Origin of the sequence: Shewanella sp. KX20019, from assembly GCF_016757755.1 — a bacterium.
Classification (GTDB): Bacteria; Pseudomonadota; Gammaproteobacteria; order Enterobacterales; family Shewanellaceae; genus Shewanella.
Genome location: NZ_CP068437.1, coordinates 2,710,557 through 2,768,227 on the forward strand (window position 1 = coordinate 2,710,557; position 57,671 = coordinate 2,768,227).

Annotated in this window: 42 protein-coding genes and 9 tRNA genes (2 of these 51 cut by a window edge); 24 read left to right on the forward strand and 27 right to left on the reverse strand. The window is 43.1% G+C overall.

Annotation, left to right across the window (positions count from 1 at the left end; all coding sequences use genetic code 11):
- Positions 1 to 780, reverse strand: the 5' portion of a protein-coding gene (gene serC, locus JK628_RS11875; protein ID WP_202284740.1) for a 3-phosphoserine/phosphohydroxythreonine transaminase. Its footprint begins 312 nt before the window's first position; only the first 780 of its 1,092 coding nucleotides appear in the window; its start codon is at positions 778 to 780; the stop codon falls past the left edge of the window.
- A 262-nt stretch (positions 781 to 1,042) separates the two neighbouring features.
- Here serC and JK628_RS11880 point away from each other — a divergent pair, with 262 nt between their 5' ends.
- Positions 1,043 to 2,206, forward strand: a complete 1,164-nt coding sequence (locus JK628_RS11880; protein ID WP_202284742.1) for a serine hydrolase domain-containing protein — start codon at positions 1,043 to 1,045, stop codon at positions 2,204 to 2,206.
- Between the two features lie 361 nt (positions 2,207 to 2,567).
- On the opposite strand, the gene gyrA is transcribed toward JK628_RS11880, so the two are convergent.
- Entirely contained in the window at positions 2,568 to 5,270 is a 2,703-nt protein-coding gene (gene gyrA / locus JK628_RS11885; RefSeq protein ID WP_202289799.1) for a DNA topoisomerase (ATP-hydrolyzing) subunit A, read from the reverse strand.
- Positions 5,271 to 5,561: 291 nt separating this feature from the next.
- Here gyrA and ubiG point away from each other — a divergent pair, with 291 nt between their 5' ends.
- From ubiG to yfaE, 5 genes are all read left to right on the forward strand, one after another.
- A complete protein-coding gene (ubiG, locus tag JK628_RS11890; protein WP_202284744.1) occupies positions 5,562 to 6,272 on the forward strand; it encodes a bifunctional 2-polyprenyl-6-hydroxyphenol methylase/3-demethylubiquinol 3-O-methyltransferase UbiG in 711 nt (236 codons plus the stop codon).
- Positions 6,265 to 6,960, forward strand: a complete 696-nt coding sequence (locus tag JK628_RS11895; RefSeq protein WP_202284746.1) for an HAD family hydrolase — start codon at positions 6,265 to 6,267, stop codon at positions 6,958 to 6,960. The genes ubiG and JK628_RS11895 overlap by 8 nt, the downstream gene beginning before the upstream one ends.
- A 403-nt stretch (positions 6,961 to 7,363) precedes the next feature.
- Positions 7,364 to 9,652, forward strand: a complete 2,289-nt coding sequence (gene nrdA, locus JK628_RS11900; RefSeq protein ID WP_202284748.1) for a class 1a ribonucleoside-diphosphate reductase subunit alpha — start codon at positions 7,364 to 7,366, stop codon at positions 9,650 to 9,652.
- Positions 9,653 to 9,726: 74 nt separating this feature from the next.
- Positions 9,727 to 10,857, forward strand: a complete 1,131-nt coding sequence (nrdB, locus tag JK628_RS11905) for a class Ia ribonucleoside-diphosphate reductase subunit beta (protein ID WP_202284749.1) — start codon at positions 9,727 to 9,729, stop codon at positions 10,855 to 10,857.
- Complete coding sequence (yfaE, locus tag JK628_RS11910; protein WP_202284750.1) at positions 10,832 to 11,200, forward strand: class I ribonucleotide reductase maintenance protein YfaE; 369 nt, start codon at positions 10,832 to 10,834, stop codon at positions 11,198 to 11,200. The genes nrdB and yfaE overlap by 26 nt, the downstream gene beginning before the upstream one ends.
- A gap of 20 nt (positions 11,201 to 11,220) precedes the next feature.
- Here the strand turns inward: yfaE and JK628_RS11915 are convergent, their stop codons facing one another.
- Both JK628_RS11915 and JK628_RS11920 read right to left on the reverse strand, forming a co-directional pair.
- The gene (locus JK628_RS11915; RefSeq protein ID WP_237524003.1) at positions 11,221 to 11,739 is read right to left on the reverse strand and encodes a YciI family protein; all 519 of its coding nucleotides are present in this window, start codon (positions 11,737 to 11,739) and stop codon (positions 11,221 to 11,223) included.
- Between the two features lie 54 nt (positions 11,740 to 11,793).
- Positions 11,794 to 13,809, reverse strand: a complete 2,016-nt coding sequence (locus JK628_RS11920) for an oxidoreductase (protein WP_202284751.1) — start codon at positions 13,807 to 13,809, stop codon at positions 11,794 to 11,796.
- A 155-nt stretch (positions 13,810 to 13,964) separates the two neighbouring features.
- Between JK628_RS11920 and sppA the strand changes: the two genes are divergently transcribed.
- Both sppA and ansA read left to right on the forward strand, forming a co-directional pair.
- Positions 13,965 to 15,806 carry a signal peptide peptidase SppA gene (gene sppA / locus JK628_RS11925; RefSeq protein WP_202284752.1) on the forward strand — a complete coding sequence of 614 codons (1,842 nt, stop codon included), beginning with the start codon at positions 13,965 to 13,967 and terminating at the stop codon, positions 15,804 to 15,806.
- Positions 15,807 to 15,919: 113 nt separating this feature from the next.
- Positions 15,920 to 16,936 (forward strand): asparaginase, encoded by a 1,017-nt coding sequence (ansA, locus tag JK628_RS11930; protein ID WP_202284753.1) that lies wholly within the window; start codon positions 15,920 to 15,922, stop codon positions 16,934 to 16,936.
- Positions 16,937 to 17,007: 71 nt separating this feature from the next.
- Here the strand turns inward: ansA and JK628_RS11935 are convergent, their stop codons facing one another.
- The 3 genes from JK628_RS11935 to JK628_RS11945 are packed head-to-tail and all read right to left on the reverse strand — an operon-like array spanning position 17,008 to position 18,770.
- Positions 17,008 to 17,289 (reverse strand): YeaC family protein, encoded by a 282-nt coding sequence (locus JK628_RS11935; protein WP_202284754.1) that lies wholly within the window; start codon positions 17,287 to 17,289, stop codon positions 17,008 to 17,010.
- A complete protein-coding gene (locus JK628_RS11940) occupies positions 17,286 to 17,603 on the reverse strand; it encodes a zinc ribbon domain-containing protein (protein ID WP_202284755.1) in 318 nt (105 codons plus the stop codon). The genes JK628_RS11935 and JK628_RS11940 overlap by 4 nt, the downstream gene beginning before the upstream one ends.
- 39 nt (positions 17,604 to 17,642) lie before the next feature.
- Positions 17,643 to 18,770 carry a M14 family metallopeptidase gene (locus JK628_RS11945; RefSeq protein WP_202284756.1) on the reverse strand — a complete coding sequence of 376 codons (1,128 nt, stop codon included), beginning with the start codon at positions 18,768 to 18,770 and terminating at the stop codon, positions 17,643 to 17,645.
- A 266-nt stretch (positions 18,771 to 19,036) separates the two neighbouring features.
- On the opposite strand from JK628_RS11945, the gene trxB reads away from it, so the two are divergent.
- Positions 19,037 to 19,990, forward strand: a complete 954-nt coding sequence (gene trxB / locus JK628_RS11950; protein WP_202284757.1) for a thioredoxin-disulfide reductase — start codon at positions 19,037 to 19,039, stop codon at positions 19,988 to 19,990.
- Between the two features lie 229 nt (positions 19,991 to 20,219).
- On the opposite strand, the gene rplT is transcribed toward trxB, so the two are convergent.
- The 4 genes from rplT to thrS all read right to left on the reverse strand — a co-directional run bounded on the left by rplT (position 20,220) and on the right by thrS (position 23,354).
- Positions 20,220 to 20,579 carry a 50S ribosomal protein L20 gene (gene rplT / locus JK628_RS11955; RefSeq protein ID WP_076411664.1) on the reverse strand — a complete coding sequence of 120 codons (360 nt, stop codon included), beginning with the start codon at positions 20,577 to 20,579 and terminating at the stop codon, positions 20,220 to 20,222.
- Positions 20,580 to 20,597: 18 nt separating this feature from the next.
- Entirely contained in the window at positions 20,598 to 20,792 is a 195-nt protein-coding gene (gene rpmI, locus JK628_RS11960) for a 50S ribosomal protein L35 (protein WP_005503401.1), read from the reverse strand.
- Between the two features lie 87 nt (positions 20,793 to 20,879).
- Positions 20,880 to 21,422: a translation initiation factor IF-3 gene (gene infC / locus JK628_RS11965; RefSeq protein WP_202289801.1), complete on the reverse strand. Its 543-nt coding sequence runs from the start codon at positions 21,420 to 21,422 to the stop codon at positions 20,880 to 20,882.
- A gap of 3 nt (positions 21,423 to 21,425) precedes the next feature.
- The gene (gene thrS, locus JK628_RS11970; RefSeq protein WP_202284758.1) at positions 21,426 to 23,354 is read right to left on the reverse strand and encodes a threonine--tRNA ligase; all 1,929 of its coding nucleotides are present in this window, start codon (positions 23,352 to 23,354) and stop codon (positions 21,426 to 21,428) included.
- 574 nt (positions 23,355 to 23,928) lie between these two features.
- On the opposite strand from thrS, the gene JK628_RS11975 reads away from it, so the two are divergent.
- Together JK628_RS11975 and JK628_RS11980 are read left to right on the forward strand one after the other, a co-directional pair.
- Positions 23,929 to 24,666 carry a pteridine reductase gene (locus tag JK628_RS11975; protein WP_202284760.1) on the forward strand — a complete coding sequence of 246 codons (738 nt, stop codon included), beginning with the start codon at positions 23,929 to 23,931 and terminating at the stop codon, positions 24,664 to 24,666.
- A 1-nt stretch (position 24,667) separates the two neighbouring features.
- The gene (locus tag JK628_RS11980) at positions 24,668 to 24,868 is read left to right on the forward strand and encodes a CPXCG motif-containing cysteine-rich protein (RefSeq protein ID WP_202284761.1); all 201 of its coding nucleotides are present in this window, start codon (positions 24,668 to 24,670) and stop codon (positions 24,866 to 24,868) included.
- 49 nt (positions 24,869 to 24,917) lie between these two features.
- Here JK628_RS11980 and JK628_RS11985 read toward each other — a convergent pair whose 3' ends face one another.
- Positions 24,918 to 25,532, reverse strand: a complete 615-nt coding sequence (locus JK628_RS11985) for a riboflavin synthase subunit alpha (protein WP_202284762.1) — start codon at positions 25,530 to 25,532, stop codon at positions 24,918 to 24,920.
- Between the two features lie 32 nt (positions 25,533 to 25,564).
- On the opposite strand from JK628_RS11985, the gene JK628_RS11990 reads away from it, so the two are divergent.
- From JK628_RS11990 to JK628_RS12035, 10 genes are all read left to right on the forward strand, one after another.
- A complete protein-coding gene (locus JK628_RS11990; protein ID WP_202284763.1) occupies positions 25,565 to 26,923 on the forward strand; it encodes an MATE family efflux transporter in 1,359 nt (452 codons plus the stop codon).
- Positions 26,924 to 27,089: 166 nt separating this feature from the next.
- Positions 27,090 to 27,166, forward strand: a tRNA-Met gene (locus JK628_RS11995).
- Between the two features lie 2 nt (positions 27,167 to 27,168).
- A tRNA-Val gene (locus tag JK628_RS12000) sits at positions 27,169 to 27,245 on the forward strand.
- Between the two features lie 29 nt (positions 27,246 to 27,274).
- Positions 27,275 to 27,351: transfer RNA gene (locus tag JK628_RS12005), tRNA-Val, on the forward strand.
- A 50-nt stretch (positions 27,352 to 27,401) separates the two neighbouring features.
- Positions 27,402 to 27,478: transfer RNA gene (locus JK628_RS12010), tRNA-Met, on the forward strand.
- Between the two features lie 45 nt (positions 27,479 to 27,523).
- Positions 27,524 to 27,600, forward strand: a tRNA-Met gene (locus JK628_RS12015).
- A gap of 45 nt (positions 27,601 to 27,645) precedes the next feature.
- Positions 27,646 to 27,722 (forward strand) — tRNA-Met (locus tag JK628_RS12020).
- A 45-nt stretch (positions 27,723 to 27,767) separates the two neighbouring features.
- Positions 27,768 to 27,844: transfer RNA gene (locus tag JK628_RS12025), tRNA-Met, on the forward strand.
- A 45-nt stretch (positions 27,845 to 27,889) separates the two neighbouring features.
- Positions 27,890 to 27,966, forward strand: a tRNA-Met gene (locus tag JK628_RS12030).
- A gap of 194 nt (positions 27,967 to 28,160) precedes the next feature.
- Positions 28,161 to 28,237: transfer RNA gene (locus tag JK628_RS12035), tRNA-Met, on the forward strand.
- Between the two features lie 1,330 nt (positions 28,238 to 29,567).
- On the opposite strand, the gene JK628_RS12040 is transcribed toward JK628_RS12035, so the two are convergent.
- The gene (locus JK628_RS12040) at positions 29,568 to 30,068 is read right to left on the reverse strand and encodes a VF530 family DNA-binding protein (RefSeq protein WP_202284764.1); all 501 of its coding nucleotides are present in this window, start codon (positions 30,066 to 30,068) and stop codon (positions 29,568 to 29,570) included.
- Between the two features lie 315 nt (positions 30,069 to 30,383).
- Here JK628_RS12040 and JK628_RS12045 point away from each other — a divergent pair, with 315 nt between their 5' ends.
- Positions 30,384 to 31,988 carry an ABC-F family ATPase gene (locus JK628_RS12045; protein WP_202289802.1) on the forward strand — a complete coding sequence of 535 codons (1,605 nt, stop codon included), beginning with the start codon at positions 30,384 to 30,386 and terminating at the stop codon, positions 31,986 to 31,988.
- Positions 31,989 to 32,115: 127 nt separating this feature from the next.
- On the opposite strand, the gene JK628_RS12050 is transcribed toward JK628_RS12045, so the two are convergent.
- The 3 genes from JK628_RS12050 to JK628_RS12060 form a co-directional block, all read right to left on the reverse strand.
- The gene (locus tag JK628_RS12050) at positions 32,116 to 34,029 is read right to left on the reverse strand and encodes a S9 family peptidase (protein WP_202284765.1); all 1,914 of its coding nucleotides are present in this window, start codon (positions 34,027 to 34,029) and stop codon (positions 32,116 to 32,118) included.
- A 184-nt stretch (positions 34,030 to 34,213) separates the two neighbouring features.
- Entirely contained in the window at positions 34,214 to 34,963 is a 750-nt protein-coding gene (locus JK628_RS12055; protein ID WP_202284766.1) for a DNA alkylation repair protein, read from the reverse strand.
- 186 nt (positions 34,964 to 35,149) lie between these two features.
- Positions 35,150 to 37,339, reverse strand: coding sequence for an OsmC domain/YcaO domain-containing protein (locus JK628_RS12060; protein ID WP_202284767.1), 2,190 nt, complete (start codon positions 37,337 to 37,339; stop codon positions 35,150 to 35,152).
- 654 nt (positions 37,340 to 37,993) lie between these two features.
- Between JK628_RS12060 and JK628_RS12065 the strand changes: the two genes are divergently transcribed.
- The gene (locus tag JK628_RS12065; protein ID WP_202284768.1) at positions 37,994 to 38,332 is read left to right on the forward strand and encodes a hypothetical protein; all 339 of its coding nucleotides are present in this window, start codon (positions 37,994 to 37,996) and stop codon (positions 38,330 to 38,332) included.
- Positions 38,333 to 38,780: 448 nt separating this feature from the next.
- On the opposite strand, the gene JK628_RS12070 is transcribed toward JK628_RS12065, so the two are convergent.
- The 11 genes from JK628_RS12070 to JK628_RS12120 form a co-directional block, all read right to left on the reverse strand.
- Positions 38,781 to 39,071 carry a YkgJ family cysteine cluster protein gene (locus JK628_RS12070; RefSeq protein ID WP_202284770.1) on the reverse strand — a complete coding sequence of 97 codons (291 nt, stop codon included), beginning with the start codon at positions 39,069 to 39,071 and terminating at the stop codon, positions 38,781 to 38,783.
- Positions 39,072 to 39,469: 398 nt separating this feature from the next.
- On the reverse strand, positions 39,470 to 39,676 hold the full coding sequence (locus JK628_RS12075) for a cold-shock protein (protein ID WP_202284772.1): 207 nt from the start codon (positions 39,674 to 39,676) through the stop codon (positions 39,470 to 39,472).
- 212 nt (positions 39,677 to 39,888) lie between these two features.
- Positions 39,889 to 41,091, reverse strand: a complete 1,203-nt coding sequence (gene prpF / locus JK628_RS12080; protein ID WP_202284774.1) for a 2-methylaconitate cis-trans isomerase PrpF — start codon at positions 41,089 to 41,091, stop codon at positions 39,889 to 39,891.
- A gap of 321 nt (positions 41,092 to 41,412) precedes the next feature.
- The gene (gene acnD / locus JK628_RS12085; RefSeq protein ID WP_202284776.1) at positions 41,413 to 44,019 is read right to left on the reverse strand and encodes a Fe/S-dependent 2-methylisocitrate dehydratase AcnD; all 2,607 of its coding nucleotides are present in this window, start codon (positions 44,017 to 44,019) and stop codon (positions 41,413 to 41,415) included.
- A gap of 257 nt (positions 44,020 to 44,276) precedes the next feature.
- Positions 44,277 to 45,401 carry a bifunctional 2-methylcitrate synthase/citrate synthase gene (gene prpC, locus JK628_RS12090; protein ID WP_202284777.1) on the reverse strand — a complete coding sequence of 375 codons (1,125 nt, stop codon included), beginning with the start codon at positions 45,399 to 45,401 and terminating at the stop codon, positions 44,277 to 44,279.
- A gap of 172 nt (positions 45,402 to 45,573) precedes the next feature.
- Complete coding sequence (gene prpB / locus JK628_RS12095; RefSeq protein ID WP_202284779.1) at positions 45,574 to 46,452, reverse strand: methylisocitrate lyase; 879 nt, start codon at positions 46,450 to 46,452, stop codon at positions 45,574 to 45,576.
- Positions 46,453 to 46,607: 155 nt separating this feature from the next.
- The gene (locus JK628_RS12100) at positions 46,608 to 47,267 is read right to left on the reverse strand and encodes a GntR family transcriptional regulator (RefSeq protein WP_202284781.1); all 660 of its coding nucleotides are present in this window, start codon (positions 47,265 to 47,267) and stop codon (positions 46,608 to 46,610) included.
- Positions 47,268 to 47,564: 297 nt separating this feature from the next.
- Positions 47,565 to 50,699, reverse strand: a complete 3,135-nt coding sequence (locus tag JK628_RS12105) for an efflux RND transporter permease subunit (protein WP_202284783.1) — start codon at positions 50,697 to 50,699, stop codon at positions 47,565 to 47,567.
- 36 nt (positions 50,700 to 50,735) lie between these two features.
- The gene (locus JK628_RS12110) at positions 50,736 to 51,872 is read right to left on the reverse strand and encodes an efflux RND transporter periplasmic adaptor subunit (RefSeq protein ID WP_202284784.1); all 1,137 of its coding nucleotides are present in this window, start codon (positions 51,870 to 51,872) and stop codon (positions 50,736 to 50,738) included.
- Positions 51,873 to 52,217: 345 nt separating this feature from the next.
- The gene (locus JK628_RS12115) at positions 52,218 to 55,301 is read right to left on the reverse strand and encodes an efflux RND transporter permease subunit (RefSeq protein WP_272931626.1); all 3,084 of its coding nucleotides are present in this window, start codon (positions 55,299 to 55,301) and stop codon (positions 52,218 to 52,220) included.
- A 26-nt stretch (positions 55,302 to 55,327) separates the two neighbouring features.
- Complete coding sequence (locus JK628_RS12120) at positions 55,328 to 56,431, reverse strand: efflux RND transporter periplasmic adaptor subunit (RefSeq protein ID WP_202284786.1); 1,104 nt, start codon at positions 56,429 to 56,431, stop codon at positions 55,328 to 55,330.
- A 550-nt stretch (positions 56,432 to 56,981) separates the two neighbouring features.
- Between JK628_RS12120 and yegS the strand changes: the two genes are divergently transcribed.
- On the forward strand, positions 56,982 to 57,671 hold the 5' portion of the coding sequence (yegS, locus tag JK628_RS12125) for a lipid kinase YegS (protein ID WP_237524004.1). The gene runs 252 nt beyond the window's last position; only the first 690 of its 942 coding nucleotides appear in the window; its start codon is at positions 56,982 to 56,984; the stop codon falls past the right edge of the window.

Sequence of the window (57,671 nt, forward strand, 5' to 3'; positions counted from 1 at the left end):
CATGCCTTGTAGCCAGTCAAAGACCTCTGCAGCTAGGTACCAAGCAAATGTTGGCGGGGTGTTATACATAGAGCCATGTTTAACTGCAAGCTTATAATCCATGATTGAAGATTGCGGCAAACTCGGAAGCATTAACATGTCGTCACGTACAATCACGATGCTTAACCCTGATGGTCCAATATTTTTCTGGGCTCCAGCATAGATAAGACCAAACTGACTAACATCGATTTCACGCGATAATATATTAGAAGACATATCGGCTATCACCGGCCACTGACAGTTAAGCGGCTCAAAAACCTCGATACCATCGACAGTTTCATTTGGGCAGTAATGCAAATAACGATAATTTTCTTCTATCACAGAAAAATCAGGAAATTGTATTCGATTTTTACCTGTTGAGACTTCGACTATATTAATCGTATCTATATTGCTATCGCCAGCAAGTTTTTTCGCCTCAACAACCGCCGCGGAAGACCAACTGCCGTCGACTAGATATAGAGCACGCCCATCGTCGCCAAGAAAGTTATTAACAACAGCAGAAAACTGGCCTCGTCCACCACCATGCATGAACAGAACATGATAATTTGCAGGAATATCCATTAACGATCGAAGATCAGCTTCTGCCTGTTCCGTTAATGCAATGAACTCTTTGCTGCGATGGCTTATTTCCATCACTGACGTGCCCATATCATTCCAATTTAATAACTCTTTCTGCGCTTTATGCATAACAGCTTTAGGTAACATGGCAGGCCCAGCACAGAAATTATATATAGCAGTCACAGATTTTGTCCTTCTATTGTGATCGATAAAAACAGTCGACTCTTGTAAAACTTAGTCGAGTATAGCCTAACTGTCTGGTCTCTAAAATGAAAAAAACATTTAGTGGTTAGCGGTTATTAAAATATAAATTTGTATTAACTATCATTAACACAACGAGTATTATTAGATTTTCCCTAGACAATGAGCCTTTAGCACATTGACTGATTTCTTTAAGACCAGACATTACTTTTAACAAAGCTTTTGTCGGCACACTGGACTGTAAATGTTTTTAAAATCTACTGCTTTTATCAGTACTTTATCTCTGGCTGCCCTTTTATCTTTTAATCAAGCTCTCGCAACCCCCTCTCATTATGCCACCCTATCGGATAACTTCGGCCAGTATTTTCACCGTGAATTAAAAAGTTATAAGGTTCCAGGGGGCGCTTTTGTCATCGTTGAGGGTAACGATGTACTAAAACTTGATACATATGGTAAACGGGATAAAAATAGCAACTTAGCAATTAACGCTGATACTGTTTTTAGATTGGCTTCAGTGTCAAAGACATTTGCAGGAACCCTTGCAGGCATGTTGGTTGCGGAAAAAAAGCTAGATTGGCAACAACCCATTGTTAACTACCTACCAGAATTTACACTAGCCGACCCGCAATCTGCACGGCAAATTAACTTAGGCCATATTATTGGCCATAGCACAGGTTTATGGCCGAATAGTTATGACAACCTAGTCAATGCTAATATCAAAATACCAAAAATTATAGGCAAATTCGAAGAGATTACACCTATGTGTAATCCAGGTGTTTGTTATGGCTATCAAAACGTGGCGTTTTCTTTCATTCAATCCGCAATTGAACAACAAGCAAACCAAAGCTATCAAGAAATGTTGCAAACACGAATATTTGATCCATTAAAGATGAAATCTGCCACATTGGGATTCAATGCGTTTCAACAAACAACTAACCGAGCCGAGCCTCATGTTAAAACAAAATCCGGTTTTAAGCAGGTAAAGGTAAAACAAAATTACTACCGACTCGCACCAGCTGCTGGCGTAAATGCCAGCATCACTGACATGTCTAAATGGCTAATCGCAAACTTGGGACAGAACCCCGAGGTGATCTCTACAGACTTAATCAAAGATCTAACAACGCCCGGTATAAAAACGACTAAAGAGTTACGCCGCCGGGATTGGCGTAGCCATCTAGATAGTGCACATTATGGTAAAGGTTGGCGAGTATATGAATTTGAAGGTCGACCTCTCATATACCACGCTGGATGGGTTGCAGGTTATGTAGCAGAAATATCCTACTCGCCGGAGTTAAATATCGGTATGGCTATGCTTCTTAATGGTGAATCAAGAGTCGTCGCTAAACTTAGTGCAGAGTTTTGGCGAGATGCGTTCTTAACCGCTGACAGGCTTGATAAAAAACACTGATCTAATTGAGAATACTCACTTTTAGCACTCGGTCCCTATTTTCCAGGTCGGCTTTAAATACCAATCAGGATAATAACGTTCTACTCAACCTGTCTTTTGGCAAGTTATCAAGGCAGTGAATGATGTAATGGTTGCTCCCGACATGCTTAAGGTACTTCGTCCACCCTTGCAGCTCAGATGTTGTGAAAGCCGCTAATGCTGCAGTTATGATACGCTGTCAAATTTAGACAAGCGTTAATCTTGTTGCTTTTAGACAGGTTTTGCCGAGTGCTAAAGCACTAATACCGCCTTGCGATTTAGAATAGCAATAAAAAAGGATGCCAATGGCATCCTTTTTTAGCATTTGTATCAAAAGATACAATTAAGCTTCAGTATCTGGCTCTGACTTTTCAGAATCGGCTACTGGTGCACTTTCAGCTTCAGCGGTTGGCTCTGTGATGATAGGGTTACCCTCTTCATCAAGCTCAACTTCCTCGTCCTGAATTTCATCAATGCGTTGTAGGCCGACGACCTTCTCATCTTCCGCGGTACGGATAATGGTCACGCCTTGAGTATTACGACCAATACTAGAAACACCTGTCGCAGGAGTACGTACTAGGGTGCCTTTGTCACTGATCAGCATGATTTCGTCATTATCGCCAACTTGAACAGCGCCAACAACAGCACCATTACGTTCGCTAATCTTAATCGAAACAACACCTTTAGTACCACGACTCTTAGCTGGATACTCTGACAATGAAGTACGCTTACCGTAACCATTCTCAGTAACCGTTAAGATAGCACCATCGCCTTTAGGCACAATCAGTGACACAACTGCTTGACCATCATCGAGCTTAATACCACGCACGCCTGTTGCTGTACGTCCCATTGCTCTCAGGGCAATAATCTCTTCGCCTGTTTCAGGGTCGAGTTTAACTTCACCTGTTTCGGCGTTACGAGCTTTTTCGTTAAATCTAACGACTTTACCTTCGTTAGAGAACAGCATGATATCGTCATTACCATCAGTAATATCAACACCAATTAGCTGATCGTCATCTTTAAGGTTTACGGCAATAATACCGTTAGCACGTGGATTGCTATAGGCAGTTAACGCAGTCTTCTTAACCGTACCGTGTGATGTCGCCATGATAATGTACTTATCATCAGCGTACTCACGTACCGGTAGAATTGCAGTAATGCGTTCGCCTTCAGAAAGAGGTAATAAGTTAACGATTGGACGACCACGAGCCGTTCGGCTTGCAAGCGGTAATTGATACACTTTCAACCAATACATTTTACCAAAGTCAGAGAAGCATAAAATCGTATCATGGGTATTGGCCACTAACAATTTTTCAACAAAATCTTCGTCTTTAACCTTAGTCGCAGCTTTACCCTTACCACCACGACGCTGCGCTTGGTAATCACTTAACACTTGATATTTAGCATAACCAAGGTGAGAAAGTGTAACCACAACGTCTTCTTCGTTAATAAGATCTTCAAGACTCATATCAACTTCATTGGCATTGATCACAGTGCGACGTGTGTCGCCAAAGTTTTCAAGGACTTCATGAAGCTCTTCAGTGATGATCTCCATCAAACGCTGTGGGCTGCTGAGAATTAGAAGTAACGCTGCAATAATTTCAAGCAACTCTTCATATTCAGCAATGATCTTGTCATGCTCTAGACCCGTAAGGCGGTGCAAACGAAGCTCAAGGATGGCCTGTGCTTGTTGCTCTGTCAGGTAGTACTTGTCATCACGGATCCCAAACTCTGGCTCCAACCATTCAGGACGAGCAGCATCATCACCAGCCTTTTCGAGCATGCCTTTAACATGACCAAGTTCCCAGCCCTGCGCAACCAGTTTAACTTTGGCTTCGGCAGGTGTTGGGGAGGCTTTAATCAGCGCAATAATAGGGTCGATGTTGGCAAGAGCAACAGCAAGAGCTTCCAAAGTATGGGCTCTTTCACGTGCTTTTCGCAGTTCAAATACAGTACGACGAGTAACAACTTCACGACGGTGAAGAATAAAGCACTCTAACATCTCTTTAAGGTTAAATAGTTTTGGCTGACCATTAGTCAACGCCACCATATTGATACCAAAAGAGCACTGCATCTGTGTTTGAGCATATAAGTTGTTAAGTACAACTTCGCCAACTTCACCACGCTTGATCTCAACCACAATACGCATGCCGTCTTTATCAGACTCATCACGTAGGCCGCTAATCCCTTCAATCTTTTTATCTTTAACAAGTTCGGCAATCTTTTCGATTAAACGCGCTTTGTTAACTTGATATGGGATTTCGTGAACAATAATTCGCTCACGGCCGTTATCTTCCGTTTCAACCTCAGCCCGTGCGCGCATAACTGCTCGGCCACGACCCGTGTTATAAGCATCAATAATGCCTTTACGGCCATTAATGAGTGCTGCAGTCGGGAAATCTGGACCCGGAATGTATTCCATCAACTGTTCAATGGATAAGTCCGGATCTTCGATAAGTGCTAAACAACCCGCAATCACTTCACTAATATTGTGAGGAGGAATGTTGGTTGCCATACCCACTGCGATACCAGATGACCCATTAACAAGTAATGTTGGTATACGTGTTGGTAATACAGCTGGAATAAACTCTGTACCATCATAGTTAGGTACAAAGTCAACGGTCTCTTTTTCAAGATCCGCTAATAGCTGATGCGCAACTTTATCCATGCGGATTTCGGTATAACGCATTGCTGCTGCAGCGTCACCATCGACAGAACCAAAGTTACCCTGGCCATCGATAAGTGGATATCTCATTGAGAATGGCTGCGCCAAACGAACAATAGTGTCGTATACCGCAGTATCACCATGTGGATGGTATTTACCGATAACGTCACCAACGACACGAGCCGATTTCTTATAAGGCTTGTTCCAGTCGTTCTTCAATTCGTTCATGGCGAACAATACGCGACGATGAACAGGCTTTAAGCCATCACGAACATCGGGCAGTGCCCGCCCTACAATTACGCTCATAGCGTAATCGAGGTAAGAATTCTTTAATTCGTCTTCAATATTAATTGGTGTTATAGATGAAGCCAGATCAGTCATAAACTGCTCGATCCCCTGAAATGTAGCACGCAACTCTTGCTTATAAGAATGGCCATGCTTGAAAACGTGATTTGGCATTCTAACACAGTTATTTCATGGCGCTAGACCCAATACAGCATTCATTCTAAATATGCAGAAAAAGGGAATACTATTGATTAAAATCAAGGCATAAGTGTATTTTATAATCACATTTAGCGATTCCTATAAAACCACACGATATCCGCTTTGTTTATTGGCACTAATCATTATAATGAGTACAAAAGACGAATTAATCGATCTGAGGTAATTACAGTGCAAAACAATAATAATGTCGATCCTGCAGAGATTGCTAAATTTGAAAAAATGGCGGCTACTTGGTGGGATCCAAACGGTGAATTTAAGCCGCTGCACAATTTAAATCCATTGCGCCTCAATTATATTGATCAAACTGCAGCAGGCATTTTTGGCAAGAATGTCCTTGATGTCGGCTGTGGTGGTGGCATTTTATCGGAAAGTATGGCGCGGATAGGCGCTAATGTTACTGGTTTAGACATGGGTGATGAACCACTCGACGTCGCTAGACTACATGCATTAGAGATGGGGATCTCGGTTAATTATATAAAGAACACCGCTGAAAACCATCGTGATGAACATAGACAACACTATGATGTCATTACTTGCATGGAGATGCTCGAGCACGTACCAGATCCCAGGTCAGTGATCCAAGCCTGTGCCGACATGGTTAAACCGGGTGGCTTTGTCTTCTTTTCAACTATCAATAGAAATATGAGAGCGTATGTCGAAACCATTCTTGGCGCAGAGTACTTATTGAAAATGTTACCTGTTGGTACCCATGATCATAATAAGTTTATAAAACCTTCTGAACTTATTGGTCTTGCGGATAACGCCGAGCTTATCTGTAAAGACGCTGTAGGGATAACCTATAACCCCATTACTGATATTTTTAGGTACACTAAAAGCTTAGAAGTCAACTACATGATTGCGACAGTAAAAAATGACTGATAAAAATTGCGCTTTCAAGCACCGACCCATTAAAGCGGTGCTTTTTGACCTTGATGGCACACTTGCTGATACAGCTCCAGATATGGTTGATGCGCTTAATATTAGCCTTCACGAACAGGGCTACTCGACAGTAACCTATAACCAATTGCGTAATTCAGCCTCCCACGGCAGCCTAGCAATGGTTCAAGCGGCGCTTCCTGACGCAAGCGAGGATATTCAGCTTCAGGTGCAATTAGCCCTGCTAGACAATTATGAAAAGATTAACGGCAACAACTGTGATTTATTTCATGGGCTCAGGCCTTTTCTGAGTTTGTTAACACGCCATGATATCCCTGTTGGTGTGGTCACTAATAAACCCGCGCGTTTTACTCGGCCATTGTTGATTAAATTAGGTTTAGATAAGCAAATGTCAGCCATAGTCAGTGGAGATAGCACGTTTTATTCAAAACCTCATACCGCCCCTATGCTACTCGCGGCTCAACAGATGGGTGTTAGTGCAGACCACATACTTTATCTCGGTGATGCTGAGCGAGATATGGTTGCAGCACGGGCAAGCAATATGGTTGCTGGTTTAGCTAAATGGGGCTATATCGGCGCTAATGACAATATTAGCACTTGGCCATCTGACATTAACTTTGATGATCCCGACGCACTGACCATTTGGCTCAAAGATCAACTTAATGAATAAGGTGTATCTCTTAGTGAAATGATCTAAGAAGATCGCTCAAGGATCCTGCGATCTTCAGAAGCTTTTTTTGTCGGCTATATATTCAGCAACTGCTAGGAAGTCAAATCAAAACAAGCTTTAAGGGTTAGCTGTTACTAACTGCCGAGATTATCCTCAAGATATCCACAACTTGTACCCATAATTCGTACTTGCAAATAATCAATAACCTCACTATCTTGTACCTAAGAATTTTAAAAACACTATATATTGTGTGTTAGTGGCAATCGCAGGCACTATTTAGCAGTTTGTGTCAATAAATAGCAGGCCACTGTTTTATGGTTTTGCTTAGATTGTTTACAGGGAAATGTACGGTGCACCTCATTCAGGTCACTTTCATCAATATAAGAACCAAGGTTTATCTTTAATGAATAGTAATATGACAGTCACAAAACGTAGTGGCGAACGTGAGACCATCGATCTCGATAAAATCCATCGCGTTATTGAATGGGCAGCAAAGGGACTGACTAATGTTTCAGTGTCAGAAGTTGAACTACGTTCTCACCTACAGTTTTTCGAAGGGATCCCAACTGAAGCGATCCACGAGACTATCATTAAAGCCGCAGCAGATTTAATATCCCCAGAGTCACCTGATTATCAGTTTTTATCTGCTAGATTGGCGATCTTCCATCTGCGTAAGAAAGCATTTGGTCAATTTGAACCACCAAAGCTGTATGACCATGTAGTTAAACTCGTAGAGCTTGGCAAATACGATGCACACATACTGCAAGACTATAGCCGCGAAGAGCTCGAAATATTAGGCAGCTACATCGATCATTGGCGTGACATGAACTTCTCTTATGCAGCCGTTAAGCAGCTAGAAGGTAAGTATTTAGTTCAAAACCGTGTCACCCATGAAATTTACGAAAGTGCACAGTTTCTTTATATTTTGGTCGCTGCATGTTTATTTGCAAAATACCCAAAAGAAACACGCCTTAAGTACGTCAAAGATTTCTACGATGCGACATCAACCTTTAAGATTTCGCTACCAACACCGATTATGGCGGGTGTACGTACTCCAACCCGTCAGTTTAGTTCATGTGTACTTATTGAATGTGGTGATAGCCTTGACTCTATTAACGCAACCTCTTCATCGATTGTTAAATACGTATCGCAAAGAGCCGGGATTGGCGTGAATGCGGGTCGTATTCGTGCACTAGGTAGCCCTATTCGCGGGGGAGAAGCATTCCATACCGGCTGCTTACCGTTTTATAAGTATTTCCAAACTGCTGTTAAGTCTTGTTCACAAGGTGGTGTTCGTGGCGGTGCGGCGACGCTCTTCTACCCTATCTGGCATTTAGAAGTTGAATCGTTACTTGTACTTAAAAACAACCGTGGTGTTGATGACAATCGCATACGCCATCTCGATTACGGTGTTCAAATTAACAAGTTAATGTATCAGCGTCTAATCCAAGGCGGGATGATCAGCTTGTTCAGCCCGTCGGACGTGCCAGGCATGTACGATGCGTTCTTCGAAGATCAAGATGAGTTTGAACGTCTCTACCTTAAGTACGAAGCAGACAAGAGTATCCGCAGGCAAGAAATTAAAGCAGTAGAACTATTCTCATTGATGATGCAAGAGCGTGCCTCTACGGGCCGTATCTATATTCAAAACGTAGATCACTGCAATACACACAGTCCATTTGACTCAAAAGTAGCTCCTGTTCGTCAGTCTAACTTATGTTTAGAAATTGCATTACCAACTAAGCCACTTAATAACATCAATGACTCAGAGGGTGAAATTGCCCTTTGTACGCTATCTGCGTTGAACTTGGGTGCGATTAAAAGGCTTGAAGAGCTTGAGCCATTAGCAGATCTTGCCGTGCGAGCACTGGATAACTTGTTAGATTATCAAGACTACCCAATTATCTCAGCAGAAAAGGCGTCGATGAATCGCCGTACACTCGGTATAGGTGTTATCAACTTCGCCAATTACCTTGCTAAAGAAGGTGTACGTTATTCTGATGGTTCAGCCAATAGCATTACCCATAAAACGTTTGAAGCTATTCAGTACTATTTACTAAAAGCCTCTAACAATCTTGCGAAAGAACAAGGTGCATGTCCATCATTCCATGAAACGACATACGCTAAGGGCATTTTGCCAATAGACACCTATAAACGCGATTTAGACAAGATCTGTGATGAGCCATTACATATGGACTGGGAAACGTTGCGCGAAGAGATTAAGACCCACGGCTTGCGTAACTCTACCCTGTCTGCACTGATGCCTTCTGAGACATCTTCACAGATCTCTAACGCAACGAATGGTATTGAACCACCACGTGGTTTAATTAGTGTCAAAGCAAGTAAAGACGGTCAGCTTAAGCAAGTTGTACCCGATTTTGATAAGTACCAGCACAGTTATGAACTGCTATGGCAGATGCCTAACAACGACGGTTACATACAGTTAGTTGGTTTAATGCAGAAGTTTGTTGACCAATCTATTTCAGCCAACACCAATTATGATCCAGGTCGCTTCGATGGCGGGAAAGTGCCAATGAAGGTACTACTAAAGGATCTATTGACTGCTTACAAATACGGTGTAAAAACACTTTACTATCACAATACGCGTGATGGAGCTTCAGATAGTCATGACGATATCACTGCCATTGAAGTCGAAGATGACGACTGTGCAGGCGGCGCATGTAAGATATAAATCCAGCGGATTTTATCACTCGTATTTAAACGTTAATTAAAGGGGGCTTGCCCCCATTATCGGAAGATAGAAAAATGGCCTACTCTACATTTTGTCAAACACCCAATAATGCAATGCTTGAACCGATGTTTCTCGGGCAGTCGGTAAATGTTGCACGTTACGATCAGCAAAAATATGAAGTTTTCGAAAAGCTTATTGAAAAACAGCTTTCATTCTTTTGGCGTCCAGAAGAGGTCGACGTCAGCAAAGATAAGATTGATTATGCTGCGTTACCAGCACATGAAAAGCATATCTTTATTTCGAACTTAAAATACCAGACTTTGCTTGATTCAATTCAAGGACGTTCACCAAATGTGGCATTCTTACCTTTGGTATCTTTGCCAGAGCTAGAAACATGGATTGAGACATGGTCATTCTCCGAGACTATTCACTCTCGTTCATACACACATATCATCCGTAATATCGTTAACGACCCATCCATAGTATTTGATGATATCGTCCAGAATGAAGAGATCCTGAAACGTGCAACGGACATTGCAGCCTATTACGACAAGCTAATCAAACTTAGCCAAGCATTTCACCTGCACGGTGAAGGAAATCATCAAATTGATGGTGAAGTCATTGAAGTGACAAAGCGTGAAATAAAGAAAGCACTCTACCTATGTATGGTGTCAGTTAACGTACTTGAAGCCATTCGCTTCTACGTTAGTTTTGCTTGCTCATTTGCTTTTGCTGAACGTAATGTTATGGAAGGCAACGCTAAGATCATTCGTCTTATTGCCCGTGATGAAGCATTACACTTAAACAGTACGCAACACATTTTAAAAATCATGCATGCAGGTAAAGACGATCCTGAAATGGCTGAAATTGCTAAAGAGTGTGAGCAAACTGCTATCGACATCTTTGTCAAAGCAGCAGAACAAGAGAAAGAATGGGCAAAATACCTATTTAAAGATGGTTCAATGATTGGTCTAAATGAGACAATTCTTTGCCAGTATGTCGAGTACATTACTAATGAGCGCATGAAGGCGGTTAATTTTGAATCTCCATATGCAGAACAAACGAACCCACTGCCCTGGATGAAAAACTGGCTAGAAAGTGATGCTGTCCAAGTGGCGCCTCAGGAAGTAGAAGTTTCATCTTATTTAGTCGGTCAAATTGATGCCTCTATTGAAGAAGATGAGTTCTCTGACTTTGACCTTTAACAACGCCAGTTTTAAAAAGGCGCCTATCGTTAGCCTGCAAGGCCAACCAGTGCTGTTGTTTAATCAACAGCACCTGACCTTGCTTGAAGCGTTGGAGCAGAAAAAAGTAACAACCTTTTCAGAATGTAGAAATGGCTTTTGCGGACAGTGTAAAACTAAGGTAATTAGTGGTTCAGTTAGCTACTTAACTGAACCACTAGTGACATTAGCAGCGGATGAATGCCTGCCATGTTGTTGTATTCCAAATACTGATATTAATTTAGATCTTTCAGGAGACGGTGCCGAAGTTGTAGTTCGAGTCGCTAAACATAAACAACATCGCGCAAGTGAAACTATTGATTAAGCTCTTTTCTTACAGTTTTACTACATCAACGTTTCAGCCATTAAAGCATGCAGTTTGTTTACTTCAGTCAACGCCGCTGTGCCGTACCACGGCTGAAGCTCCATAATTAAACTTCCCGCTTCTATTGCAGGGTCTGTCGCCGTCAGAGCTCTGGCCTCCTCTACACTGGTGACGTCAAATATATAAATTCCTCTAACCTCGCCATCTCCTATGAACGGACCTGCTAATACTAATTTCCCCTCATCAGCTAACCTGCCTATATTTTCCATATGTGCTGCTTGTAATGCTTTTGCTTCTTCTTCAGTCCTATCTCTGTTTGGACCTCGTTTTAAAAAAGCCATAACATAGTGTTTCATGCCATATTGATCCGCTCCTGCATTAGCGGCCCGATCAGCATCGTAATTTGGGTTACTAGCCTCTTCGGCATACAGATTAGGAGGAAAAACAACGAACGTCGCTACAACAATGAACATTTTACTCATTTGGTTAAACATAGCCGGATCCTTTAATTGTTTATCTAAACATAAGTCATCAGTCACAAAAAAGCCTGTTTAACCCAGTAAAGGAGTTAAACAGGCTCTTTCGGGATCGACTTAAAGCGCTATAGCTAACTCAGCTCCTTGGCGTATAGCACGCTTAGCATCAAGCTCAGCGGCCACATCTACCCCGCCGATAAGATGCACTGGTATACCTGTTGCTTTCATCTCGTCAACCAACTCAGTATTTGACACTTGTCCGGCACAAAGTACAACGTTGTCGACGGCTAACACCTCTGCCTTGTCATTAACGGTTATGTGTAGACCTTCATCATCAAATTTTTGATAGGAAACGCCAGTTTTCATCGCTACTTGATGTTGTTTTAATACAGAACGGTGGATCCAGCCCGTAGTTTTACCCAGCCCTTTACCCATTTTGGTGGTTTTTCGTTGCAGTAACACCACTTCTCTGTGCTTACCTTCTCTGACCGGTTCAGTTAAGCCACCCGGCGTTTGGTACTCTTTATCGATACCCCACTGCTTTAACCATTTATTAGGATTGAGCGTAGTGGATTCTTCTTCACATAAATAGTGCGCCATATCAAAACCAATGCCGCCAGCACCAATCAAAGCCACTTTTTGGCCTATTTCCACTTCACCATTGAGTACTTGTTGATAATCAACGACTTTGTCATTATCAAAACCTGGTAAATTGAGTGGACGAGGTTTTACCCCCGATGACATCACTATCTCATCAAACTTTTCATCTCTCGCCACACTGGCATCGAGCCGAGTATTTAGGCGAAGGTCAATGTTATGCAGTTTTATCTGATGAAGGAAATAACGAATTGTTTCATTAAATTCCTCTTTACCAGGGATCTTACGAGCTAAGTTAAATTGTCCACCGACTTCAGATTTAGCTTCAAATAGGACCACTTCATGACCACGACTCGCGGCATATATTGAAAACGCCATTCCTGCAGGTCCCGCTCCCATAACGGCGATGCGTTTTTTAAGCTTAGCTGGGGTGAAGTTAAGCTCTGTTTCGTAACACGCACGAGGATTTACTAGACAAGTCGCTCGTTTCAACGCAAAAGTATGGTCAAGACATGCCTGATTACAGCCAATACAGGTATTGATAAGCTCAGGTGTATTTGCTTCCGCCTTATTGACGAAATCAGCATCAGCTAAAAAAGGTCGTGCCATTGACACCATATCTGCTTGGCCCGACGCAATGATGGATTCAGCTATTTCCGGAGTATTAATGCGGTTGGTCGCAATAAGCGGAATAGACATCTCTTTCATCAGCTTTTCTGTCACCCAAGCGAACGCGCCACGAGGCACACTTGTGGCAATTGTAGGGACTCGTGCTTCATGCCAACCTATACCGGTGTTAATAATGGTAACGCCAGCAGCTTCTAACCATTTTGCCAGTTGTACAACTTCATCCCAGGTTGAGCCATTGTCAACAAGATCGAGCATCGACAGTCTAAAAATGATAATGAAATCTGTACCCACTTTGGCGCGGATCTGTTTGACAATCTCAAGCGGGAACTGCGCCCTATTTTCAAATACGCCGCCCCATTTATCACAGCGTTTATTGGTGCGAGAGCTGACAAACTGATTAATTAAATAACCTTCACTCCCCATCACTTCTACACCGTCATAGCCCGCCTTTTGCGCTAAAGCAGCACTGTTCGCATAATCTTTAATCGTGCCTGCAACCTGCCTTGTAGACATTTTTGATGGCGTAAAAGGGGTAATAGGAGATTTGATTTTACTCGGTGCTTGCGAGAATGGATGGTAACCGTAACGCCCGGCGTGCAGTAGCTGCATACAGATCTTGCCGCCAGCTTCATGCACTGCTTTAGTCACTGTAGTGTGTTTCTTCACTTGCCAAGGAAAACTCAACTGACAAGCATTGGGTGCCAAACGCCCCCGTAGGTTTGGTGAGATCCCACCGGTAACGATAAGACCTACTCCACCTTGTGCCCGCTCTTTATAAAACGCTGCCAGTTTCTCAAAACCGCCCTTTTCTTCTTCCAAACCCGTATGCATCGAGCCCATCAATACGCGGTTTTTTAACTGGGTAAAACCCAGATCTAAGGGTTCTAATAAATGCGGAAACGACATTCAAACATCCTTTTTAAACAAGTGATTTAATCCAGCATACCTTGTGTAAACCATAAGCTCAATAAGTGACTGATCAGATTCCTTTACAATTGAATTTTCCTTTCGTCACGGTTTTCAGTTAGCATTGTCACAATTCGGATTCAAAGGAGTGGCTGATGCCCGCTAAACCCTCAATATTTAAAAGGATGTTCCTGCTTAGCTGGAATGTAATTAACGGCACAAGAAAACTATTTTTAAACTTATTATTTTTCGGCATTATCATTGCCCTCATCGTAGCGTTAAGCGGTGAAGAGAGTATAAAAGTAGAAGATGGTTCAGCACTGGTTTTAAACCTATCAGGCTCAATCGTCGATCAAAAACGCCGAGTTGACCCTTTTGAAGCTGCAATGAAAAGTGGCAATAGTAAAGATGCTGATGGTGAAATCCTATTAGCAGACGTACTCGATGTTGTAAACAATGCGGCCTCAGATAAACGCATAAGCCAACTCGTACTCGACCTAGGACACCTACGTGGAACCGGTATGAGTAAGCTGCAAACAATCGGTGATGCACTAAACAACTTTAAGGCATCGGGCAAACCGATTGTTGCACACGCAAATTGGTACGGCCAAAATCAATACTTTCTCGCCAGCTTTGCCGACAGCATCTACTTAAACCCACAAGGCAGTGTTGAAATTGAAGGCTTAGGACGTTACCGCCAATACTTTAAATCAGCACTCGATAAGCTTAAAATTAAAGCTCATGTATTTCGTGTCGGCACCTTTAAGTCAGCAGTAGAGCCCTTTATTCGTGATGACATGTCAGACGCTGCTAAAGAAGCTAACTTAGCACTACTAAATGATTTATGGCAAAGCTATAGCACCACAGTCGGGGAAAACCGAGATATCACTGCCAGTAGTTTATCTTTAACCGCCGAGGACTATTTAGCCCAACTCGATAAGGCTGAAGGCCAATCTAGTCAGATGGCACTGAACATGAAATGGGTAGATAAGCTAAAAACAGCCGAGGATTTTCGCCTGAGCATGGTCGATTCCGTCGGTAAATCTGCTGATGGAGAATCCTTCAAACAGATCGATTTTTACGACTACCTTTCAGTAACCGCAAGCCATCCGTTGATCTTATCTAACAATAAGGTCGGCATCATCGTTGCTAAAGGCAACATTATGAATGGTTCACAACCCGCTGGACAAATTGGTGGTGAAAGTACCGCAAAGTTGTTACGTAAAGCACGCTTTGACGATTCAGTTAAAGCGGTCGTACTTCGTGTCGATAGTCCTGGCGGCAGTGCATTTGCCTCAGAGCAGATCCGCCAAGAGGTGTTGGCTCTAAAAACCGCAAATAAACCGGTGGTTGTCAGTATGGGGAGTTATGCAGCGTCTGGTGGATACTGGATATCAGCAAGTGCTGATTATATCTATGCAACTCCAACAACGTTGACAGGATCTATTGGTATTTTTGGAATGGTCACGACTTTTGAAGATTCATTAGCAAGTATTGGGGTACATACCGACGGCGTAGCGACTTCCGACTGGGCCGGATTTTCTGTCACCAAAGGGATCTCTCCCGGAATTAGCGCTATCATTCAACGTCATATTGAACGCGGTTATAAGGACTTTATTTCATTAGTCGCTAAAGAGCGTAATATGAGTCTTGAAGAGGTCGATAGCATTGCACAAGGACGAGTTTGGACTGGCCGTAAGGCGCTTGAACTGGGTCTAGTTGATGAAATTGGTGATCTGCAAGAGGCAGTATCACGAGCCGCTGATATGGCATCAATGGAGCATTTCGATACAGAGGTTATTGAACAAGAACTATCACCGCAAGATCTGTTTATTCAAGAGATGTTTGCTACTGCGGCGGTACACATGCCACAAAGTCTGACAAACACGACCATTTTGGATCAACTTTTGGGACAATTCTCTACAGTTGCTCAAACATTACAAACCTTTGATGACCCTAATGGTGTCTACCTTTACTGCGATACTTGCAGTGACTAAGTCATCAAGCTTGAACGATAACTAAAGTTTTACTAAATAAAGCCCAGTTTTACTGGGCTTTATTATATCCGCACCTTTATAATCACCCTACTGTCTTCAAAAGCAAAACCAACATGACTAAACGCTGTATATATGTAGCCTACACAGGCGGTACCATAGGTATGCAAAAAACGGAACAGGGCTTTGCCCCTGTTGCAGGTTTTTTGACTGAATGCATCAAAGCTATGCCTGAATTTTATCATGAGGAGATGCCTGATTTCGTCATTAGCGAATACTCGCCCCTTATTGACTCATCAGATATGGCACCGACTGATTGGCAGATGATTGCCAATGACATCAAAGCCAACTATGACAAATACGATGGATTTGTCATTTTGCATGGCACCGATACCATGGCTTATACAGCTTCGGCTTTATCGTTCATGTTACAAGGATTATCTAAACCGGTAATCGTTACAGGATCACAGATCCCGCTGGCACAACTGCGCTCAGACGGGCAAACTAATTTGTTGAACGCGCTCTATATCGCAGCTAATTACCCAGTTGCTGAAGTGTGCTTATTCTTTAACAATAAACTGTTTAGAGGCAACCGCACCACTAAAGCCCATGCTGATGGCTTTAATGCGTTTGCGTCGCCAAACTTTCCGTTATTGTTAGAGGCGGGAATTAAGATCCGCTGGCATGCAGGCAAACGCGCAGAAGAAAATGCTAACCAAAAGCTTGAAGTCATTGATATCAGCCCGCAACCAATAGGTGTTGTCACTCTTTATCCAGGTATCAATACAGAAATTTTCGCCAATATATTACAGCAACCAGTAAAAGCGCTTATATTGCTAACCTTTGGTGTTGGAAATGCACCACAAACACCGGCATTACTTAAAACTCTACGTGATGCCCATGACCGCGGTATAGTTCTGGTCAATTTAACTCAATGTTTGCAGGGTAAGGTTAATATGGGCGGTTATGCGACGGGGAATGCACTGGCAACGGCTGGAGTGATTAGTGGCTACGATATGACAACAGAAGCAGCTCTGGCTAAGTTACATTATTTATTATCAAAAAATCTCACACCAGCTGCTATTCGTACAGCTATGGAAACATCTATCGTTGGTGAGTTAACTGAAGATTAACCAAAAAGCCAGTTAAAACAAAGACAAAAAACCCTGTTCTAATATATTAGAACAGGGTTTTAATTTTTAAATTACAACTCTTTTTCTTGAAACTCAGCGATAGACTCACCTTTGAACTGCTTCTTCAACTCTGACTTCGTTAGCTCATTCACACTACCTTTACTATTAATAGTGAAGTGGTCGGTTTGTTTTAGCTTTCTAGCCTGATAAAGCATAACCACCTGTTGAGTCGATGCGCGTTGCTCTTGTGTTAGCACGGTGCCATCTTCCCATTTACCTAACTCTACCGCGCTCAATAAGCGCTGATAAACGTCAGCTGGCATTTCATCAATAACTTTATTTATATCGGTCATACTTTTTTCCGTTTATGAAGCACGATTTGCAATCGAGTAATCAAATAGCCCACAAAACCAAGCGTAAAGGCTGACGCTGCAATAATTGAGCGAGTTCCCTCAGCAGGCTCTCCGCCCCAAAACCAGGTGACCACCCCACCAATAAATAACGTTAACGCTAAAAAGCTTTGATTCATTAGCTGGTTTGATCGCTTTATATGACTAATCAGCTGCAGGTTTTCATTGTTGGCAGAAATACTAGCTTTACAATGCGAGCACTCTTTGGCCATGCTTGAAATGCGTTCGCCACAGCTAGGACACTTAACTAATGCCATCTTCTTACAACCTCAATACTCTATTAGTGAATGTACAACTTACTTTAATTTATCAACAACGGCGTTCATTGCGATTAAAGACGCTTCACCTAAGTATATACAGCGCTCAGGTGACCAACCAGCCATTAAATCGGGCATGTTGTCGTTATCTTTAAATGGCATCTCTAGGGTATTAGAAAGGCAGCCAAACGTATGTGCAACCCAATTTGAACCAACGGTTAAATTCGCCTGACCTGGCGCGTCTTTATCGTAGCCAAATTTAGTTTGAAAATCTGGGCTAACCATCTGCAAAGCATCTACAAATGCCTGCTGACGAACCGCATCTTCTTTGGTGTAAGCAGGGACGCCTTCGCAACCCGCAAGGAATACATAAGGTAGGCCTTCATCACCATGCACATCATAGAAAAGATCAACGCCGGTCTCTTTCATTTTATTGACCACATAAAATACTTCAGGACTTTTGTCTAACGACGGAGATTGCCATTCACGGTTAAGGTTTGTGCCGACCGCATTCGTGCGTAGATGTCCACGAACACTGCCGTCTGGATTCATATTCGGTACAATATAGAAGTTGGCTTTGTCTAACAGTGATTTTGCCGTTGGGCAGTCGCTATCAAGCAGATTGTTGATCAATCCTTCTACCAACCATTCAGCCATGGTTTCACCTGGATGCTGACGTGCAGTGATCCAGATATTTGCTTTCTCTTCATCACCGTCGCCTACTTTAATCAAGGTCATATCACGCTCATCCAAAGTCAGGCCTAAATGCTCAAGGCTCACTTGTGGATGAACTTGTACCGCAGCTAACAGGTCTTGATGACGTTCGTAGCTGTAGGGTGCAAAATAAGCGATTTGAATGGCGTCGCAATCAAGATCAACTGAAATAGTTAACTTGCCGTCTTGATATGTTGTTGGCAGTCTAAACCAGTTTTGTCTGTCATAAGTCGCTACTGCTTGGTAATCATCCCAACCTTTTACATAAGAAGCTTTATCAGCATTAATGATATTAAGCGTGTACTGAGTGCCTACGACACCGTCAAGTTTGAAGTTAAACCACTGGAAAAACTCCCCCCCCTCATCCGGACGAATAGCCAGCTGTACATCGTCTTTATTGTCGGCATTGATTACTTTTATGTTTCCGCCATCAAAATTCGCGCTAATACGCATAACACTTCCTTTCTACTGTTTTAGGCTGTGATCCAGCTCGATTTCAATCTTTGCGCTATAGAATAAACCAAAATGTGATAAGGAGCAGCCAAAACTGTGTAAAAACCACTAAAAATCGACGCTGTGTAAGCTTTCCGTTGCAGTGTTCTCTTAATACAGAGCTTTACCCACAACTGTAAATTCCATACAATCGCTGCAATTGGAAGAGATAGAGGGAATAAACCTCCCTTGATAGACAGTGCATTCGTAAAAGGACGGAGAAACAAATGACCCAAGCTAGACATTGTAATTTACTTATTCTGGGTTCAGGCCCTGCTGGCTACACTGCCGCAGTATATGCCGCTCGCGCCAATCTAAAGCCAGTGATGATCACCGGTATGCAGCAAGGTGGACAACTTACGACGACTACTGAAGTTGAAAACTGGCCAGGTGATGCAGATGATCTTACCGGTCCTGCGCTGATGGAGCGTATGCAAAAGCATGCAGAAAAGTTTGAGACAGAGATCATTTTTGACCACATCAATGAAGTTAACTTAAACGTACGCCCTTTCCAGTTAAAAGGTGATAACGGCGAGTTCACATGTGATGCGCTTATCATCTCTACGGGCGCTTCAGCGATGTACTTAGGTCTTGAGTCAGAAGAAGCCTTTAAAGGGCGTGGCGTATCAGCTTGTGCTACTTGTGATGGTTTCTTCTATCGTAACCAAAAAGTGGCTGTGATTGGTGGTGGTAACACCGCTGTTGAGGAAGCGCTTTACCTGAGTAACATCGCGTCTGAAGTTCACCTTATTCACCGTCGTGACAGTTTCCGCAGTGAAAAAATCTTAACTAAGCGTCTGATGGACAAGGTTGAGAGCGGTAATATCATCTTACACCTAGACAATACGCTAGACGAAGTTGTTGGTGATGCTATGGGCGTAACAGGCCTTAAGATGAAAAGCACCAAAGATGGAGCCATTAGAGACTTAGAAGTTGCAGGTGTATTCGTCGCAATTGGCCACAGCCCAAATACCGGCATGTTTGAAGGCCAGTTAGAGATGAATAACGGTTATATTAAAGTAGAAAGTGGCCTTAATGGTAATGCGACTCAAACAAGCATAGAGGGAGTATTTGCTGCGGGTGATGTAATGGATCAACATTACCGTCAAGCAATTACATCCGCAGGTACCGGCTGTATGGCTGCACTTGACGCTGAGCGTTACTTAGACGCAAAGACGTAAGTTAATTGTTTCTTTAAAAAGCAGGCTCGAAGCCTGCTTTTTTGTATCCGCAATTAAGCTCTGATACTTGCTGCCTTCTATGAACTAACTCCCTATCGGGCAATGCTCTTTAGCCTCGAATTAAACATCACCTAGTTACGTTTACCAACTGCGAATATCAATATCAGACAAATTTCAGATACAAAAAAGGGAACCCTAGGGCTCCCTTTTTACAAGAATCAAAAACTAATTACTTAGCTAAAGCTTCTTTTGCTTTTTCTACTAAAGTTGTAAATACAACTTTATCAAAAACAGCGATGTCAGCTAGGATCTTACGATCGATTTCAATAGAGGCTTTTTTCAAACCATTAATGAAACGGCTGTAAGACAGACCATTTTGACGAGCTGCCGCATTGATACGTGCAATCCAAAGTTGACGGAATTGACGTTTCTTCTGACGACGGTCACGGTAAGCATATTGACCAGCTTTAGTTACAGCCTGAACTGCAACACGGTAAGTACGAGAGCGAGCTCCGTAATAACCTTTGGCTAATTTAAGTACTTTCTTGTGACGAGCACGAGCGGTTACACCACGCTTAACTCTAGGCATTGTTCTTTGCTCCTTTAATTAAGCGTAAGGTAGTTGACGTGCAATCGCAGGCATGTCAGCTTTAGATACTAAACATTTCGCACGTAAGTGACGTTTACGCTTAGTGCTCTTCTTGGTCAAAATATGACGTAAATGGGCTTGCTTACGTTTAAAACCATTGGCGGTTTTCTTAAAACGCTTCGCTACACCCTTGTCTGTTTTCATTTTAGGCATTGCTAAAACTCCGCATTGGGACAATTAATAAAACGCAAGGCGAACAGAGACTTTCAAAAGACCCCTGTTACTTTTAAGGTTGCCTTACTATTTCTTTTTCGGCGCGAGAACCATAACAGCTTGGCGACCTTCCATTTTAGGGAAAGACTCCACGACTGCAATTACTTCCAAATCAGCTTTGATACGGTTCAAAAGATCCATACCTAGGCTTTGGTGAGCCATCTCACGACCACGGAAACGAAGCGTTACTTTCGCTTTGTCGCCGTCTTCTAGAAAACGAGTCAGGTTGCGTAGTTTTACCTGGTAATCGTTTTCATCTGTACCGGGACGGAATTTGATCTCCTTCACCTGTACAATTTTCTGCTTCTTTTTTTGTTCCTTTTGAGCTTTCGCTTTATCAAAAAGGAACTTACCGTAGTCCATTACACGGCAAACCGGCGGCTCGGCATTAGGACTGATCTCTACTAAATCAACACCGACTTCATCAGCAACTTCTTGTGCTTCTCTAATAGTCAAGATACCTAATGGCTCACCGTCAAGACCGTTAAGACGGACTTCTGAAACACCAGTGATGAGCTCGTTAATTCTATTCGGGGCCGCCTGGCGCCCTGCTGTTTTTTTGATCTTTATGACCTAATCCTCCAACAAATTGAGACTACGGAGCGAAATTTGATTCTTGAGCTTAGTAGCAAATTCTTCGATTTGCATTTTACCTAAGTCAACTCCCTCTCGGGTACGCACCGCTACTTCCTTATTCTCTACTTCTTGATCTCCAACGACCAATAAATAAGGGACACGCCTTAAGGTGTGCTCGCGTATTTTAAAGCCTATCTTCTCATTCCTCAAGTCTTTAGTTGCACGAATTCCATGTTCTTTGAATAATTTGACAACTTTTTCTGCATAATCAGACTGTTTATCAGTAATATTCATTACAACCACTTGTTGAGGCGCTAACCAAGCAGGGAATTTTCCAGCGTACTCTTCAATAAGAATACCCAAGAAGCGCTCTAACGAACCAAGAATGGCTCGATGGATCATCACTGGCGTTTGACGACTATTGTCTTCAGCCACATAAGTCGCACCTAAACGACCTGGTAATGCGTAATCTAATTGCACAGTACCACACTGCCATGCTCTGTCTAAACAGTCGTGTAATGTGAATTCAATCTTAGGCCCGTAGAAAGCACCTTCACCTGGAAGAATTTCAAATTCGATATCATTGGCTTTAAGAGCTTGCTGCAGTGCTTCTTCAGCGCGGTCCCACATATCATCATCACCGATACGTTTTTCAGGACGAGTAGAAAGCTTCACAACGATATTTTTAAAACCAAATGTTTCGTAGGTGTCATAAACCATTTGAATACATGCACTAACTTCCTGCTGAACTTGATCTTCAGTACAGAATACATGTGCATCATCTTGCGTAAAGCCACGAACACGCATCAAGCCATGTAGTGAACCTGATGGTTCATTACGGTGACAACAACCAAACTCAGCCATACGCAAAGGAAGATCGCGATAAGACTTAAGACCCTGATTAAAGATTTGAACGTGTCCAGGGCAGTTCATTGGCTTAATAGCATACTCACGGTTTTCTGAGTTTGTAGTGAACATTGCCTCAGAATACTTATCCCAATGGCCTGAACGTTCCCACAATACGCGATCCATCATCAATGGACCTTTTACTTCTTGATAAGTGTACTGGCCTAGCTTTTGGCGGATGAATTTCTCAAGTTCTAGGAATAAACTCCAGCCATCGTTGTGCCAGAACACCATACCAGGTGCTTCTTCTTGCATATGGTAAAGATCAAGTTGCTTACCAATCTTACGGTGATCACGCTTAGCCGCTTCTTCTAAACGATTAAGGTGTACTTTTAGTGCCTTCTTATCTGCCCATGCTGTACCGTAAACACGTTGCAGCATTTTGTTGTCAGAGTTTCCACGCCAGTAGGCACCAGCAACACTCATCAACTTAAAGTTCTGACAGAATTTCATATTCGGTACATGCGGGCCGCGGCACATATCAACATACTCTTCATGATGATAAAGCGCTGGAGTTGCATCTTTGCTGATGTTCTCATCAAGGATGGCTATCTTATAGCTTTCACCGCGAGCTTCAAAAGTATCACGCGCTTCTTGCCAGCTAACGACTCGCTTATCAACGGCGTAGTTAGTTTTTGCAAGTTGAGTCATACGCTTTTGCAGCGCATCGATATCTTCCTGGGTTAATTTATGATCTAAGTCGATATCATAATAAAAACCATTGTCGATAACAGGACCAATCGCCATTTTAGCTTCTGGCCAAAGTTGCTTAAAAGCATGACCGAGCAAATGTGCACAAGAGTGGCGAAGGATCTCTACACCCTCTTCATCTTTAGCTGTGATAATAGAAAGTTCCGAATCAGTATCAATGATATCGCAAGCATCTTTCAGCTCACCATTAACACGTCCAGCGATACAAGCTTTCGCTAGACCAGGACCAATATCGGCGGCAACATCTAAAGTAGAAACAGGTTGGGCAAACTCGCGTTTGCTTCCATCAGGAAGTGTAATTACAGGCATGAATTTTCCTTTTCCAGTGGTGACCCCCACGTAGGGCCACTTGGGTTTAATAATTAAGAGTTTAACGCCACCGGGACAAGACCGTACAGGAGTCTATGTTTTCCGGCGCGTAAGCGCGTAATTCTAAGTGATAGCCACGGGTGGATGCAAGTTTTACCTTGAGATTAGTTTTTCCTATTTAGATGATGAAAAGCATCTGGGATTAACATTACAAAATAAATGCCTACGGTAACTTTACTTTCACTCTTAGTGCTTAATCCAATTACGTACAATTAGGATGGACATTATACTAAAGGTGAAATAACTAGCCACGACACTCAGTCAAGTTGGATATGTTCAAAGCAATAAAGCACAACCATCAATAATCGACAATGCACTCCTAGCCAGATTGCGTTGAAACAGAACAAGGGCTCAGCTTTTAGCTAGCCAAATCAAGCTGGTCAAAGCTCTACGCAGCCAGATACATTCTAATGGTAGAGGAAGTTGTAGTGTACCAAGTATTAGATTGTTTGTTTCCTTATGATAAGGCCATAATACCTTATTATATAGCAACACAACATTATGGATAATCGTTATGGACAGATGGGCTCTTATTACTGGTGCAGCAAAACGTATCGGCAACTGTATTGCTAAGCAACTTCACCAAGATGGGTTCAACATACTCATTCATTACAGCCAATCTCATAATGCAGCACTAACACTATATAATGAACTAAATGCGGCTAGACCTAACACTGCAAAAATCGTGCGGGCCGAACTCAACAATCAGCTTGAACTTGAACAATTTATTAATAACGTAAAATCATTGGCTTTACCCCTAAAGGTATTAGTGAATAACGCCTCCGAATTCTACCCTACTCCTATAGGCCAAACCGATTACTTAGCGGCACAACAACTACTTGCAACAAATTTGTTAGCCCCCTACTTCTTAGCTGAACAATTGGCTCCAATATTGAAACAACAAGGTGGCTGCATAATCAACCTAATTGATATCCATGCTAAGCGCCCACTAAAAGATCATGGGCTATACTCTATATCAAAGGCAGCACTTGAGATGGCAACACTTTCGCTGGCACAAGAACTTGCTCCTGATATCCGCGTAAATGGCGTGGCACCAGGCGCAATCCTCTGGCCAGAACAATCAAATGATAACTCTCAAAACCCTGTCTTAAAAGAGATCCCCTTAGCAAGACTTGGCCAAACAGACGACGTTGCTAAGTTGATATCTCATTTAGTTAGCGCTCCTTATATCTCAGGGCAGATTATTGCGGTAGATGGAGGACGAAGCGCTGTCGGATTTACGGGAGCTTAATATGCGATTTATCAATAAAACCATTTCATGTCCGCATTGTGGACATCATCAACATCTCAATATTGATGCGACTGGCGGTGATCAGGATTATTACGAAGATTGTAGAGTATGCTGCAACCCGATTCATATGCGAATGCATCTCGATGAGTCTAGGCTGACAATAGAACTCTATATTGATTCAGATGACGAGCAAATTTACTAATTTAACGCGCTGTTTGCTAGCAAAGCCAACCAGCGCCTTCAGGCTTTATTTAGTCAGCAAAGCGCTTTGCTAATACACGCTCGACAGTATCGACAATAGCTTGCGTTTGACTATCAATCTCAATGTTGATTGAATCACCCACGCGATATGAATCCAAATTGGTTAGTTTTAGTGTTTCGGGGATCAAATGCAGCATAAAACTAGAGCCCGAAACCTCGCCTACAGTTAGGCTACAGCCATTCACACCAACAAAGCCTTTATAGAGAATATAATTCATCCACTTTGGTTCGACTGACAGGCAAATATCATGGTGAGATTCAGTTTTACTTACCGATTTAACTATGGCTTCTGTGTGCACATGGCCCGATAAAACATGTCCCCCGATCTCACTACCGAAGGTTAATGACCGCTCAATGTTAACTTGTGACCCAGGTCTCAGATTTGAGAGGTTAGTTAGCTTGAGAGTCTCTTCCATTACATCAAAAAACACCCTATTATCATCTATTCTCGTAACTGTTAAACAAACACCGTTATTTGCGACACTTGCCCCTAGTGAAAGTCCCTCGCGCAAATCCGGGCCAATAGCGATCTGTAGTGTATTTAAACCCGTTTTTTTATCTATCGCCAACACTTCGCATGTTGCTTGAACTATACCTGTAAACATTTTATCTCTCGTAAGTATTAAGGGCTCTATTCATGAACCATTCTGGCTTTCAGGCCAAACGCTTAATTCAATTAGCACTTCCTGTTCTAATTGCTCAAGTTACCCAGACTATGATGGGTTTCATCGATACTGTTATGGCTGGCCGAGTCAGTGCTGTTGATATGGCTGCCGTCGCTATTGGTTCAAGTTTGTGGCTGCCTGCACTATTGTTCGTGCAAGGGCTACTAATGGCATTTACGCCCGTTTTTGCCCATCATCATGGTGCAAATAATCAAAAGGCAATCCAACCATTAGCTTTCCAAGCCGGATATATTGCCATAATAGGCAGCCTAGGTGTGATGTTCTTCCTCTCACTTGGGGAGAATATATTAGCGCTGATGGATTTGGAACCAGAAATGGCTCAGCTTAGTGTTGGCTACTTAAATGGCTTTCTTTGGGGCGTACCTGCTTTTGTTCTATATCAAGTTCTACGCGGGTGCAGTGAAGGGATCTCCTACACTCTACCGACTATGGTAATTGGTTTTGTTGGCTTAGCGGTCAATATCCCTGCTAACTATATCTTTATCTATGGCCATTTCGGTATCCCCGCTATGGGAGGTGCTGGTTGTGGCGTCGCAACAGCATTAGTATTTTGGGCAATGTTTATTGCGATGATCATCTATATGCAATTTCACGCAAAATTCAAAGAGCTCGCCCCCTTTAAATCTTTTCATATGCCAGACCTTAGTATTATGATCGATATGACTAAGCATGGTTTCCCAATTGCGATGGCGCTATTTTTTGAAGTCAGTTTGTTTGCCATTATTGCCCTATTACTTGCCCCTCTGGGTGCTACAGTGGTAGCAGGCCATCAAATAGCACTAAACTTTTCATCCATCGTATTTATGCTACCACTATCTATAGGTATTGCGGTTTCGATACGCGTTGGCTACTACCTTGGTCAAGGCAAACCGGAAATATCATCAATGATCACCCGTCTTGGGTTGATCATCTCTTTCTCATTAGCACTGTTTACTGCCATTATTACGGTGATGTTCAGAAATGAAATTGCATTACTCTATAATGACAACCCAGATGTGATTACATTGGCCGGTAGCCTGATGTTCTTTGCTGCAATCTATCAGCTGTCGGATGCTATTCAAGTTGTAACGGCTGGTGCACTGCGCGGCTATAAAGATACTCGCAGTGCTTTTTACATTACCCTAGTCTCTTATTGGGCTGTCGGCATGACACTTGGCTATACATTGGCTAGAACTGACATACTCGTTCCAGCTATGGGAGCACAAGGTTTTTGGATTGGGCTTATAGCTGGACTGACGACAGCTGCAATATTATTCGCTATGCGCTTGAGGTATATCCAAAAAAGAGGCGCGATACTTTCTGTAATGTAATATTTTTACTCATAGTTTGCTCAAATCGTCTAATCAGCATACAAGTTGGGCAGCAAAGCAGCATTTAACACAAAAGAGTGTTTTTTTACTTGCGCCAATCCTGCATCGACCGTACTATAGCGCTCGTTCCAAGGCAACAGCCAACAGAACATGCAGTATAAACAGTCGCGGGATGGAGCAGTATGGTAGCTCGTCGGGCTCATAACCCGAAGGTCGTTGGTTCAAATCCAGCTCCCGCAACCAATACAACCGTAGCTCAGTTGGTTAGAGCACTACCTTGACATGGTAGGGGTCGGTGGTTCGAATCCACTCGGTTGTACCAAACTGTTTATATGCAAGCCCTGTAAAAATACAACCGTAGCTCAGTTGGTTAGAGCACTACCTTGACATGGTAGGGGTCGGTGGTTCGAATCCACTCGGTTGTACCAATTCTTTTTAGTTGAATTAAAATACTAGTTTTTAAAATGATACATCCGGACGCGGGATGGAGCAGTATGGTAGCTCGTCGGGCTCATAACCCGAAGGTCGTTGGTTCAAATCCAGCTCCCGCAACCAATTCTTTATTAGTAGAATTAAAACAACTAATGCGTTCAACACGGACGCGGGATGGAGCAGTATGGTAGCTCGTCGGGCTCATAACCCGAAGGTCGTTGGTTCAAATCCAGCTCCCGCAACCAATTCTTTATTAGCAGAATTAAAACAACTAATGCGTTCAACACGGACGCGGGATGGAGCAGTATGGTAGCTCGTCGGGCTCATAACCCGAAGGTCGTTGGTTCAAATCCAGCTCCCGCAACCAATTCTTTATTAGTAGAATTAAAACAACTAGTGCGTTCAACACGGACGCGGGATGGAGCAGTATGGTAGCTCGTCGGGCTCATAACCCGAAGGTCGTTGGTTCAAATCCAGCTCCCGCAACCAATTCTTTATTAGTAGAATTAAAACAACTAGTGCGTTCAACACGGACGCGGGATGGAGCAGTATGGTAGCTCGTCGGGCTCATAACCCGAAGGTCGTTGGTTCAAATCCAGCTCCCGCAACCAATTCTTTATTAGTAGAATTAAAACAACTAGTGCGTTCAACACGGACGCGGGATGGAGCAGCATAAAAGCTACTCGGACTCAACTTTTTAAAAGAACATGGCGAAGGTCGTTGCCCTGCTCTACAAATAGTAATCCAGCTCCCGCAACCAATTCTTTATTAGCAGAATTAAAACAACTAGTGCGTTCAACACGGACGCGGGATGGAGCAGTATGGTAGCTCGTCGGGCTCATAACCCGAAGGTCGTTGGTTCAAATCCAGCTCCCGCAACCAATTCTTTATTAGTAGAATCAAGATAACTAGTGCGTCAACGCATGCGCGGGATGGAGCAGTATAAAAGCTACTCGGACTCAACTATTTATTGAAGCTTGGCGAAGGTCGTTGCCCTGCTCTTTTTAAAAATAACCCAGCTCTCGCAATCAATTCTTACTTAGCAGAATTAAAACAACTAATGCGTTAATCAAATAGTAGGCCAGCATAAGCTGGTTTTTTTATGTCTAAAATTTAGTACTACATTTCATTGCAGACCAATATCTGCCCCATTAATAGTGCAATTGGTTTCTCTCTACTTAATTCTTTAGAATAAATCTTTTAAACAAAAAGCGCAGTAGAAGGCACTACAGGGGTAAATACTGGGGATAAGTCCGCTGACTTTTTAATTGGAGTCAAAGACACAACCTTTAATTCCTAATATCTTACTCGCAATATCAGTCAGGAAGTTAAGTTCAGGTGTAGGTAGATTAAAAATTGATGGTGCGGCAGCATCAATTAACTCGTTGTTGCTATTTCATCATAACGAGCGCAGCTAAAGCACTCTTAGTGCGTGTATTTTCAGTAATTACATATTTGACACGTTGAGACTGGACCGCAGTTAACCTACTACGATGGTTTTCTAATTGTTCTGTTGTGACATTTATAATGCCTTTAAGTGTGCCACAACGGTTCATATTTTCGAATTCGCGCTTGCTAGTGATCGAACATTCAGAGAGTGGCGCAGTTAGTAGGTTTAATTATCGTAATCAAGTCACATTGCGTGATCCTGCAGACCAAAGGTAGAAAGCTACCTACTCACAATCAGCACCGCTTGTACATCAAGAACAACGTCATATAGATAAGCGTACAATTTAAGTAGTGAAACAACTGTACCCATACACAATAAGCTTGCCAAAAACTCTCGTTATACAGAAGAGCAATTGAAAAACCTTAATATGTTGAGGCTGTGGAGTTAAAACTACTGATCTTGCGTAACAGCCAGAATGTGAAGAGTCGTTAAAGTTGGTACTTGGGGAGACACTGCAAGCCCTGAGAACGCAGAGTTAAGAAACAAGTATCCTAATTGTCAGATTCACAGTAGACGCTTAAGAATGCTCGATTTGAAGCAGTAGAAAATCACATGCGCTCATTCTAAAGTCCAACACCTAGTTTACGTTTAATAATGTAAGCTAGGTGTTGTTCACTTCAAGCTCGCTTATCTTAGTCGCGACAGTATCAACCCTCTCTCACGGGAAGCGGTTTTAACTCAAAATTCTCTGTTAAAGAGTAATCAAAAATCAAAGCACAGTCGGTTGAATAATCACAAGCTAAAAACCGCTAGTTTGATGGGTTACTTACCCCAAGGATTAGTCGGATCTTGCGAAGGCGCAGGTCGATTTTTGTCTGAGCGTCGATTTTGTGCATATGAATCCTGCGCTCTTGGTTTATCCTTACCATAACGTGGGCGACCGCCTTTGTTCTGCTTCATCGCTTCATAATCAGCCGTAGCTTTAGCGCGCATCTCTTCAATTAACTCAATGGTTAACTCTTGCGGCTTACGTGGCACAATGCCATCTGCAAATCCACGTTCACGAGGCTTGAGATCAAACTGAGCTTCGCTACCTTTTGGCATACGTTTGAAGCGATAAAGATAAAAGCTTTCAACACGCTCTCTCGCCCATTCTGTCTTCTTGAGGAACTTAATACAAGCCGGCATATTTGGATTAGAGTTAAAACACTCTAGGCGGATCGCCGCATAGAGGATCTTCCAATCGTAAAAATCGACAAGCTCTGTCACCATAGTTTCAAGGTTTAAGCCGTGCAGTGGGTTGTTCTGTTGATGTTCAATCATGAGGTGTCCAAAAATCGCTGATAATGTACAAAAATCGTTAGATAACTAACTAGGCCATTGTCTCACGGCCACAATATAGTTGTAATAATAACAAGAAAATACCGATATCACCCACTCAAATCAGCTAAGCCAACCATTTTTTGTAAAAAGCAGACGAAACTCGACAATTAATTCGCTTAAATGGATTGGTTGCTCGACATCTGAGCACCTATCTCTGTATAATGCGCGGCTGTTTTACCTATGCAAACGCTTACCCTATTAGGGGGTGGCGGTTACCTGCTTAGCTTTGAATACTTAACATTTCAGGATATTCCATTGATCTCTACCGCAAACATCACCATGCAGTTCGGCCCTGAGCCATTGTTTGAAAACATCTCCGCAAAATTCGGCAACGGTAACCGTTACGGTTTAATCGGTGCAAACGGCTGTGGTAAGTCAACCTTTATGAAGATCCTTAGCGGTGAGCTTGCGCCGACCTCTGGAAACGTGTCTATCACACCGGGTCAAAAGGTCGGAACCCTAAGCCAGGACCAGTTTGCTTTTGAACAATACAGCGTTATTGATGCTGTAATTCAAGGTGACCCAAAGCTGTGGGAAGTAAAGCAAGAGCGGGAACGCATCTATTCTTTGCCAGAAATGAGCGAAGAAGACGGTATGAAGGTCGGCGAGCTTGAAAGTGAGTTTGCTGAAATGGATGGTTACAGCGCAGAAAGCCGCGCTGGTGAAATTCTGCTAGAAGCTGGCATTGAAGAAGAGTATCACTTTGGTTTAATGAGCCAAGTTGCACCGGGTAAAAAACTACGAGTGTTACTCGCGCAAGCATTATTCTCTAACCCTGATATCTTGTTACTCGATGAGCCAACAAACAACTTGGATATCCACACCATTAGTTGGTTAGCAGATGAGCTAAACAAACGTAAATGCACCATGATCATCATCTCGCATGACAGACACTTCTTAAACACTGTTTGTACGCACATGGCTGATATCGATTACGGTGAACTACGCGTCTACCCAGGTAACTACGAGTACTTCTTAGAAGCAGCTGGTCTTATCCAAGAGCAACTGCTTGCTGGTAACGCTAAGAAAAGTGCTGAAATGGCAGAGCTGCAAGACTTCGTAAACCGCTTTGGTGCTAATGCATCGAAAGCAAAACAGGCGAGCTCGCGTGCTAAGAAACTGGACAAAATCTCTCTTGATGATGTTAAATCATCGAGCCGTATGACACCGTCACTTCGCTTCGATGAAAGCAAGAAAATGCATCGCCAAGCACTCGTGATTGAAGAGCTAAGCCATGGTTTTGACGGTGGTACGCTATTCCAAGGTGGCAACCTTATTCTTGAAGCCGGTGCCAAGCTTGCCGTTATTGGTGAGAATGGCGTGGGTAAAACAACCCTACTTCGTTGTTTAGTTAACGAATTAGAGCACAATGAAGGTGTTATTAAGTGGTCTGAAAATGCTGCTATCGGCTACTGCCCACAAGATAGCACCACTGATTTTGATAACGATTTCACCCTGTTTGATTGGATGTCACAATGGCGTACACCAAAGCATAATGACCTTTCGGTTCGTGGCATGTTAGGCCGTCTGCTCTTCACTGAAGACGATGCCAACAAAAAAGCTCGTAACTGCTCTGGTGGTGAAAAGAACCGCTTATTATTTGGCAAGTTGATGATGATGGATGTCAACGTACTTGTAATGGATGAACCAACTAACCACATGGATATGGAAGCCATTGAAGCACTTAACAATGCACTTAAAGACTTCGAAGGCACCTTGATATTCGTCAGCCACGATCGGGAGTTTGTATCATCACTTGCAACTCATATCATCGACGTGAAAGACAATAACTTAATCAACTTCCATGGCTCGTTCAACGAGTACATGTCGAGCCAAGCTGAAGCACTAGCGAATCAATAAACCTCGACCTTAGTGTTGATGTAAAGCTTATAAAAAAGCCATTTGACTATTCAAATGGCTTTTTTTGTTCTATAAATTTCTTAAGCTGCTCTAGCTTAAGATAAAGCTAATCAAAATGCCCAACACATTATAAATATCGATTTAAAAACTCTAGATACTTGTTCGATGCACTAATACGATTGGATTTTTTGCTGAACCCATGCCCTTCATCATCAAATACTAAATAGTCGACATAAGTACCGCCGGAGCGAATAGACTCTACCATCTCATCGCTTTCTATCTTTAATACTCTTGGGTCATTAGCCCCTTGCACAACAAGTACAGGGCTCTTTACCTGTTCACCGAAAAATACCGGTGAAATATTGTGTAAACGCTCTCTGTCTGTCGCTGGGTCGCCCAATTCGTCATAAAGACTTTTTCTAAATGCTTCCCAGTATGGGGGAATGCTTTCAAGTGTACGAACCCAGTTAGTCACACCAAATATATTGATCCCAACTTCAAACTCATCAGTAAATGCCATTGCAGCCATCGTTAGGTAGCCGCCGTAACTGCCACCCATAACGCCAATTCTATCGGCATCAACCCAATCCAATGTTTGCAGGTATTTTTTGTTATACACCACATCTTGCAGGTCATCTTCACCATGGCGTTTGTCGTCTAAGTGGAAAAACGTTTTGCCGTAACCACTCGAACCACGATTATTAATTTTGATAATGGCATAGCCGTTATTAACTAAGTGCTGCACTGTGGCTGAATAACCTTTACGCGACTGACCTCCAGGGCCACCATGAATATAGATAAGCGCGGGTACTTTTTTCATTGTTGTTTGTTTAGGTTTATACAAAATAGCGGGTATTTCTACTCCATCAAAACTCTTAAACCGAACAACTTTACCTGAGACCAAATTGGCTTCCTTAATCTGCGGGTTACCACTATTAGTCAGACGTAAAATCGACTCACTGCCTAGCTGATGGGTATATAAATTAGACGGGGACGTGTCTGAATTGATGTAAAACACCATAGAACTTGAGTCTTTGGAAAAACTGACCCCGCGTAAATCTCCGCTTGGCAGCGTGGGCAATTTGAGCTCAGTGTTGGTTTTTAGATCGGTAATGACTAACTGAGTTTGTGCGTCGGCGTTAATACCCGATATTTGAAAGCGGCCATCTTTTGAAAAGTAGCTAAAGCTAACGTCCCAATCTGCTTTGGAATTTAACGCACTATCCCCAGTAGTAAGATCATATGACCATGCCTGATTGAACTCACCAAACTCATTAGTGGCAAATAACAGCTGTTTGTTGTCTTTAGAAAAAGTATAAACAGAGTAAGCCACATCGCCACTATGCTCAGTGAGTAACTTAGGTTTGTTCATTTTTAAACGAAGATCAACTAAATAGAGATCGGCATTACTATTGGAGTGGCTTTTACTCAAGGCAATGAAGCGTCCATTTGGGCTAACCCCCTCTACCCCATATCCAGATTCATTCTTAAACACCAATTTGCGGCTATAATCTGCAGCACTATATTGATATACATCGAAATATTTGGCATCTCTCTCGTTTGTTACCACAAAGAATGATTGCTCATCTTCATGCCAAGAAATGAGCGATGCTTTTAGCCCTTCTCCCGGAGTTAAATCGACTTCTTTACCGTCGAGCTCTTGAACAAACAGATGGTTAAGCTCATCACCTCCTTTGTCAGCGCTATAAAGAAAACGTTCGTCTTGGGGGAACCAGGTTTCTACAAAAATGGACTCCTTCGTTGACGAGGTCAATTGCGTTGCAGCTGAACCATCAACTGGAACGCGATAAGCATTGAAAATTCCACTTTCATCATTACTCACCAATACGGCATTACCTAGATGATTAATGGATGAGCCAAACACGCTGGTGGTTTTATAAAATTGTTCTGCGCTGTAGGTTTCAAAGGCAACGGGACTAACAGTCTCAGCTTGCTGCTTAGTGTCATTCTGATTGCCACTATAACTGCAACCAGTAAGCGCTATAGCAACTATTGTCGTTGCGACGAAGCTTCTATACATGAAGATATCCTTATTCTGTCCACTCGGTAAATACCATTGGTATAAATTCTTTAAAGCAATAACTTAAGGCTTTATTGATTTAAGCTTAACAATGCTAACCTAACAGCAGGTGCCCTCAAACGCCAACAGTGAAGATGACTATCAACGCTAGGCACCTGCTGCACATCTAAGTCACTATGGCCATTTATAGAGCAAGTAAGTGTCTACGAGTATCGCTATCAAGTTTCTCAATAGCGTAACGAAGGGTTCCGCGCTGCATATCAGAGATATTGGCTTTTAGGTAATCGATAACCTCAGGCTCATGTTCAACAGAGGCTACCTTCAGCAGCCAACCAACACTTTTTTGAACAAAAGGATCTGAGTCACTCAGTAGTAAATCACAGTTTTCGAAGATCAGTTTTGGGTCTAAAACATATACCGATTTACCAATATTTCGTTTGATAAACTTAACCCACACCACATTGCTGGCACGGCGACACCAAGGGTTACTCGAGTACGCCCAATACTGGGTTGTTGTAATCAAATGAGGTCTTGAAAGCATAAACTGATAAATCGTTTTAATGCATAGATCGTCAACATGAGACCAGTTAGACACATAGTGCTCCAGCCAGTAGTGGAAACGCTTTAGTAATTCATCATCGAAATGGCGTTTAACAAACTTGTTAAGTAGACCAAAGGCTAACAATACCTCTTCAGTGTAAATAGCGTTCTCAAGTATATGCTCGCAGAGTTCTAGGTTATCATCAGCACTTAAGTGACTGTTCTGTAGTTGAAAGGCTACAATAACCTGCTTGATATCCGCTGCTTTCGCCCCGATGAAATTAACCTCATGGTTAAAAAAGTGCGCCATCGATTTTGCTTTTTCTAGCGAGCTTACATGCAACAAGGCATCACACAATTGGTTTGAATACTGAACAACACTATCTTTAGTCATTTCTATGACTTCCCTAACCTTCAGTTTTAACCATGACTGTCTGTGTATAGCTAGCTAAAAGCTTTACTAAGGCTTTAACTATAACTTTATCCGCGGTGCAGAAGTATTAGCTCGCTCAAAATGGTGAAAAAAAAGCCCATCGAAAGATGGGCTTCATTAGGCAAACAAAAGTTGAAGCAACGAATACTATAAACTTACAGCTTTGTCTTTACGCGCTTGATGCAATTTCTTATAGCTTTCAATCAATCTCAAGTGCGGCTCAATACCTTCAAGCTTCATGCTAGTTTTTGTCAGACCAAAGAACTTAACCTCAGCGGTTACCGAACCGACAACATTTTGCATGTTCTCTTCACCAAACATTCTATTGAAGTTACCAATAAAGTGTTCAAGCTCAAGCTCCTCATCCATGGTGACTTCAAGTACCGCATTAACCGCTTGATAGAATAAACCACGCTCAACCGTATTGTCGTTGTACTGCAAAAATTCAGCCACCAACTCCATCGCATTTTCTAACTCACCAAGAGCCAGATAGATTAGGATCTTAAGCTCAATAATCGTTAACTGGCCCCACACAGTGTTTTCGTCAAACACAATCCCAATCAAGGTTGGAATGTCAGTTTGGTTATCGAGTTGACTCTCTTCTAGTCGTTCAACTAAATCAGCGAGTTCGTCATCCGCTAAAGAATGCAGATTCAGGATATCTTCGCGATAATTAAGCGACTTATTAGTGTTATCCCAAATCAAATCTTCGACTGGATATACTTCAGAGTAATCTGGTACCAATATGCGACATACTGATGCACCTAGTTGATCAAACTCGGCAATATAAGCTTCTTTGCCAATATCAGCCAAGATGCCAAATAAACTTTCTGTTTCCTCTTCATTACTGCCAGAGAAATCCCACTCGCAGAAATCATAGTCATGCTTGCTGCTAAAGAAACGCCATGAAATAACACCTGTAGAATCAATAAAGTGCTCAACGAAGTTCTCTGGCTCTGTAACCGTCATACTATCGAATGTCGGCTTAGGGACATCGTTTAAGCCTTCAAAACTGCGACCTTGCAACAACTCGGTCAAACTGCGCTCCACTGCGACTTCAAAGCTTGGGTGTGCACCAAATGATGCAAATACACCACCCGTTCTAGGGTTCATCAAGGTGACACACATAACGGGGAACTGTCCACCTAGCGACGCGTCTTTAACGACTACGGGGAAACCTTGTGCTTCTAGCCCTGCAATTCCAGCTAAGATCGCGGGATACTTTTCAAGTACAGCCATAGGGACATCTGGCAGCACAATTTCTTGTTCAATGATCTGTCTTTTAACCGCACGCTCAAATATTTCTGATAAGCACTGCACCTTCGCTTCAGCTAGGTTATTACCCGCACTCATGCCGTTACTTAAGAATAGGTTTTCAATTAAGTTAGACGGAAAGTAAACTGTTTCACCATCAGAGTGGCGCACATAGGGGATAGAACAAATACCACGCTCTGTCATGCCAGAGTTAGTGTCGATAAGATTAGAACCCGCAAGTTCATCATCTGGGTTGTAGATCTCCAAACAATATTGATCCAAAATGCCAGCAGGTAATGAGTCATCCTCTTCTAACGCAAACCATTTTTCATTTGGATAATGAACAAACTCGCTGTTTGCTATCTCCTCACCGAAGAATTGATCGTTATAGAAGAAGTTACAGTTTAGTCGTTCAATAAATTCACCAAGCGCTGAACAAAGTGCACTCTCTTTGGTTGCACCTTTACCGTTGGTGAAACACATTGGCGATGCGGCATCACGAATGTGCAGAGACCACACATTAGGCACTATATTACGCCATGAAGAAATTTCAATCTTCATGCCTAATTCGGCAAGCATACTGGTCATATTGGAAATCGTTTGCTCAAGCGGCAAATCTTTACCCAATATGTAGGTACTTGCGTCGCTGTCGGCTTGACCCATCAACATCGCATTTGCATCTTCGTCAAGATTTTCAACCGTTTCGATTTTAAACTCTGGCCCGGTCTGCACCACTTTCTTAACCGTACAGCGGTCGATCGAGCGAAGAATGCCTGTCCTGTCTTTCTCAGATATATCTGCTGGCAGCTCAACCTGAATTTGAAATATTTGGTTATAGCGGTCTTCAGGATCAACAATGTTGTTTTGCGACAGCCTGATGTTTTCCGTTGGAATATCTCGAGCCTTACAGTACACCTTGATGAAATAGGCGGCACATAGCGCTGACGACGCTAAGAAGTAATCAAAAGGGCTAGGGGCTGAACCATCGCCTTTGTAACGAATAGGCTGGTCTGCTGTGACGGTAAAGTCATCAAACTTTGCTTCAAGTCTGAGGTTGTCGAGAAAGTTAACTTTGATTTCCATTGAATAGTGTCCAGAGTCGTGCGCTGTCAATCGGCTAGCGTGCCTTAATGTAGAGAATTATCGGTGTTTTTCAGGCAATAGTCTTGGATTAATTACCTAAATGGCTTAATTAGGCTTTTTTAGTGTTAGAACGATAGTTAGCTTGGCTAATTTCATCGCACCGAGCGTCTCCAACTTTCACTAATACCGTAAAATAACACCATTGACCATTATCGATAGCCTTTGCACATCATTAGCATTGCAGCTAGCAGAATGGCTTATTATATCGGCTTAACTCCCTGTAGTGATTAACGACTCAGAAGCAAAAGTCGAATAATTAGAAAATAGCCGTTTATGAGCTGGCGGTAGTTTAATTATACGGATAAATGCATCATCTCGCCTTTACACTGCATACTTCATGTCGCCTAGCGATAACTTTCCCACTCAATTAACTCCAAATAACGGGTTCTGTTCAATTAATAATAGTGACTACACACACAAAATTAGACACCACTTTAGTTTGTTAATAGTTTAACTGCTGTCGGTCACATCCAAGTCTTTACCACTCATGCTAGCCTAAAGTTCAAGGCTAAAGCAGATTTTAAATGACAGATTTGCTTTGTATTATCATCTAGATATCAAAACCATTGATGCTATAGGAATAGGGTTGAAGTAATGAAAAGAATCGTACTGGCAAGCTTGATCAGTTGTATTTTTGCAAGTTCAGCAGTTGCTAAGGACCTTGAAGCTGATGCTGCTATAGGTATGGCAAGTTTAATGATTTGCACCACTTTTTACAGTGAAAATGACATGCAAATAGAAGGTACTATTGTTGGGCAATCGATGATGTCGCATAAAAACGCGGGGATCGAAGAGATGACAATGTCCAAAAGCACTAACGATCAGTTAGAAGCATACATGGCCAAGTTCAAAGCAGCTAGCAAAGAACAAAAAGCTCTACTGTGTAATGAAGCCATCGAATTTGCCCGTAATAGTGATTTCATCAGCCAATAGGCTCTATTTAGGCTCTGATATAATCGCAGATGGAATATATGGCTCAGAAAGCAACTATTCGCCACAGTCTCAGAAAATCAGTCGTGCATTATCTATAAATGCTCATTGGTTAAAGACGCTCAAATTGAGGTAGCCCTGTTAATTGGACTTCAACAAGACCATACTGAAATGGATGCATAACGAACGGCATTTATAGTCAAAGTCATCAGGAGCTAAAGCCCTAAGGTTGGTTTTTACTGGCTTTGGGTCTAACACATAAGAAGGTGGAATGTATTATGAGTAAAGGACAAGACAGTAAAAAGGCTGTTAAAAAACAGCCACTTTTAACAGCAAAAGAAAAGAAAGCTGCTAAAGCGGCGAAAAAAGCAGCGTCTAAATCTTCAGCGATATAAGCACTAATATGGCCGTCAAAATTTTACGATGGCCATTATTTTTTATTGATATTAAGCTATAGCATTGCTTCTCTTTCAACACTACATTCATAAGATGCCATTTCGAATTCTCTACAAACCCAAGGTCGATTCTCATAAATGGAACACATCATCGTCTCACGGTCTAACGCAGCACACCAACCATCCTCTAAACGCAACATCGTTTCACCGCCCCAATTATCGACAGCGATATGCTCTTCAGGAACACCTGTATCGGTAAGAAGAAAAACCTCTAAACGGCAGCAGCAAGCCTGACAGTTTGAACAGGTAATTTCCGTTTCCGGTACATTTTTAATATTTATCGTCATGGGTGTCATCAAAAAGAATAATTGCGCATTTTACCCCAACTAAACAAATTATGAAATTGACTTAAGTGGCGTGTGAGCTCCCCACTATGCTAAGAAGTGCAGAACAATAGGTTACCTGCGAGCATAGTTACGTCTACATTGACAACGAGTTCTCCTACTTTGCAGACATCATTTACATTGACCTGAAAGCATGTTTCACCACCTTCAAAATCTTTAGCAGGGTTAATTAGGTCATTTAACTAGAGTGCCTGATCGCGAGCCATACTACAAAAACACACTTTGACAGCCACTATTTCCTAGACGGCAATGCCAAAATAAGGAGTTTCAACGGTTGCTCAAATATGAACAGAAGCGGTACTCAAACAACAAATAAAAGTCCCGCTTTACATGCTGACGAGTTAAAGAGGGACAACTTTATTAGCACAAGGCCCTTTTTGACCTTGGCCAACTTCAAATTCAACAGCTTGACCATCATTTAGTGTTGCGTAATCACCACCACTTTGAATCTCTGAATGGTGAACAAAAAGATCTTTACTACCATCTTCAGGGGTGATGAATCCAAAACCTTTATCCGCGTTGAACCACTTTACAATACCTTTACTCATATTAATCTCTTTAGTTTAATAGTGCTAAGTCATAGCAATAGATTGCCCTTACATTATAACCCAATAATGAAATACACGAATATTAGTGTCGCGCCTATTGCCTAGGTTCAGCGGATTGCAATGCGATATAAAAAGCAGAACATGGTAATTCACGTTCTGCTTACTCACTTCGACTAGATTTGCTGATGATATAATAGACTTTAAATATGATTTTATAGTGTATCGCTAGGCACTCTGACCCAACCTTGCATCAGTACACGAGCGCTACGACTCATTACGGCTTTGTTTACCTTCCACTGCCCACCAACAAGACTTGCTTGGGCACCCACTTTTAACGTGCCTGATGGGTGGCCAAAAAGTACAGATTCACGCTCTACGTTACCAGCAGCCATACTGACTAAAGTTCCAGGGATCGCAGCGGCAGTACCAATCGCTACCGCAGCAGTCCCCATCATCGCGTGATGCAGTTTACCCATAGATAACGCACGTACATTTAGGTCGATATCAGCTTTAGTGATCGCTTTACCACTTGATGAAGTGTAATCAATAGGCTCTGCAACAATGGCAACCTTAGGAGTATGTTGGCGTCCTGCAGCTTCATCAATATGGCTTATCAGTCCCATCTGCACGGCGCCATAAACACGAATAGTTTCAAACATTGTTAACGCGTTAGGGTCACTGTTTATCGCCTCTTGTAGCTCAGCGCCGCTGTAACCGAGATCTTTTGCGTTAACAAACACCGTCGGAATACCTGCATTAATCATGGTGGCTTTTAGCATACCAGCAGGAACAATATCTTCAGGTAACATTAAGTCATCAACTAAATTGCCAGTCGGGAACATAGCTCCTTCGCCATCGGCAGGGTCGATAAACTCCACCTGTACTTCAGCTGCAGGAAAAGTAACACCGTCGAGTTCAAAGTCACCGGTTTCTTGGACTTCGCCATTAGTGATTGGCACGTGGGCAATAATGGTTTTGCTGATATTCTGCTGCCAGATCCTAACCACTGCGATGCCATTTTCAGGGATGCGGCTGCTATCAACCAATCCACTGCTGATGGCAAATGAGCCAACTGCTGCAGACAAGTTGCCACAATTACCGCTCCAATCGACAAATGCTTTATCGATAGCGACTTGGCCAAAAAGATAATCCACATCGTGATCAGCTACAGTGCTCTTGGCCACAATGACAGTTTTACTGGTACTTGAGGTTGCCCCGCCCATACCATCGGTCTGCTTGCCATAAGGATCTGGACTGCCGATCACCCGAAGTAGCAACGAGTCTCGTGCTTTACCTGCTACCTGAGCTGCAAATGGAAGCTCCGTTAGATTGAAAAACACGCCTTTACTGGTGCCGCCGCGCATATAAGTGGCTGGCACTTTAATCTGGGGTAAGTGTACTTTTTTATTTGTCATATGAGGTTACCGTTAAATTACTTTTTTTTTAAAGCGTCGGTTATATGTTGTCACTAGCATCGAATGAAATGAGATTATTACGAGCAAGCCTAACGACCTTTAAAAGCGCTTAATATTGCCATGAAGATGAGCATTGGTGTCATGGCGAAATTTCAGTCCCCTGAAATACACTGCGCACAAGAGAAGGATCTCGAGTTGGCATTTCAACATAGACGTTATCGGACACCGCAGCGCCTACAAGGATGTACTTGCGGCGCCTCATCTACTTTGCAATATGCGTAGCCTATATTGCTGTAATATCTTTATTAAATTAATGATTCTCTAATTAACAGTCGACTCTAAAAAGTCCTGAGCAAAGCGCTGTAAGATCCCGCCAGCTTCATAGATTGACACCTCTTCAGCAGTGTCCAATCGACACTTGACTGCTATTTCAACTGTATCACCATTGTTACGCGTCATAATCACGGTTAGCGCAGCACCAGGTGTGCGTTCGCCAATCACGTCATAGGTTTCCGTACCATCGATTTGATAGGTATGACGGTTTTCACCCTTAGTAAATTCAAGTGGCAACACGCCCATACCAACGAGGTTGGTACGGTGGATGCGCTCAAAGCCTTCAGCGACAATCACTTCAACACCCGCTAAACGAACCCCCTTGGCAGCCCAGTCGCGGCTTGAACCTTGGCCATAGTCTGCGCCAGCGATGATGATAAGCGGCTGTTTACGCTCCATATAGGTCTCAATCGCTTCCCACATTCGTGACTGCGTACCTTCTGGTTCAATCCGCGCATAAGAGCCCTGCTTCACTTCAACTTCACCATTTTTACCTAACTTAGTGACCATCTCATTAAAAAGCTTTGGGTTAGCAAAAGTAGCACGTTGCGCGGTTAAATGATCGCCGCGATGCGTTGCATAGGAGTTGAAGTCAACTTCTGGCAGACCCATCTTGTCTAAATATGCCCCCGCTGCGCTGTCTAACATAATCGCGTTCGACGGTGATAAATGATCGGTGGTAATGTTGTCGCCAAGCACGGCCAGTGGACGCATCCCCTTCATTTTACGCTCACCCGCAAGTGCCCCATCCCAATAGGGAGGGCGACGAATATAGGTACTTTGTGGACGCCAATCATACTGCGGGTTGTTATCAGATCCATATTCAACTTTAATATCAAACATGGGTTCGTAGACTTTACGGAACTGCTCAGGCTTTACGCTCTGTGCAATAACCGCATCAATCTCTTCATCCGATGGCCACAGATCTTTAAGCATAATGGCATTGCCTTCAGCATCAGTGCCAAGCACATCATTTTCGATATCAAAGCGAATCGTACCTGCAATGGCATACGCCACAACTAACGGCGGTGATGCTAAAAATGCTTGTTTAGCGTAGGGGTGAATTCTGCCGTCAAAGTTACGGTTACCCGAAAGCACTGCAGTAGTGTATAGATCACGCTCTATCACTTCTTGTTGAATAACAGGGTCAAGCGCACCGCTCATGCCATTACAGGTAGTGCAGGCGAATCCAACAATACCAAAACCAAGAGTTTCAAGCTCTGTAAGCAGGTTGGCGTCTTCAAGATAAAGTTGCACCGCTTTTGAGCCCGGTGCCAATGACGTCTTCACCCAAGGTTTACGGGTTAAGCCTTTAGCGTTGGCATTACGCGCAATAAGCCCTGCTGCAATGACGTTACGTGGATTAGAGGTGTTGGTACAACTTGTGATAGCTGCAATAATACATGCACCATCGGGCATTAAGCCTTCTTCATTTTCGACTACGCCGCTAATTCCCTTTTCGGCAAGATCGCTAGTCGATACACGGCGATGTGGATTTGATGGTCCAGCAATATTACGTCCGACACTTGATAAGTCAAAATGCAGTATGCGCTCATACTCAACCTCTGTTAACGTATCAGCCCACAGGCCTGCACGTCTTGCATAGGTTTCAACCAGTTTAACTTGCTTATCGTCACGGCCAGTTAGTTTTAGATAATCGATGGTCTTATCATCGATATAAAACATCGCCGCTGTGGCACCAAACTCTGGCGTCATGTTTGAGATCGTCGCTCTATCACCCAATGTTAGATTGGCAGCACCTTCACCAAAGAACTCAAGGTAGGTTGAAACAACTTTTTCTTCGCGTAAAAATTCGGTAATGGCCAGTACAATGTCAGTTGCTGTGATGCCGCTTTGACGTTTACCCACCAGCTCCACGCCGACAATATCGGGTAATCGCATATAAGATGGGCGCCCCAGCATGACGCTTTCGGCTTCTAGCCCACCAACACCAATAGCGATAACGCCTAGAGCATCAACATGGGGTGTATGGCTGTCGGTGCCCACTAATGTATCGGGAAATGCAACGCCATCTCGCGCTTGTACAACAGGCGACATCTTCTCTAAGTTGATTTGATGCATGATGCCGTTACCAGGCTGGATCACATCAATGTTGTTAAAAGCGGTCTTGGTCCAATTAATGAAATGAAAACGGTCGTCATTACGGCGGTCTTCAATGGCACGGTTTTTCTCAAACGCGTCTTTCTCAAAACCTGCGTGCTCTACTGCTAACGAATGATCAACAATCAGTTGAGTTGGCACCACAGGGTTAACTTTTGAAGGATCGCCGCCTTTCTCTGCAATAGCATCACGCAGGCCAGCTAAATCAACTAACGCCGTTTGCCCCAAAATATCATGACATACGACTCGGGCCGGATACCAAGGAAAATCTAAATCTCGCTTACCTTCAATGATCTGCTTTAGGCTATCAGTTAAGGTTTCAGGATCGCAGCGACGCACTAAGTTCTCGGCATAGACACGAGAACAATATGGCAATTTTTTAAACGCATCTGGGCTAATCGCGTTGACTGCAGCTTCTGTATCAAAAAAATCGAGTTTGGTACCCGGTAAAGGTTTACGGTAGGTCGTATTCATAAGGCGTTCCACTTCAAAAATAAAATATCTAGCTTTAAAGGTTGGAAGTTTTAGGCTCGAGTATTAGAGGTTCTAGGTTCTAGGTTCTAGGTTCTAGGTTCTAGGTTCTAGGTTCTAGGTTCTAGGTTCTAGGTTCTAGGTTCTAGGTCAGCAAAAAACTTCCATCAAACTTTTACTACAACTAAATATCATTATTTATTAACAACTAAAGTAGCTTTAAGGCAGTTGTTCACTGCGCCTAAAACTGTTTACTATGACTATCTTTCACTGATAGGTGCAACCTTACGAGGCTCACTACCAGTGTAATCGGCACTTGGACGGATAATACGATTGTTAGTACGTTGTTCCATCACGTGTGCCGCCCAGCCCGTAAGGCGTGAACAGACAAATATCGGGGTAAACAACTTAGTTGGAATGCCCATAAAGTGATAAGCCGATGCATGGAAAAAATCAGCGTTACAGAATAGTTTCTTGCTATCCCACATAAACTCTTCACACGCTACAGAGATGTCATACAGTGACGTGTCGCCATTCTCTTTAGCCAACTTTTCAGACCATGCTTTAATGATCACATTACGTGGATCCGATGTACGGTAGATAGCATGACCAAAGCCCATTATCTTCTCTTTACGTGCCAACATGCCCGCCATTTGCTCTTTTGCATCGCTTGGAGAACTGAACTTTTGGATCATCTCCATTGCTGCTTCATTAGCTCCGCCATGCAGTGGACCACGTAAAGTACCGATAGCCCCCGTAATGCAGGAATACATGTCTGACAAGGTTGATGCGCAAACTCGTGCGGTAAAGGTTGAGGCATTAAACTCATGCTCGGCATAAAGAATAAGTGAGACATCCATTACACGACGATGCTGCTCTGATGGCGCTTTGCCATTAAGCAGGTGTAAGAAATGACCGCCAATCGTGGCTTCATCAGTAACACAATCGATCTCAACACCTTCATGAGAGAACTTGTACCAGTAACACATGATTGCCGGGAACGCGGCTAACAAGCGGTTGGCAGAGTTATTTTGCTCACTAAAGTCGTTCTCTGGTTCCAAATTGCCTAAGAAAGAACAGCCTGTGCGCATCACATCCATAGGGTGAGCATCAGCAGGAATACGTTGCAGCACCTCTTTTAATGCTTGCGGAAGATCACGCAGAGCAAAAAGTGCTGTTTTGTAGTGATCTAGCTGGGCTTGGTTTGGCAGTTCGCCATTAAAAAGTAGGTATGCGACCTCTTCAAATGTGGCATTTTCACTTAGGTCTGATACATCATAACCACAATAGGTCAAACCTGAACCCGATTTACCAACGGTACAAAGAGCTGTTTCACCTGCACTTTGACCACGAAGACCCGCACCACTCAATTTTTTATCAACCATGACAGTATTCCTTTTCAATTTGTATTGCTGGTGGCTTAACTTGATATGCTAAACCCCGCATTTTTATAATTTTTCGCTTATGTTCAGAGCCTCAAGCTTGCGAGGTTTAACGCCCGACATAAGTTGTAAGGTTTGTGGAGGCTGCCTTAAAGACAGCCATTATTCATACTAATTAGAGGTTCTTACCTTCAGCGAACAAGCTATCTAATTTCTGCTCATAGTCGTGATAACCGAGATAATCGTAGAGGTCCATACGTGTTTGCATTGAGTCCACGACTGCCTTTTGATCACCCTTTTCAAGAATCGAGGTGTAAACCATCTCTGCGGCTTTATTCATTGCTCTAAAAGCACTTAACGGGTAAAGCACCATAGAGGCACCCCACTCTCCTAATTGATCTTTATTCCACAACTCTGTTTGGCCAAACTCTGTAATATTGGCAAGAATTGGCACATCCAGCGCATCAGCAAAGGCACGATAATGCTCTTCAGTTTTAACCGCTTCGGCAAAAATACCATCAGCTCCTGCAGCAACATAGGCCTTAGCTCGTGCAATCGCCGCTTCAAGACCTTCCTGTGCAAACGAATCTGTGCGCGCCATGATGAAAAAATCAGGATCTGTACGTGCATCAACGGCGGCTTTAATACGGTCAACCATCTCTGCTGTTGTAACAATCTCTTTGTTTGGACGGTGACCACAACGCTTTTGCGCTACTTGATCTTCCATATGTACCGCTGCAGCGCCGGCTTTCTCCATATCACGCACAGTCTTGGCAATATTGAACGCGCCACCCCACCCCGTATCGATATCAACTAATAAAGGCAGATCACAAGCCGAAGTGATGCGCTGAACATCAACAATCACATCATTAAGTGACGTCATGCCCAAGTCAGGTAAACCGTACGATGCATTTGCAACGCCGCCACCGGATAAATAAATGGCCTGATGACCAATTTTTTTAGCCATCATTGCTGAATAGGCATTGATAGTACCGACAATCTGTAGTGGACGATTGGCAACTAATGCCTCGCGAAACTTCTTACCTGCGCTCATGTGCTGTTCCTTTTCTTTGGGCTCACACAGCTTGTATAAACAACTTCTATTAAAGCTTATACAAGCTGCGCTCTGTGAAAATGATATTGTTATTTAACTGTCTATTGATTATGTTTTTATGTGTTAACGGTTAGCGTTTGTATTAAATTCGCTATTTAGTTTAAAAGCTTGCTCTCGATACTCGATTTTGAATACAAGATATGACGGCGCATTAGCATCTCAGCCAGCTCTGCATCACGATTACAAATCGCTTGCACTATGTGTTTATGTTCATCAAAAGCCGTGGTAACTCTCGGTCCACTCATACCAAGTTGCACACGATACATGCGTACCAGATGGTAAATACCATCGGTAAGCATCGAGATAAGATGTTTATTTTTGCTGCCAACAATAATGCGGTAATGAAAATCAACGTCACCCGCTTCTTGATAATAGCTCTGTCCTGATTGGACCTTTTCGAAATGGGAGTTGAGTAACGATTGCAGATCGGCTATTTCATGATCGGTCATATTTTGTGCGGCTAAGCGTGCAGCCATACCTTCGAGTGATTCACGAACCTGGTATAGCTCTATCAGCCCTTCGGGTGTTAGAGTCACCACTCTGGCACCGACGTTAGCTTTGCGTTCAACTAAGTGGCTGGCTTCTAAACGATTAATTGCTTCGCGGATCACCGCGCGACTCACCGCATATTTTGTCGACAACTCTGTTTCACTTAGCTTAGATCCCGCCAATATAGCGCCTTCTACAATATCTTTACGAAGTTGAAAAAAGGTCTTATCCGCTGACGTTACAGGCTGTTCGGTGAAAAATGTCATAAACCATCGATGTGTTCTACTAAAAGGATTGTCGACAATTTAGCGCTATTATGTGATCTAGTCAACACTTCCACCCAAAATTGTCGACAAAGTAACAGTAAAGTAAAACGGACGGTTTCTGTACTGCAACAAGGGGAAGGCAATTTTTATTGCCACATAAAACCATCAAACATTTATTATAAGAACGGTAACAAAAAAAGGCCAAACCTCAGAGGCTTGACCTTTAGATTAACTGAATTAGCAACTAATACAGAAAGTTACCTAGCATACTAAGGCTAAAAAACAAGGTCTACTGCACTAAATGATCACCTTGTTATCCTGCTCTTGTGGTTTACATTTCTCCCGCAGCGTTTGCATCGCCACAAAAAATGCAGGCACGAGTACCACACCAACAACTGTCGACAATATCATCCCGCCGAATACGGCATAGCCTAATGAGTGACGCGACTCAGCGCCAGCACCCGATGCAATAACCAGCGGGAATACGCCCCAGATAAAGGCGAACGCAGTCATCAATACCGCTCTAAAGCGTAATCTTGCAGCTTCTACAGCCGATTCGACAATCCCCATCCCCTTCTCTTCTCGCAGCGTCTTGGCAAACTCAACAATCAAAATGGCGACCTTAGCGGACATACCAATTAATATCACCACCCCAATCTGCACATACAGGTCAAAAGGAGTGCCCATAAGCAGTAGTGTGCCCATCGCGCCTAAAATAGCAATTGGAACGGCCATCAATACAGCTGCTGGAATAGTCCAACTTTCGTACTGCGCTACCAAGAACAGATAGGTAAACAATAATGACAAAGCAAAAGCAATTGGTGCTGCATTACCCGCTTTTTGTTCCTGATAAGTCATACCAGACCATTCGTAAGTGTATCCCGCCGGTAGCTCTTCGTTCGCTAACAACTCGATTGCGGCCACCACATCACCAGAACTAAAGCCAGATGCTGGCACACCATTAATTGTCGCTGAACCAAATAAGTTGTAGTTGGACAAGGTATCGGGACCGAAGAATGGCGTTACTGTTACCAGTGTTGATAATGGCACCATTTCACCACTACTCGCACGGACATACAGGTTACCAATGTCATTTTCATCGTCGCGATATTGCTGTTCAGCTTGTACTTTTACCTTGTATGCTTTGCCTAGCATATTGAAGTCATTAACGTAGGAACTGCCCAATTGAGTTTGTAGTGTTGAAAATATTTCATCCAACGGCACACCCATAGATATCGCTTTATCACGGTCAACATCGATAAAACGTTGCGGTACATTTGCTCTAAATATGGAGAATGCACGAGCGACTTCAGGTAAGCCGTTAATATTTTTCACAAATGATTGTGTTACCGTCGCTAGCTCTTTTGGTGAGCGACCTAGGGTATCTTCGACAACGAGGTTAAAACCATCAACAGCGCCCATGCCGCGTATAGCAGGAGTTGCAAATACCAGTGCAATGGCTTCAGGATCTGAGTTTACAATGGCGCGAATTTGCTGCATTAACACTTGTTGGTGTAATGCTGGCGTTTTACGTTCGCTCCAGTTATCAAGCTTAATGATCATCATGCCTGAATTCGGAATAGATGCCATATTGATCATAGAGAATCCACTCACACCAATAACGTCTTTCACACCATCAAGCGCCATAAGCTGCTCAGTAAATGCTGATACCAGCGGACTTGTACGCTGTAAAGAGGCGGCATCGGGTAGCCTAACTTCGACCATTACCGCACCTTTGTCTTCATTAGGTACAAAAGCGGTTGGCAGGGTTGCAAACAAGTAACCAAGAAATCCAGATAGCAGCAAATAGGCAAAACCTGTGATCAATAAACGGCGACTTAAAAAACCGACTAAGTGCTGGTATCGGTTGGTCAGCTTTTCAAATCCTCGGTTAAAGGCTCTTAAGGGAGCGATCGGCTGTTGATGTTTATCGGTTAAGATCAATGCGCATAATGCTGGAGATAAGGTCAACGCGTTTATTGCAGAGATAAGCACAGAAACACAAATGGTAACCGCAAACTGGTTAAACATGGCACCAGAGATCCCCGGTAACAGTGCAACCGGCACAAATACCGCTAGCAAGATAAGAGTGGTAGCCAATACAGGCCCAGTGACCTCTTTCATCGCTTGGATGGTCGCGGGGATCGGTGCCATGTGTTCTTCATGGATAATACGTTCAACGTTTTCAACCACAATGATGGCATCATCTACTACAATACCAATGGCCAGAATCAAGCCAAACAAAGAGATGGTGTTGATAGACATTCCCATCGCTTGCATTACTGCAAAGGTAGCAATAATTGACACCGGGATCGCTATTGTAGGAATAAATGTCGCTCGCCAGTTTTGCAAGAAGATATAAACCACCATCACCACGAGAATCGCAGCGATGAGCAGTGTTTCATATACTTCATGAATAGAGGCTTCAACGTATTCTGTTGAGTCATAAGAGATATCCCAGGCCAAATCATCAGGGAAGTCTTTACTGTACTCCTGCATCGCTACTTTTACGCCAGCCATAGTGTCCAGAGCATTAGCAGTAGGCAGTTGATAAAGCGCCAACACCGCCGCTGGTTGGTTATTGATGGTGCCATCAGCGTCATAACTTTCAGCACCGAGTTCGATACGCGCAACATCCTTCAAGCGAATAACCGAACCGTCTTTATTGGCTCGTACAATAATTTGCTCAAACTCTGTTACCGAGCCTAAACGCCCTTTTGCTTGCAGTACATATTGAAACTGCAAGTCATTAGGGGCTGGCATTCCACCGACTTTACCCGCTGCAACTTGCATATTCTGGCTACGAATAGCAGCGATCACATCAGATGAAGTCAGGTTTAAACTTGATAGTGAAGTCGGATCAAGCCAAATACGCATTGAGTAAGCTTTCTTACCTAGCAAGGTAATATCAGACATGCCCGCTAAGCGTTTTAATCGATCGGAAATATACAGATCGGCATAGTTAGATAAGAAAATACTGTCATAGGTCGCATTTGGCGAACGCAGTGTTACCACCCCCAATATGTCCGATGACTGCTTCTTAACGGTGACGCCAATCTGATTGACTTCATTCGGCAGTGACGATTTAGCTTGGTTAACAAGGTTGTTAACTCTAACTTGGGCCATATCACCGTCAGTATTAATACCAAAGGTCACCTTTAAGCGGTATGAACCGTCGTTACCAATATTGGATGACATGTAAGTCATCTCTTCAACGCCATTTACCTTTGCTTCAATCGGTTGGGCGACGGTCTTCTTTACAACGTCAGCACTGGCACCCGGGTAGACTGTACTCACTGTAACCACGGTAGGTGAGATCTGTGGGTACTCCGCAACGGGCATTACCTGTAGCGCGATGATCCCAAGCAAGGTAAGCGTAAGTGAAATCACCAACGCAAACTTGGGTCTGTAGATAAAAAACTTGCTAAGCATGATTGCTAGTTCCTAACTAAATTAAAAGGCTTATTCTTAGTTTGCTTGCGCTATATCATTTACGGTCACACCAGCGCGGATTTTTTGTAAGCCTTTAACGACAATACGTTCATTCGCTTGCAAGCCTTCAATCACGTGTTGATTGATACCATATCGCTGACCGAGTTCGATATAACGAGGAGTGACCACCATTTCACTGTTTACCACCATGACAAAGTCTCCCGCTTGGTTCTGCTGTAACGCAGATAAAGGCACCAGGACACCATTAATAGTCTGGTTAGAAAACTTAACGTTAAGCATGCCGTGTTCACCCGGGATCAATGAGTAGTCATCATTGTTAAAACTGGCTTGTATATTGATTGAACCACTATCGGGATTGACCATGTTGCCAACGGCATAGATCTCGCCCTTTTCTGGATAGATAGAGTTGTCTGACAGTTGCAGCGTCAATTCTGGGTCAACAACCTGATTTTTAGCCGTGGCCTTATCAACACCTGAACGGATCCTGCGGTAAAGCTTCTCATCAATATCAAAATTGAAGTGGATTGGATCTACTTGTGCAATTGAAACCAAGCGGTTTTTGACTGCGATGGTGACACGATCGCCGACGCGATATGCACTGAAGCCAGCGCGCCCTGATAACGGAGCATAGATATAGCAAAACCCAAGCTCCAATTCAGCTGAGGTGACTGCTGCCTCCGCCTCTGTAACTACCGCCATCGCGGTGGCGTAGTCGGCGATAGCCGTGTCATATTGCATTTCGCTAATACTATTGTCTTTAATCAGCTTTTTAGCTCGTTTTTCATTACTTGATGCCATCACTACATTTGCCTTAGCCATTGCTAGAGTGGCTTCAGCTGACGTTAACTTTGCTTGATAAACTCGAGGGTCGATTTGGTAAAGCAGATCACCTTTTTCAACTAGGTCACCATCTTTAAAATGCACAGCAACCAACTCGCCGCCAACACGAGGGATAATATCGACATCGCTGACAGCAACAGTTCGTCCAATAAAATCAAAATAGGGGGTGATTGCAGTTGTGGAAAGGGAGATGGTTTCGACACTAGGTAACGGCTTAGCGGCATTGGGCGATGCCTGCGGTTCAGTGCACCCACTGAGTAATACGGTGCTAATACCAACAGCGATAAGAGTAAGCGAGTAATATTTTTTCATGACGTACCTTTGGTTCAGCTCTCTAATTTCAATTAATTTATGAAATTAGAGATTCAACGAGATAATTTGACGTCAATATACTCTCCTCAACAAAAAGGCATACTCGTAACAATACGGGTATATTCGCCCTACAATTTAAATTTAGAAATAACCTAATACAGATCAATAAAACAAATTATCAATATTAAAATCACTTTGTAACGCTAGAATATTAGGAGAGTTAACTTTTCGTGTGGAATTAGGGCGGAAGTGAGACATTTTCGGTAATAAAAATAGAAGACCCACACACTAACGTTCTAGTGTGCGGGTTAATGCCCATCCAGCCTGAAGATGGGCATAGGTTATTTACAGAGCACGAACTCGATGAATAACCGTGTACATCACAGGCGTAACAATCAAGGTCAGGATGGTCGCAAAAGTAAGACCTGCCATCATGGCTACCGCCATTGCTTGAAAGAAACCATCGCTGATCAGTGGGATCATACCAAGCACCGTGGTCACAGCCGCCATGCTTACAGGGCGAACCCTAGAGACTGAAGCGTCGATCACCGCTAAATAATCCTCTTTGCCATCTTTAATTTGAAGTTTAATCTCTTCAACCAACACGATAGCGTTCTTGATCAGCATCCCCGTTAAGCTCATGGTGCCAAGCAACGCCAAAAAGGTAAATGGCATATCTGCAGTATAAAGCCCGACAACGACACCAATTATCGCAAATGGCACCACAGTCCATATAACCGCCGCATCCCTAAATGAGCTGAACAGTAAAACAGTGATCAAAATCATCACTAGATAACCGCCACCGAGCTTCTCACCCAGTGCAACCAGAGCATCTGCTGAAGTTTCATGCTTACCCCCCCAATGCATGCTGTAACCTTCTGGCAGTTCAATCGCTTCCACTTCAGCCATAAATGACTTCTGTACAGCAGCTGTTGTTAATGAACCCATCTGGTCCTCATCTGTCATCGCCATAATGGTGCGCATTCTATCGCGGCGCATTATTACAGGATCTTCAAAGTCAATATCAAAGCGGTGCACTACTTGCGATAAACTGACGTATTCATTGAGTTGATTACTCCAGATCTGCAGTTCCATGACGCCGTCAATATCGGTACGCTCCGCTTTTGGTGGACGAACAACGATGGGCATGAGATCTGAACCATCACGATATAAACCAACACTGCGACCAGAAAAGTTAGCTAGCAAAACACTATCAACTTGAGACTTACTAATCCCTAATGTTCTCGCCGCTTCAACGTTAAATACCGGACGCATGACTTTAGTACGCTCACGCCAATCATCACGAACGGCTGTAGCCCCTTCATGTGAAGCCATGATGCTTTTAGCCTCGGCAGACAATGCTCTTAATACATCCGGATCTGGGCCTTGAAAACGGGCTTCGACTCTTCCGTCTGGCGCAGGGCCCATTTCAAATCGCTTAAAGTTATAGTTCGCACCAGCAAAGTTAGTTTCAAGCATGCCACGCACATCGCGCATAACATCGAGAAGTTTATCCATATCTTTTATGGTGACCATCAGGTTACCGTAATTGTTATAGGTTTTCTCAGGCTTGTATGCGAGCATAAAACGCACATGTCCACCACCGACACTAGAAGCAACTTGTGTGACCTCCGGGTGCGTTAATACCAACTGCTCCATCGCTTTAATTTCTGCGGCGGTTGCTCTAATATCAGTATTATACGGTAACCAAGTATCAACCATAAACTTAGGTAGGTTCATTGGCGGGAAGAATTCATTCTTCAACATGCCAAAGCCTTTAACTGAACCTAGCAATAGGATGACCAATAACAACATGGTCATCTTTCTATGACGTATACAGCCTTTTAAGAACTTTCTATAAGAGGTAAATACCATCCCTTTATAAGGGTCAGACTCTTCACCTTCAGCGGCTGGCTTTACATTTTTAAAGAACATCGCCGACAAGAATGGCGTCGTTGTAATGGCGGTGATCCAACTTAAAGTCAGCGAAATTAATACCACCCAAAATAGCGTGCCTACCAGTTCTCCAGAAATATCTTCTGATAGACCGATCGGCGCAAATGCCGTCACTGCAATAACGGTAGCGCCCAGTAGCGGCCATTTCGTTTGTTCAACAATATCTATCGCGGCACGGAAACGGTCCTTTCCGCGCTGCATTCCAATTAAGATCCCCTCAACGACCACAATGGCATTATCAACCAACATACCCAGCGCAATAATCAGTGCACCAAGTGAGATCCGTTGTAAATCGATACCCAACTGCTCCATAAAGATAAAGGTACCCGTCACCGATAGGATCAATACAATACCGATGATGATGCCACTCTTTAACCCCATGGTTAGTAATAACACCGCAATGACGATGGCTACAGCTTCAACAAGGCTCCAGACAAAACCATCGACAGACTTTTCAACTTGCACTGGCTGGTTATAGATATTCTCCATCTCGATGCCAACAGGCTGCTTATTAAGCATGCTATCGATATGCGCTTGCACTCTGCTCCCCACATCAATGACGTTTTCACCAGGCATAAATGACACACCAAACTCCAACGCAGGCAGTCCATTCATCGACATCAGCTTACTCGGGACCTCTATATACCCTTGCTTTATTTCGGCAACATCACCTAGTAAGATCCGCGCCTCAGATCCTACGGGACTTATCACTAAATCTCTTAACTCAGAGATATTCTGAAACTCACCCGTTGGATAGAGCCTAACCGTATCATCTTGGATCCTGATGCGACCTGCATTTGAGACTGAGTTCTGTTGTTGTAACAACGCCGCGATGTGGTCGATAGGGATGTTTAGTGCTGACACCTTACTATTAGAGATCTCAACAAACACTTGCTGCTGCTGAACCCCACCGATAGACACTTTGCTGACGCCCTCAAGAGTAACCACGTCACGTCTTAGTTGATCGGCAAAGCGCTCAACTTCAGCCATCTCATAGCCATCACCAGTAATTCCCCAAATCATGCCGTAAACGTCACCGAAATCGTCATTGACCATCGGCTCGCTTGCACCTGGAGGTAAGGTTCTTAAGTCCCCAACCTTGCGACGGACTTCATCCCAGATCTGCGGCAGGTGAAGGCTGGTATACTCAGACTCCATCATAACATCGACTTGCGACAAGCCAGCAGTACTGACCGACTTTATCCATTTTACTGACGGCAGTTGTTGCAGTGCATTTTCAATGAGTAGAGTCACCTCCTCTTCCACCTGCTCTGGAGAAGCACCAGGGTAAGAAGTGACGATGATTGCAGAACGTGGCGTAAATTCAGGATCTTCTAATCGACCAAGATCTTTAAAAGCGAGAATACCGCCAACGAGCAACACCATAATGATCAGCCAACTCACCACTGAGTTGCGCATCGAATAGCCAGCAATACCGCCATTACGGCACTCATCTTCTACATTTTCAGGCATAGACTGCTCTTTTGAAACAGAAGTCATTATATGCCTCGCTCACGCTTAAGTTCTTTAACTTGTTGATTCTCAGCAATAAGGTAAGTCCCCGCCGTGACCACTTTGTCGCCAACTTCTAAGCCAGAGTCAATGACAGCCCCCGCCGATAATAGGCGCAATACTGACACTTCACGTAGATGTGTTTTGTAATTACTGTCAACCACCCAAACGTATTTACCACCAGCCGCTATCTTATTGGTTTCGGGACTAAACAAGGCACTCATTGGCACTATCACCAAATTGCTCATTGAGTCATTTTCACCGCCTAAAACAGTATTTACATTGGCGCTCATACCCGGCAATACACGCATATCTGCCGGAGCTTTAACTGACAATGTAACTCTAAAGCTTAATGCGCCTAAGCTTGTAGATTTACGCATCTCTTTAAACGTTGCGTTTAGCGGCCTACTAGGATAGCTATCGAGTACCACTTGGGTGGTCAATAATTTAAATTGTTCAGGGTCAAACTGATTGAGCAGCTTTTCAGGTAGATCAAATTGAATGTCACTCACGCTATCATTTTGGAACTCGATGATAGCTTGTGTCGCGCCGATATGATCATGATTATTACTGTGAATTTTTGCCACGATGCCATCATAGGGGGCGTATATTTTAGTATATTTAAGGTTTTGACTGGCGCGATCGAGTTGCGCCTTAGCCATCAACATCTCAGCACGAGACGTATCAAATTCCGCTTTAGTTGCCAGACCTTTAGGGACTAATGTCGAATTACGATTATGCTGAGATACAGCAAGTTCATGCTTAGCCTTAGCGTTATCCAACAAAATATCAAAATCGGTTGGGTCCAATGCAGCGATTAAGCTCCCCTCTTTAACTCTATCGCCTTCGATAACATAATGGTGAATGATCTGGCCCGATACTCTAAACGCAAGATCGGTACTTGCGTTTGCGGCAACTTGGGCTGGGAATGAGCGTTGCACACTGGCAGCCGCACTTTCTACCGTCGCTATTTTGACAGGCCTAACCGTTTGCTTAATTGGCTGTTCTGGTTGTTGCTCGGCACAGCCGATAAGTGAAGCAGTAGCAAGAACCAATGTTATTGATAACATTGGTTTAGATAGCATTGTCATAAGTACTCCGTAAGAATGAGATCCATACACCGTAAATGCAAACAGAAACATTCTATTGATAAATATCAATTGAAAATTCTTTTAAAAGCGATGGTTAGAGTTACATTAAAGTAACTTAAGTTGTCGCTAGAGTTTGGTAATTACGAGTCACAAATAAATAATGGCGCGATATTATCAAGTTCTTATGCGGGAGGCTTCTTCTTACAACACACAATGACAATAACAGGAGGTTTTACTAGTCACTATATATTTCACTTTACAAGGCAAGCAATTATCTATTTTAAAAATAAAATCCAGCCCTAAAAATACCAAATTGTTTAGCAGTAATAGCAACCAGTTATATTTATTGATAGAAATTCGCCGCTATCAATAAATAAAAACCACGTTAATTTATTCATTATATTTATAAAATAACTGTAAACTAAAACGTCGCTATTACGGTTAAGCGATACGAAGTTGCCAGATAGATGATTAGGTTTCCCTCGCCGTAAATATTGCGACTAATATGCTAGACTTATCAACATAGTCGCGCTTATGGAGCTAGAAAGAGGTGACAAGCACTATGGTAATGTTGATCCTTAATGGTAAAAAATCTGGTTTGCCGTTAATAAGGCAAACCGTGCAGATGTTAAGACAACAAGGGCATCTAATCGAAGTCCGTTGCACTTGGGAAGCTGGCGATATAGAACGTTTTGTTCGAGAAGCCGCCAGCAGGAATATCGCCAGGATCATCGCTGGCGGTGGTGATGGCACAGTTAATGAATTAGTTGATGCCATTGCGAACTTAAGGCACACAGAGCCAGCACTGGTACACTTGCTTGATAACATTGAAATTGCCATTTTACCTTTAGGCACTGCCAATGATTTTGCCACTGCTTGCCTTATTCCTACCGAAATTGAGGCAGCGCTAACCTTAGCGATATCGGGTAGTGCGTATAAAGTGGATATGGCACAAGCCAATGACCGCCATTTTATCAATGTTGCCTCAGCAGGTTTTGGTGCACAAATTACTGTAGAGACCCCTGTCGAACTTAAAGATCTGTTAGGCGGCCAAGCCTATTTCATTTCAGGTTTAATTCAAGCACTTAACTTCACTCCTTATCAAGGAAAAATAACTGCCATGCTGGCGGATGGTCAGTTAATCGAACAGCAAGGCGCCGGGTTACTTGGTGCTATTTGTAATGGAAGGCTTGCAGGTGGTGGGCAAAAACTGGCACCAAATGCTTTGCTCAATGACGGC

Bases quoted from the DNA above. Each gene is read 5' to 3' on its own strand.
- JK628_RS11880 (WP_202284742.1), top strand. From the start codon at position 1,043: ATGTTTTTAAAATCTACTGCTTTTATCAGTACTTTATCTCTGGCTGCC.
- gyrA (WP_202289799.1), bottom strand. From the start codon at position 5,270: ATGACTGATCTGGCTTCATCTATAACACCAATTAATATTGAAGACGAA.
- JK628_RS11895 (WP_202284746.1), top strand. From the start codon at position 6,265: ATGACTGATAAAAATTGCGCTTTCAAGCACCGACCCATTAAAGCGGTG.
- nrdA (WP_202284748.1), top strand. From the start codon at position 7,364: ATGAATAGTAATATGACAGTCACAAAACGTAGTGGCGAACGTGAGACC.
- nrdB (WP_202284749.1), top strand. From the start codon at position 9,727: ATGGCCTACTCTACATTTTGTCAAACACCCAATAATGCAATGCTTGAA.
- yfaE (WP_202284750.1), top strand. From the start codon at position 10,832: ATGAGTTCTCTGACTTTGACCTTTAACAACGCCAGTTTTAAAAAGGCG.
- JK628_RS11920 (WP_202284751.1), bottom strand. From the start codon at position 13,809: ATGTCGTTTCCGCATTTATTAGAACCCTTAGATCTGGGTTTTACCCAG.
- sppA (WP_202284752.1), top strand. From the start codon at position 13,965: ATGCCCGCTAAACCCTCAATATTTAAAAGGATGTTCCTGCTTAGCTGG.
- ansA (WP_202284753.1), top strand. From the start codon at position 15,920: ATGACTAAACGCTGTATATATGTAGCCTACACAGGCGGTACCATAGGT.
- JK628_RS11935 (WP_202284754.1), bottom strand. From the start codon at position 17,289: ATGACCGATATAAATAAAGTTATTGATGAAATGCCAGCTGACGTTTAT.
- JK628_RS11940 (WP_202284755.1), bottom strand. From the start codon at position 17,603: ATGGCATTAGTTAAGTGTCCTAGCTGTGGCGAACGCATTTCAAGCATG.
- JK628_RS11945 (WP_202284756.1), bottom strand. From the start codon at position 18,770: ATGCGTATTAGCGCGAATTTTGATGGCGGAAACATAAAAGTAATCAAT.
- trxB (WP_202284757.1), top strand. From the start codon at position 19,037: ATGACCCAAGCTAGACATTGTAATTTACTTATTCTGGGTTCAGGCCCT.
- rplT (WP_076411664.1), bottom strand. From the start codon at position 20,579: ATGCCTAGAGTTAAGCGTGGTGTAACCGCTCGTGCTCGTCACAAGAAA.
- rpmI (WP_005503401.1), bottom strand. From the start codon at position 20,792: ATGCCTAAAATGAAAACAGACAAGGGTGTAGCGAAGCGTTTTAAGAAA.
- thrS (WP_202284758.1), bottom strand. From the start codon at position 23,354: ATGCCTGTAATTACACTTCCTGATGGAAGCAAACGCGAGTTTGCCCAA.
- JK628_RS11975 (WP_202284760.1), top strand. From the start codon at position 23,929: ATGGACAGATGGGCTCTTATTACTGGTGCAGCAAAACGTATCGGCAAC.
- JK628_RS11980 (WP_202284761.1), top strand. From the start codon at position 24,668: ATGCGATTTATCAATAAAACCATTTCATGTCCGCATTGTGGACATCAT.
- JK628_RS11985 (WP_202284762.1), bottom strand. From the start codon at position 25,532: ATGTTTACAGGTATAGTTCAAGCAACATGCGAAGTGTTGGCGATAGAT.
- JK628_RS11990 (WP_202284763.1), top strand. From the start codon at position 25,565: ATGAACCATTCTGGCTTTCAGGCCAAACGCTTAATTCAATTAGCACTT.
- JK628_RS12040 (WP_202284764.1), bottom strand. From the start codon at position 30,068: ATGATTGAACATCAACAGAACAACCCACTGCACGGCTTAAACCTTGAA.
- JK628_RS12050 (WP_202284765.1), bottom strand. From the start codon at position 34,029: ATGTATAGAAGCTTCGTCGCAACGACAATAGTTGCTATAGCGCTTACT.
- JK628_RS12055 (WP_202284766.1), bottom strand. From the start codon at position 34,963: ATGACTAAAGATAGTGTTGTTCAGTATTCAAACCAATTGTGTGATGCC.
- JK628_RS12060 (WP_202284767.1), bottom strand. From the start codon at position 37,339: ATGGAAATCAAAGTTAACTTTCTCGACAACCTCAGACTTGAAGCAAAG.
- JK628_RS12065 (WP_202284768.1), top strand. From the start codon at position 37,994: ATGAAAAGAATCGTACTGGCAAGCTTGATCAGTTGTATTTTTGCAAGT.
- JK628_RS12070 (WP_202284770.1), bottom strand. From the start codon at position 39,071: ATGACGATAAATATTAAAAATGTACCGGAAACGGAAATTACCTGTTCA.
- JK628_RS12075 (WP_202284772.1), bottom strand. From the start codon at position 39,676: ATGAGTAAAGGTATTGTAAAGTGGTTCAACGCGGATAAAGGTTTTGGA.
- prpF (WP_202284774.1), bottom strand. From the start codon at position 41,091: ATGACAAATAAAAAAGTACACTTACCCCAGATTAAAGTGCCAGCCACT.
- acnD (WP_202284776.1), bottom strand. From the start codon at position 44,019: ATGAATACGACCTACCGTAAACCTTTACCGGGTACCAAACTCGATTTT.
- prpC (WP_202284777.1), bottom strand. From the start codon at position 45,401: ATGGTTGATAAAAAATTGAGTGGTGCGGGTCTTCGTGGTCAAAGTGCA.
- prpB (WP_202284779.1), bottom strand. From the start codon at position 46,452: ATGAGCGCAGGTAAGAAGTTTCGCGAGGCATTAGTTGCCAATCGTCCA.
- JK628_RS12100 (WP_202284781.1), bottom strand. From the start codon at position 47,267: ATGACATTTTTCACCGAACAGCCTGTAACGTCAGCGGATAAGACCTTT.
- JK628_RS12105 (WP_202284783.1), bottom strand. From the start codon at position 50,699: ATGCTTAGCAAGTTTTTTATCTACAGACCCAAGTTTGCGTTGGTGATT.
- JK628_RS12110 (WP_202284784.1), bottom strand. From the start codon at position 51,872: ATGAAAAAATATTACTCGCTTACTCTTATCGCTGTTGGTATTAGCACC.
- JK628_RS12115 (WP_272931626.1), bottom strand. From the start codon at position 55,301: ATGCCTGAAAATGTAGAAGATGAGTGCCGTAATGGCGGTATTGCTGGC.
- JK628_RS12120 (WP_202284786.1), bottom strand. From the start codon at position 56,431: ATGACAATGCTATCTAAACCAATGTTATCAATAACATTGGTTCTTGCT.